At 72.8% G+C, this 56234-nt stretch carries 53 protein-coding genes (2 of these 53 running past the window's edge); 28 read left to right on the forward strand and 25 right to left on the reverse strand.

What is annotated here, in order from left to right:
- From ACIG0D_RS11710 to rhaI, 5 genes are all read right to left on the reverse strand, one after another.
- Positions 1-665: the start of a LutB/LldF family L-lactate oxidation iron-sulfur protein gene (locus ACIG0D_RS11710; protein WP_399798767.1), read on the reverse strand. 814 nt of this gene lie to the left of the window's left edge; the window shows 665 of its 1479 coding nt (coding positions 1-665); the start codon lies at positions 663-665; its stop codon lies beyond the left edge, outside the window.
- The gene (locus ACIG0D_RS11715) at positions 662-1417 is read right to left on the reverse strand and encodes a (Fe-S)-binding protein (protein ID WP_399798769.1); all 756 of its coding nucleotides are present in this window, start codon (positions 1415-1417) and stop codon (positions 662-664) included. The genes ACIG0D_RS11710 and ACIG0D_RS11715 overlap by 4 nt, the downstream gene beginning before the upstream one ends.
- Before the next feature lie 334 nt (positions 1418-1751).
- Positions 1752-3200 (reverse strand): rhamnulokinase family protein, encoded by a 1449-nt coding sequence (locus ACIG0D_RS11720; protein WP_399798772.1) that lies wholly within the window; start codon positions 3198-3200, stop codon positions 1752-1754.
- Complete coding sequence (locus tag ACIG0D_RS11725; RefSeq protein WP_399798774.1) at positions 3197-5236, reverse strand: bifunctional aldolase/short-chain dehydrogenase; 2040 nt, start codon at positions 5234-5236, stop codon at positions 3197-3199. The genes ACIG0D_RS11720 and ACIG0D_RS11725 overlap by 4 nt, the downstream gene beginning before the upstream one ends.
- Before the next feature lie 133 nt (positions 5237-5369).
- On the reverse strand, positions 5370-6530 hold the full coding sequence (gene rhaI, locus ACIG0D_RS11730; protein ID WP_399798777.1) for an L-rhamnose isomerase: 1161 nt from the start codon (positions 6528-6530) through the stop codon (positions 5370-5372).
- 267 nt (positions 6531-6797) lie between these two features.
- Between rhaI and ACIG0D_RS11735 the strand changes: the two genes are divergently transcribed.
- The 11 genes from ACIG0D_RS11735 to ACIG0D_RS11785 all read left to right on the forward strand — a co-directional run bounded on the left by ACIG0D_RS11735 (position 6798) and on the right by ACIG0D_RS11785 (position 18284).
- Entirely contained in the window at positions 6798-8315 is a 1518-nt protein-coding gene (locus ACIG0D_RS11735; RefSeq protein WP_399798779.1) for a sugar ABC transporter ATP-binding protein, read from the forward strand.
- On the forward strand, positions 8312-9352 hold the full coding sequence (locus ACIG0D_RS11740; protein WP_399798781.1) for an ABC transporter permease: 1041 nt from the start codon (positions 8312-8314) through the stop codon (positions 9350-9352). The genes ACIG0D_RS11735 and ACIG0D_RS11740 overlap by 4 nt, the downstream gene beginning before the upstream one ends.
- A complete protein-coding gene (locus ACIG0D_RS11745) occupies positions 9345-10316 on the forward strand; it encodes an ABC transporter permease (RefSeq protein ID WP_399798784.1) in 972 nt (323 codons plus the stop codon). Before ACIG0D_RS11740 ends, ACIG0D_RS11745 begins: the two co-directional genes overlap by 8 nt.
- A gap of 102 nt (positions 10317-10418) precedes the next feature.
- Entirely contained in the window at positions 10419-11501 is a 1083-nt protein-coding gene (gene rhaS / locus ACIG0D_RS11750; protein ID WP_399798787.1) for a rhamnose ABC transporter substrate-binding protein, read from the forward strand.
- Positions 11502-11518: 17 nt separating this feature from the next.
- Positions 11519-11839, forward strand: coding sequence for an L-rhamnose mutarotase (locus tag ACIG0D_RS11755; protein ID WP_365766121.1), 321 nt, complete (start codon positions 11519-11521; stop codon positions 11837-11839).
- 14 nt (positions 11840-11853) lie between these two features.
- On the forward strand, positions 11854-13269 hold the full coding sequence (locus ACIG0D_RS11760) for a BNR repeat-containing protein (protein ID WP_399798790.1): 1416 nt from the start codon (positions 11854-11856) through the stop codon (positions 13267-13269).
- A gap of 79 nt (positions 13270-13348) precedes the next feature.
- The gene (locus tag ACIG0D_RS11765; protein WP_399798793.1) at positions 13349-14374 is read left to right on the forward strand and encodes a LacI family DNA-binding transcriptional regulator; all 1026 of its coding nucleotides are present in this window, start codon (positions 13349-13351) and stop codon (positions 14372-14374) included.
- 103 nt (positions 14375-14477) lie between these two features.
- Positions 14478-15779 carry an alpha/beta fold hydrolase gene (locus tag ACIG0D_RS11770; protein ID WP_399798795.1) on the forward strand — a complete coding sequence of 434 codons (1302 nt, stop codon included), beginning with the start codon at positions 14478-14480 and terminating at the stop codon, positions 15777-15779.
- 58 nt (positions 15780-15837) lie between these two features.
- Positions 15838-16578, forward strand: a complete 741-nt coding sequence (locus tag ACIG0D_RS11775; RefSeq protein WP_399798798.1) for a PIG-L deacetylase family protein — start codon at positions 15838-15840, stop codon at positions 16576-16578.
- A 25-nt stretch (positions 16579-16603) separates the two neighbouring features.
- A complete protein-coding gene (locus ACIG0D_RS11780; RefSeq protein ID WP_399798801.1) occupies positions 16604-17434 on the forward strand; it encodes a pentapeptide repeat-containing protein in 831 nt (276 codons plus the stop codon).
- A 121-nt stretch (positions 17435-17555) separates the two neighbouring features.
- A complete protein-coding gene (locus ACIG0D_RS11785) occupies positions 17556-18284 on the forward strand; it encodes a DUF2470 domain-containing protein (RefSeq protein WP_399799277.1) in 729 nt (242 codons plus the stop codon).
- Here ACIG0D_RS11785 and ACIG0D_RS11790 read toward each other — a convergent pair.
- The 4 genes from ACIG0D_RS11790 to ACIG0D_RS11805 all read right to left on the reverse strand — a co-directional run bounded on the left by ACIG0D_RS11790 (position 18252) and on the right by ACIG0D_RS11805 (position 22128).
- The gene (locus tag ACIG0D_RS11790; protein WP_399798802.1) at positions 18252-19469 is read right to left on the reverse strand and encodes a lactonase family protein; all 1218 of its coding nucleotides are present in this window, start codon (positions 19467-19469) and stop codon (positions 18252-18254) included. The genes ACIG0D_RS11785 and ACIG0D_RS11790 overlap by 33 nt on opposite strands.
- A gap of 89 nt (positions 19470-19558) precedes the next feature.
- On the reverse strand, positions 19559-20815 hold the full coding sequence (locus ACIG0D_RS11795) for an aromatic acid exporter family protein (RefSeq protein ID WP_399798805.1): 1257 nt from the start codon (positions 20813-20815) through the stop codon (positions 19559-19561).
- 53 nt (positions 20816-20868) lie between these two features.
- The gene (locus ACIG0D_RS11800; protein ID WP_399798807.1) at positions 20869-21363 is read right to left on the reverse strand and encodes an FBP domain-containing protein; all 495 of its coding nucleotides are present in this window, start codon (positions 21361-21363) and stop codon (positions 20869-20871) included.
- A gap of 135 nt (positions 21364-21498) precedes the next feature.
- Entirely contained in the window at positions 21499-22128 is a 630-nt protein-coding gene (locus tag ACIG0D_RS11805) for a PAS domain S-box protein (RefSeq protein WP_399799280.1), read from the reverse strand.
- Positions 22129-22340: 212 nt separating this feature from the next.
- On the opposite strand from ACIG0D_RS11805, the gene ACIG0D_RS11810 reads away from it, so the two are divergent.
- Positions 22341-25580 (forward strand): cytochrome P450, encoded by a 3240-nt coding sequence (locus ACIG0D_RS11810; protein WP_399798809.1) that lies wholly within the window; start codon positions 22341-22343, stop codon positions 25578-25580.
- Between the two features lie 89 nt (positions 25581-25669).
- The gene (locus ACIG0D_RS11815) at positions 25670-26959 is read left to right on the forward strand and encodes an ROK family protein (RefSeq protein ID WP_399798811.1); all 1290 of its coding nucleotides are present in this window, start codon (positions 25670-25672) and stop codon (positions 26957-26959) included.
- Positions 26960-26992: 33 nt separating this feature from the next.
- On the opposite strand, the gene ACIG0D_RS11820 is transcribed toward ACIG0D_RS11815, so the two are convergent.
- From ACIG0D_RS11820 to ACIG0D_RS11835, 4 genes are all read right to left on the reverse strand, one after another.
- The gene (locus ACIG0D_RS11820; RefSeq protein WP_399798813.1) at positions 26993-27295 is read right to left on the reverse strand and encodes a hypothetical protein; all 303 of its coding nucleotides are present in this window, start codon (positions 27293-27295) and stop codon (positions 26993-26995) included.
- Between the two features lie 36 nt (positions 27296-27331).
- Positions 27332-28360 carry an SDR family oxidoreductase gene (locus tag ACIG0D_RS11825; protein ID WP_399798814.1) on the reverse strand — a complete coding sequence of 343 codons (1029 nt, stop codon included), beginning with the start codon at positions 28358-28360 and terminating at the stop codon, positions 27332-27334.
- An 82-nt stretch (positions 28361-28442) separates the two neighbouring features.
- Positions 28443-29108, reverse strand: a complete 666-nt coding sequence (locus tag ACIG0D_RS11830) for an HAD family hydrolase (RefSeq protein WP_399798817.1) — start codon at positions 29106-29108, stop codon at positions 28443-28445.
- Positions 29109-29343: 235 nt separating this feature from the next.
- Positions 29344-30384 (reverse strand): PHP domain-containing protein, encoded by a 1041-nt coding sequence (locus tag ACIG0D_RS11835; RefSeq protein WP_399798820.1) that lies wholly within the window; start codon positions 30382-30384, stop codon positions 29344-29346.
- 139 nt (positions 30385-30523) lie between these two features.
- Here ACIG0D_RS11835 and ACIG0D_RS11840 point away from each other — a divergent pair, with 139 nt between their 5' ends.
- The 3 genes from ACIG0D_RS11840 (at position 30524) to ACIG0D_RS11850 (ending at position 32682) form a co-directional block, all read left to right on the forward strand.
- Positions 30524-31333: an SDR family oxidoreductase gene (locus ACIG0D_RS11840; RefSeq protein WP_399798822.1), complete on the forward strand. Its 810-nt coding sequence runs from the start codon at positions 30524-30526 to the stop codon at positions 31331-31333.
- Between the two features lie 4 nt (positions 31334-31337).
- Positions 31338-32357 (forward strand): DNA topoisomerase IB, encoded by a 1020-nt coding sequence (locus ACIG0D_RS11845; protein WP_399798823.1) that lies wholly within the window; start codon positions 31338-31340, stop codon positions 32355-32357.
- Positions 32358-32445: 88 nt separating this feature from the next.
- Positions 32446-32682 carry a hypothetical protein gene (locus ACIG0D_RS11850; RefSeq protein ID WP_365765790.1) on the forward strand — a complete coding sequence of 79 codons (237 nt, stop codon included), beginning with the start codon at positions 32446-32448 and terminating at the stop codon, positions 32680-32682.
- 9 nt (positions 32683-32691) lie between these two features.
- Here ACIG0D_RS11850 and ACIG0D_RS11855 read toward each other — a convergent pair whose 3' ends face one another.
- From ACIG0D_RS11855 to ACIG0D_RS11875, 5 genes are all read right to left on the reverse strand, one after another.
- Positions 32692-33951 carry a ricin-type beta-trefoil lectin domain protein gene (locus tag ACIG0D_RS11855; RefSeq protein WP_399798826.1) on the reverse strand — a complete coding sequence of 420 codons (1260 nt, stop codon included), beginning with the start codon at positions 33949-33951 and terminating at the stop codon, positions 32692-32694.
- A 113-nt stretch (positions 33952-34064) separates the two neighbouring features.
- Positions 34065-34637: a VanZ family protein gene (locus ACIG0D_RS11860; RefSeq protein ID WP_399798827.1), complete on the reverse strand. Its 573-nt coding sequence runs from the start codon at positions 34635-34637 to the stop codon at positions 34065-34067.
- 54 nt (positions 34638-34691) lie between these two features.
- Positions 34692-35342, reverse strand: a complete 651-nt coding sequence (locus ACIG0D_RS11865) for a DUF4230 domain-containing protein (protein ID WP_399798829.1) — start codon at positions 35340-35342, stop codon at positions 34692-34694.
- An 89-nt stretch (positions 35343-35431) separates the two neighbouring features.
- Entirely contained in the window at positions 35432-35839 is a 408-nt protein-coding gene (locus tag ACIG0D_RS11870; RefSeq protein WP_399798830.1) for an anti-sigma factor antagonist, read from the reverse strand.
- A 159-nt stretch (positions 35840-35998) separates the two neighbouring features.
- Positions 35999-36949 (reverse strand): NADP-dependent oxidoreductase, encoded by a 951-nt coding sequence (locus ACIG0D_RS11875; RefSeq protein ID WP_399798833.1) that lies wholly within the window; start codon positions 36947-36949, stop codon positions 35999-36001.
- A 71-nt stretch (positions 36950-37020) separates the two neighbouring features.
- Between ACIG0D_RS11875 and ACIG0D_RS11880 the strand changes: the two genes are divergently transcribed.
- The 6 genes from ACIG0D_RS11880 (at position 37021) to ACIG0D_RS11905 (ending at position 42621) form a co-directional block, all read left to right on the forward strand.
- Complete coding sequence (locus tag ACIG0D_RS11880) at positions 37021-37980, forward strand: GlxA family transcriptional regulator (protein WP_399798836.1); 960 nt, start codon at positions 37021-37023, stop codon at positions 37978-37980.
- A 263-nt stretch (positions 37981-38243) separates the two neighbouring features.
- Entirely contained in the window at positions 38244-40004 is a 1761-nt protein-coding gene (locus ACIG0D_RS11885; RefSeq protein WP_399798838.1) for an ATP-binding protein, read from the forward strand.
- A gap of 5 nt (positions 40005-40009) precedes the next feature.
- Positions 40010-40420 carry a roadblock/LC7 domain-containing protein gene (locus ACIG0D_RS11890; RefSeq protein WP_365765782.1) on the forward strand — a complete coding sequence of 137 codons (411 nt, stop codon included), beginning with the start codon at positions 40010-40012 and terminating at the stop codon, positions 40418-40420.
- A complete protein-coding gene (locus ACIG0D_RS11895) occupies positions 40417-40788 on the forward strand; it encodes a DUF742 domain-containing protein (protein WP_399798841.1) in 372 nt (123 codons plus the stop codon). The genes ACIG0D_RS11890 and ACIG0D_RS11895 overlap by 4 nt, the downstream gene beginning before the upstream one ends.
- The gene (locus ACIG0D_RS11900; RefSeq protein WP_399798843.1) at positions 40769-41374 is read left to right on the forward strand and encodes a GTP-binding protein; all 606 of its coding nucleotides are present in this window, start codon (positions 40769-40771) and stop codon (positions 41372-41374) included. The genes ACIG0D_RS11895 and ACIG0D_RS11900 overlap by 20 nt, the downstream gene beginning before the upstream one ends.
- Positions 41371-42621 carry a cytochrome P450 gene (locus ACIG0D_RS11905; protein WP_399798846.1) on the forward strand — a complete coding sequence of 417 codons (1251 nt, stop codon included), beginning with the start codon at positions 41371-41373 and terminating at the stop codon, positions 42619-42621. The genes ACIG0D_RS11900 and ACIG0D_RS11905 overlap by 4 nt, the downstream gene beginning before the upstream one ends.
- Before the next feature lie 99 nt (positions 42622-42720).
- On the opposite strand, the gene ACIG0D_RS11910 is transcribed toward ACIG0D_RS11905, so the two are convergent.
- A complete protein-coding gene (locus ACIG0D_RS11910) occupies positions 42721-43752 on the reverse strand; it encodes a 7-epi-alpha-eudesmol synthase (RefSeq protein WP_399798849.1) in 1032 nt (343 codons plus the stop codon).
- Positions 43753-44085: 333 nt separating this feature from the next.
- Here ACIG0D_RS11910 and ACIG0D_RS11915 point away from each other — a divergent pair, with 333 nt between their 5' ends.
- Positions 44086-44478, forward strand: coding sequence for a VOC family protein (locus ACIG0D_RS11915; protein WP_399798851.1), 393 nt, complete (start codon positions 44086-44088; stop codon positions 44476-44478).
- A gap of 142 nt (positions 44479-44620) precedes the next feature.
- Here the strand turns inward: ACIG0D_RS11915 and ACIG0D_RS11920 are convergent, their stop codons facing one another.
- Positions 44621-44923 carry a DUF4235 domain-containing protein gene (locus tag ACIG0D_RS11920; protein ID WP_399798854.1) on the reverse strand — a complete coding sequence of 101 codons (303 nt, stop codon included), beginning with the start codon at positions 44921-44923 and terminating at the stop codon, positions 44621-44623.
- 23 nt (positions 44924-44946) lie between these two features.
- The gene (locus tag ACIG0D_RS11925) at positions 44947-45966 is read right to left on the reverse strand and encodes a glutathione S-transferase family protein (protein WP_399798856.1); all 1020 of its coding nucleotides are present in this window, start codon (positions 45964-45966) and stop codon (positions 44947-44949) included.
- Positions 45967-46347: 381 nt separating this feature from the next.
- Here ACIG0D_RS11925 and ACIG0D_RS11930 point away from each other — a divergent pair, with 381 nt between their 5' ends.
- Entirely contained in the window at positions 46348-47352 is a 1005-nt protein-coding gene (locus ACIG0D_RS11930; protein ID WP_399798859.1) for a cation diffusion facilitator family transporter, read from the forward strand.
- Between the two features lie 98 nt (positions 47353-47450).
- Here the strand turns inward: ACIG0D_RS11930 and ACIG0D_RS11935 are convergent, their stop codons facing one another.
- Together ACIG0D_RS11935 and ACIG0D_RS11940 are read right to left on the reverse strand one after the other, a co-directional pair.
- The gene (locus ACIG0D_RS11935) at positions 47451-47894 is read right to left on the reverse strand and encodes a nitroreductase family deazaflavin-dependent oxidoreductase (protein WP_399798861.1); all 444 of its coding nucleotides are present in this window, start codon (positions 47892-47894) and stop codon (positions 47451-47453) included.
- A 146-nt stretch (positions 47895-48040) separates the two neighbouring features.
- Complete coding sequence (locus ACIG0D_RS11940; protein WP_399798863.1) at positions 48041-48601, reverse strand: TetR/AcrR family transcriptional regulator; 561 nt, start codon at positions 48599-48601, stop codon at positions 48041-48043.
- A 106-nt stretch (positions 48602-48707) separates the two neighbouring features.
- Between ACIG0D_RS11940 and ACIG0D_RS11945 the strand changes: the two genes are divergently transcribed.
- The 3 genes from ACIG0D_RS11945 to ACIG0D_RS11955 are packed head-to-tail and all read left to right on the forward strand — an operon-like array spanning position 48708 to position 50707.
- Positions 48708-49166: a nuclear transport factor 2 family protein gene (locus ACIG0D_RS11945; protein WP_399798865.1), complete on the forward strand. Its 459-nt coding sequence runs from the start codon at positions 48708-48710 to the stop codon at positions 49164-49166.
- A 9-nt stretch (positions 49167-49175) separates the two neighbouring features.
- A complete protein-coding gene (locus ACIG0D_RS11950; protein ID WP_399798867.1) occupies positions 49176-49691 on the forward strand; it encodes a flavoprotein in 516 nt (171 codons plus the stop codon).
- Between the two features lie 47 nt (positions 49692-49738).
- Positions 49739-50707 (forward strand): aldo/keto reductase, encoded by a 969-nt coding sequence (locus ACIG0D_RS11955; protein WP_399799282.1) that lies wholly within the window; start codon positions 49739-49741, stop codon positions 50705-50707.
- Positions 50708-50714: 7 nt separating this feature from the next.
- On the opposite strand, the gene ACIG0D_RS11960 is transcribed toward ACIG0D_RS11955, so the two are convergent.
- Both ACIG0D_RS11960 and ACIG0D_RS11965 read right to left on the reverse strand, forming a co-directional pair.
- Positions 50715-51380 carry a DUF4232 domain-containing protein gene (locus ACIG0D_RS11960; RefSeq protein WP_399798869.1) on the reverse strand — a complete coding sequence of 222 codons (666 nt, stop codon included), beginning with the start codon at positions 51378-51380 and terminating at the stop codon, positions 50715-50717.
- Positions 51381-51429: 49 nt separating this feature from the next.
- Positions 51430-53823: a SpoIIE family protein phosphatase gene (locus ACIG0D_RS11965; protein WP_399798872.1), complete on the reverse strand. Its 2394-nt coding sequence runs from the start codon at positions 53821-53823 to the stop codon at positions 51430-51432.
- 454 nt (positions 53824-54277) lie between these two features.
- Between ACIG0D_RS11965 and ACIG0D_RS11970 the strand changes: the two genes are divergently transcribed.
- Positions 54278-56234: the 5' portion of a HAMP domain-containing protein gene (locus tag ACIG0D_RS11970; protein WP_399798874.1), read on the forward strand. 2321 nt of this gene lie beyond the right edge of the window; 1957 of the gene's 4278 nt are visible here — the first part of the coding sequence; its start codon is at positions 54278-54280; its stop codon lies off the right edge, out of view.

Genomic DNA, 56234 nt, shown 5'->3' on the forward strand with positions numbered 1-56234 from the left:
CCGGTCTCGGCGACCATGAAGTTGGCGCCCGAGATGCCGACCTTGGCCCGCAGGAACTTCTCCCGCAGGTGGAGGCGGGCGGCCTCGGCGAGTTCGGCGGGCGTGTCGGTCAGGCCCTCGGGAGCCGGGCGGCCCCACGCGGCCATCTCGTCGCGGAAGATGTCGCGGATCTCGCCGCGGTTGCGGTGGATCGCCGGAACCAGGATGTGCGACGGGCGGTCCTTGCCCAACTGCACGATCAGCTCGGCGAGATCGGTCTCGTAGGCGCGGATGCCCTCCGCTTCCAGGGCCTCGTTCAGCCCGATCTCCTGCGTGGCCATCGACTTGACCTTGACGACCTCCGACTCCCCGGTCGCCTTCACCAGTTCGGCGACGATCCGGTTGGCCTCCTCGGCGTCCGCGGCCCAGTGGACGACCCCACCGGCCGCCGTGACCGACTCCTCCAACTGGACCAGGTAAGTGTCCAGGTGACGCAGCGTATGGTCCTTGATCCGCTTGCCCGCCTCGCGCAGCGCCGCCCAGTCCTCCACCTCGGCGACCGCCTTGGCGCGCTTGGCGCGGATCGTGTGCGTGGCGTGCCGCAGATTCCCGCGCAGCGTCGGATTGCGCACCGCCTCGTGCGCGGCGGCCGGGAAGGCCGGCATGCCGAGATACGTACCGCTCATGCCAGGGGCTCCTCTTCCGTGCTGGCCAGGATCTCCGCGATGTGCACCGGGCGCATGCCCGACCGCAGCCGCGTCATCGTCCCGCCGATGTGCATCAGACACGAGTTGTCCGCCGCGCACAGCACCTCGGCGCCGGTCGACTCGGCGTTGCGCACCTTGTCCGCGCCCATCGCCGCGGAGACGTCGGCGTTCTTCAGCGCGAACGTGCCGCCGAAACCGCAGCACTCCTCCGCGCCCGGCAGCTCCACCAGCTCCAGACCCTTCACCGCCTCCAGCAGCCGCCGCGGCCGGTCGCCGAGGCCCAGGCCGCGCAGCCCGTGACAGGTCGGGTGGTACGTCACCGTGTGCGGGTAGTACGCGCCGACGTCCGTCACCCCCAGCACGTCCACCAGGAACTCGGTCAGCTCGTACGTCTTCGGCACCACCGGCGCCAGCGTCGCGGCCAGCGCGTCCCCGCGGCCCTCCGCCCGCGCCCGCTCGCCCATCCGCGGATACAGCTCCCGCACCATCGCCCCGCACGACCCGGACGGCGTCACGATCGCCTCGTACGGGCCGAAGACCTCGGCGAAGTGCCGAGCCAGCGGCTCCGCCTCGTGCCGGTAGCCGGTGTTGTAGTGCGCCTGACCGCAGCAGGTCTGCGCCATCGGGAAGTCGACCTCCACGCCCAGCCTGGTCAGCAGCCTCACCACGGCACGCCCGGTGTCCGGATAGAGCGTGTCGTTGACACAGGTCAGGAACAGAGCGACACGCATCGCGGCTCCTCGGGGTCGATCATCGGATGAGGGCAGGGTAGTGCGGGGGGTGACGGGGAGGGCAGGAGGCCCGACCCGCCGGGCGGACGGGCCGGAGCAGCCGGGCGGACGGGCAGAGCAGCCGCGCGGACGGACCGGACCGTCCGAGCGGACGGGCCTGTGCGGCAGCCCGGACGGGCCGGAGCAGCCGAGCGGACGGGCTGGAGCAGCCGAGCGGACGGGCCTGTGCGGCAGCCCGGACGGGCCGGAGCAGCCCGGCGGGCGGGCCGGAGCAGCCCGGCGGGCGGGCCGGGCCAGTCCGGCGGGCGGGCCGGAGCGCGATCGGCGACGGCGCTCAGCGCGCGCCGAGCCGTTCCTGCGCCGCCCGCCAGCGCGCCGTGTCGCCCCGCGGTTCGTAACGGGTCAGCGGCTGGGTGCGGGTGAGCAGCCGGCGCATGTCGGCGCGGTCGCCGACCAGCCCGTGGGCGCGCGCCTGCACCAGGACGTTGCCGAGGGCCGCCGCCTCGGTCGGCCCCGCCACCACCGGCAGCCCGCAGGCGTCGGCGGTCAGCTGGCACAGCAGCGCGTTGCGCACCCCGCCGCCGACCACGTGTACCACGTCCACGGACGTCCCGGCGAGCCGCTGGGCGTCCTCGACGGCCCGCCGGTGGGCGAGCGCCAGCGAGTCGAGAATGCACCGGGTGACCTCGGCCGGCGTCTCGGGCACCGGCTGCCCCGACGCCCGGCATGCCTCGGCGATCCGCTCCGGCATCCGGCCGGGCGCGAGGAACGCCGCGTCCCCCGCGTCCACCACGGACCGCAGCGCCGGCGCCACGGCCGCCGCCCGCAGCAGCTCGCCCAGATCCGGCTCGCCCCAGGCCCGGACGCACTCCTGGAGCAGCCACAGCCCCATGATGTTCCGCAGATAGCGGACCGTGCCGTCCAGCCCCAGCTCGTTGGTGAAGTTGGCGGCCCGGCTCTCCTCCGTCAGCACGGGGGCGCCCAGCTCCAGCCCGGCCAGCGACCAGGTGCCGGTGCAGATGTAAGCGAACCGCTCCCCGGTCGCCGGTACGGCCGCCACCGCGGACGCGGTGTCGTGCGAGCCGACCGCCGTCACCGGAACCGGGCCGGTCAGCCCCGTCTCCTCCAGCACCTCGGCGCGCAGCACGCCCGCCGGATCGCCGGGCCGGCGCAGCGGCGCGAACAGGCTCAGGTCGATCCCCAGCCGCGCCGCCACGTCGTACGACCAGTCCCCGGTGCGCGGGTCGACGAGCTGGGTCGTGGACGCGTTGGTCAGCTCGGTGCCCTGCTCGCCGGTCAGCCAGTAGGCGATCAGATCCGGGATCAGCAACAGCCGCTTGGCGTGGGCGAACTGGGCGGAGGAGCGGGCGGCGGTCAGCTGGTACAGGGTGTTGAACGGGGCGTACTGCAGACCGGTCGCCGCGTACAGCTCCGCGGCGGGCACCGTCGCCCACACCGACTCCGCGACCCCCTCGGTGCGCGCGTCCCGGTAGTGCACCGGGTTGCCGAGAAGCGCGCCGTCCGCGTCCAGCAGGCCGTAGTCCACGGCCCAGCTGTCGATGCCGACGGAGTCCACCTGACCGGCCGCCCGCAGCCCCTCCAGCACCCCCGCGTACAGCCCGAGCACATCCCAGCGCAGCCCCTCGGGCAGCCGCACGGGCCGGTTCGGGAAGCGGTGCGCCTCGGTGAGTTCCAGTTCGTGCCGGCCGACGCGGCCGACCATGACGCGCCCGCTGGACGCGCCGAGGTCGACCGCGGCGTACGACTTCACGAGCGCGCTCACCGCAGGAAGGCGGCGGCGACGCCCGCGTCGACCGGGACGTGCAGACCGGTGGTGTGGGTGAGGTCCCCGCCGGTCAGCGCGAACACCGCGTTCGCCACGTGCTCCGGCAGCACCTCACGCTTCAGCAGCGTCCGCTGGGCGTAGAACTCGCCCAGCTTCTCCTCCGGGACCCCGTACACGGCCGCGCGCTGCGCGCCCCAGCCGCCCGCGAAGATGCCCGAGCCGCGCACCACTCCGTCCGGGTTGACGCCGTTGACGCGGATGCCGTGCTCACCCAGCTCGGCCGCCAGCAGGCGCACCTGGTGGGCCTGGTCGGCCTTGGTCGCGGAGTACGCGATGTTGTTCGGGCCGGCGAACACGGCGTTCTTGCTGGCGATGTAGACGATGTCACCGCCGAGCCCCTGAGCGATCATCACCCGGGCCGCCTCGCGCGACACGAGGAACGAGCCGCGGGCCATGATGTCGTGCTGGAGGTCCCAGTCCTTCGCGGAGGTCTCCAGCAGCGGCTTGGAGATGGAGATCCCCGCGTTGTTCACCACCAGGTCCACCCCGCCGAAGGCCAGCACCGCCGCCTTGAACGCCTCGGTGATCTGCTCCTCGGAGGTCACGTCCACGGCCACGGCGACCGCCTTGTCCGGCCCGCCCAGCTCCTCGGCCACCGCCGCCGCGTTCTCCGCGTTCAGATCGGCGACGACGACACACGCGCCCTCGGCGACCAGCCGGTGCGCGATGGCCTTGCCGATCCCGCTGCCCGCGCCGGTCACCAGCGCCACCCGCGTGGCGAGCGGCTTCGGCTTCGGCATCCGCCGGAGCTTGGCCTCCTCCAGCGCCCAGTACTCGATACGGAACTTCTCCGACTCCTCGATCGGCGCGTACGTCGACACCGCCTCGGCGCCCCGCATCACGTTGATCGCGTTGACGTAGAACTCGCCCGCCACCCGCGCGGTCTGCTTGTCCTTGCCGAAGCTGAACATGCCGACGCCGGGCACCAGCACGATCGCCGGGTCGGCGCCGCGCATCGCGGGGGAGTCCGGCTCGGCGTGCCGGTCGTAGTAGGCGGCGTACTCCTCGCGGTACGCGGCGTGCAGCTCCCTCAGCCGCGCGACCGCCTCCTCCAGCGGAGCCGTCGGCGGCAGGTCGAGGACCAGCGGCCGGACCTTCGTGCGCAGGAAGTGGTCGGGGCAGGAGGTGCCGAGCGCGGCGAGCCGCGGGTGCTCGGCGCGGGCCAGGAAGTCCAGCACCACGTCCGTGTCGGTGAAGTGCCCGACCTGCGGCCTGTCCTGCGAGGCGATGGCCCGCACATACGGCGCCAGTGCCGCCGCCCGCTTCCGCCGCTCGTCCTCGGGCAGCGCGCCGTAGCCCTCGATCGCGGGCCCGAACGGCTCGGCCTTCCCCCGTTCCGCCAGGAACTTCTCCGCGGTCCGGATGATGTGCAGCGAGTTGCGCTCGCACTCCTCCGCGGTGTCCCCCCACGCGGTGATCCCGTGCCCGCCGAGTACGCACCCGATGGCCTGCGGGTTCGCCTCCTTCACCGCGGCGATGTCCAGCCCGAGCTGGAACCCGGGCCGCCGCCACGGCACCCACACCACGCTGTCCCCGAAGCACTCCGCGGTCAGTTTCTCCCCGTCCGCCGCGCACGCCAGCGCGATCCCGGAGTCCGGATGCAGATGATCGACGTGCCGGGCGTCGACGAGCCCGTGCATCGCGGTGTCGATCGAGGGCGCCGCCCCGCCCTTGCCGTGCAGGCAGTAGTCGAACGCGGCGACCATCTCGTCCTCGCGCTCCACCCCCGGATACACGTCGACGAGCGCCCGCAGCCGGTCCAGCCGCAGCACGGCCAGCCCCGCCTCGGTCAACGTCCCGAGATCGCCCCCGGACCCCTTCACCCACATCAGCTCCACCTCACCCCCCGTGACGGGGTCGGTGTCGAGGCCCTTGGCGGACGCGTTCCCGCCGGCGTAGTTGGTGTTGCGGGGATCGGATCCCAGCCGATGCGAACGGGCGAGCAGAGCGGCAGCTTCCGGATGAGTAGCCATGACCATCGGTTCCTTAGCAGAGAGGGTGCCTACAGAAAGGGGGCGCGGGCGGTATCGATATGCGGCTCCGCCGCGCGGGCGCGACCAGCCACGACGGGCCCGCAGCCCGCGTACGACAGAACCCGGCAGACGCTCACGCCCCCCAACCGGCCTGCTGTCCACCGACCCGCTCAGCGACGATCTTCTCGGCCCACCCGCACCGCGCGTACGCGGCAAGGGGCTCGGGGTCCAGCCCCATCTCTTCCCGCACCTCACGCAGCAACGGCCGCACATCGGTGTTGAACGCGTCCATCAGCACGGCGTTCGCACCGAGCACATCACCGTCCCGCTGCGCGGCGGCAAGAGCGTCCCGGTCCACGAGAAGCGCCTTGGCCGTGGCCTCCTGCACATTCATCACCGACCGGATGATCGCCGGGATCTTCGCCTCGATGTTGTGGCACTGGTCGAGCATGAACGCCACGTCCGGCGTGAACCCGCCCCCGCGGATCACCTCGTACATGATCCGGAACAGCTGGAACGGATCGGCCGCCCCCACCATCAGGTCGTCGTCCGCGTAGAAGCGCGAGTTGAAGTCGAACCCGCCGAGCTTCCCCTCCCGCAGCAGCGTCGCCACGATGAACTCGATGTTGGTGCCCGGCGCGTGATGCCCGGTGTCCACCACGACCTGCGCCTTCGGACCGAGCTTCAGGCAGTGCGCGTACGCCGTCCCCCAGTCCGGGACGTCCGTCGTGTAGAACGCCGGCTCGAAGAACTTGTACTCCAGCAGCATCCGCTGCCCCTCGCCGAGCCGTTCGTAGACCTCCGCGAGCCCTTCGGCGAGCCGGTCCTGGCGGGCCCGGATGTCGTCCTGGCCGGGATAGTTCGTCCCGTCGGCGAACCACAGCTTCAGATCGGTGGAGCCGGTCGCGTCCATGATGTCGACGCACTCCAGCAGATGGTCGACGGCCTTGCGGCGCACCGCCGCGTCCGGGTGGCAGATGCTGCCCAGCTTGTAGTCGTCGTCCTGGAAGGTGTTGGAGTTGATGGCGCCGAGCCGCACCCCGTGCTCCTCGGCGAACTTCGCCAGCGCCGCGTAGTCGTCGACCCTGTCCCACGGGATGTGCAGTGCGACGGTCGGGGCGACCCCGGTGAACTCGTGCACCTTGGCGGCGTCCTCGAGTTTCTCCTGCGGGGTGCGCGGCACACCCTGCTGCGCGAACACCTTGAAGCGGGTCCCGGAGTTCCCGTACGCCCACGACGGCGTCTCGACGGCCTGGGTCTTCAGCGCGGCCTTCACCGCGACGACATCGGTCACTGCTGGGCTCCTACCGATTCAATGAAACGATTCAGAACGGCAAGCTATGAGCCACCCGAAGGGGTGTCAAGCACTCTGACGAACCCCGCTCTCCGTGACCCCTCCGTGACCTTTGTCTATCGAAAATTTTTCGACACGGACCCATTGACGTGACATGGTCGACCCGCCTAACGTCCCGGCAACCCAGTTGAAACCTTTCACGACGTCGTGCGGGGTCGCCCGGTCTGCGCCGGGACCGCTCCCGGACCGCGTCGTCGAGGAGCCCCCATGACCCACCCGTCCGACCCGGGGCCGCCCCCGGTGCTGGCGCTCCAGGGCATCTCCAAGTCCTTCGGCGCCGTCCGCGCCCTGCGGGACGTGTCCCTGGAGCTGTTCCCCGGCGAGGTCCACGCCCTCGCCGGGGAGAACGGCGCGGGCAAGTCGACCCTCATCAAGACGCTCGCCGGAGTGCACCGGCCGGACGCCGGCCAGGTGCTGCTCGACGGCGCGCCCGTCGTCTTCCACGGCCCGGGCGACGCCCGCGACGCCGGAATCGCCGTCATCTACCAGGAGCCCACGCTCTTCCCCGACCTGTCGATCGCCGAGAACATCTTCACGGGCCGCAGCCCCAAGCGCGCCCTCGGCCGCATCGACCACAAGGCCACCCGCGCCGCGACCGCCGCCCTGATGCGGCGCCTCGGCGTCGACCTCGACCCGGACCGCCCCGCGCGCGGGCTCTCCATCGCCGACCAGCAGATCGTCGAGATCGCCAAGGCGCTCTCCTTCGACGCCCGCGTCCTGATCATGGACGAGCCGACCGCCGCGCTCACCGGCAGCGAGGTCGCCCGCCTCTTCGGCGTGGTCCGCACCCTCAGGGAACAGGGCGCCGCCGTCCTCTTCATCTCCCACCGGCTGGAGGAGATCTTCGAAATCTGCCAGAAGGTGACCACCCTGCGCGACGGCGCCTGGATCGCGAGCGAGCCCCTCGCCGGGATGACCGAGGACGACCTGGTCCGCCGGATGGTCGGCCGCGACCTCGACGAGCTGTACCCCAAGCAGGACGTGCGGCCCGGCGAGGTCGCGCTGAGCGTCCGCCGGCTCACCCGCGAGGGCGTCTTCACCGACGTCTCCTTCGAGGTGCGGCGCGGCGAGATCGTCGGCCTCGCCGGACTGGTCGGCGCCGGCCGCACCGAGGTCGCCCGCGCCGTCTTCGGCGTCGACCGCTGGGACGCCGGAGAAGTCACCGTGGACGGCAAGCCGCTCGTCAACGGCGCCCCCTCCGCCGCCATGGCCGCCGGACTCGCCCTCGTCCCCGAGGACCGCCGCGCCCAGGGCCTGGTGATGGACATGTCCATCGAGCGCAACATCGGCCTCACGGGCCTGCGGACGACCGTGCGGGCGGGCCTCGTGAACCGCGGCGCCGAACGCAGCCGCTCCCTCGACTGGGCGGTGAGACTCCAGGTGAAGTACGCCCGGATCGCCGACGCCGTCTCCACGCTCTCCGGCGGCAACCAGCAGAAGGTCGTGCTCGCCAAGTGGCTCGCCACCCGCCCCAAGGTGCTGATCGTCGACGAGCCGACCCGCGGCATCGACGTCGGCACCAAGGCCGAGGTGCACCGCCTGCTGTCCCAGCTCGCCGCCGACGGCGTGGCCGTCCTGATGATCTCCTCCGACCTGCCCGAGATCCTCGGCATGGCCGACCGCGTGCTGGTGATGCACGAGGGCCGGCTGACCGCCGAGATCCCGCGCTCCGACGCCACCGAGGAAACCGTGATGGCCGCAGCCACCGGGAGGGCGGCAGCGTGACCGTGACCGCTCCTCAGCAAGCCCCCGTGTCCGACGTGACCAAGTCGAGCGGCACCCGCCTCGTCGACCGCGTCTTCAAGATGCGCGAACTCGCCATCCTGGTCGTCTTCCTCGTGATGATCGCCGTCACCCAGGCCGGCAACAGCGAGTTCCTCTCCGAGCAGGGCATCAAGGACCTGCTGCTGAACGCCACCATCCTGGTCCTGGTCGCCACCGGCCAGTCCCTGGTCGTGATCACCCGGAACGTCGACCTGTCCGTCGGCTCCACGCTCGGCATCAGCGCCTTCGCCGCCGGGACGTATCTCCAGGGCGGCGGCAACCCGGTGGTGGCCGTGCTGCTGGCGGTGCTGATGGGCGTCGGCTTCGGCCTCCTCAACGGGCTGCTCGTCAGTCTCGGCCAAGTGCCCGCGCTCGTCGTCACCCTCGGCACGCTCTACATCATCCGCGGCATCGACTCCATCTGGGTCGGCTCCCGGCAGATCACCGCCGCCGACCTGCCCGGCTCCTTCGTCGACTTCGGCTCCGGCGGCATCTCCGCGGTGCCGTACCTCGCGCTCATCGCCCTCGCCGTCCTGGTCGCCACCGCGTACTACCTCAAGCACTACGGCAGCGGCCGTGAGCTGTACGCGCTCGGCTCCAACCCGGAGGCCGCGCGGCTCGCCGGCATCCCCGTCCGCAAGCGGATCCTCGCCGCCTACACCTTCTGCGGGGCGCTCGCCGGAGTCGCCGGAGCGATGTACCTGGCCCGCTTCGGCAACGTCGACTCCGGCACCGGCAACGGCTACGAACTCACCGTCGTCAGCGCGGTCGTGGTCGGTGGCGTCGTCTTCACCGGCGGCTCCGGCAGCGTCTACGGCGCGGCCCTCGGCGCGCTGCTGCTGACCTCCGTCAACAGCGTGCTCCCCGCGCTCGGCGTCAGCTCGGTGTGGGTGCTCGCCATCAACGGCATCCTGCTCATCCTCGCCATCGCGGTCGACCGGATCGTCGCACTGCGCGTGGCCAACGCCCTGAAGAAGAGGAACGCCCGCCATGCCTGAGTCTCTGACGCGCGCGGTCCGCTGGGACACGGTCGTCGGTGCGCTGCTGGTCGTCCTGCTGCTGTTCTCCTTCACGCTCGTGGACGGGTTCGGGAACGCGCTGAACCTGTCGTTCCTGATCGGGAACACGCTGCCCATCGCGCTGATCGCGCTGCCGATGACGCTGCTGGTCGTCTCCGGTGAGATCGATCTGTCCGTCGCGTCCACCGCCGGGTTGTCCGGTGCGGTGATGGGTGCGCTGTGGAACCAGGGGATGGCGATCGAGACGATCATTCCGCTGTGTCTGCTGCTCGGGGTGGTGTGCGGGTTGATCAACGGCCTGCTCGTGACCAGGCTGGGGCTGCCGTCCCTCGCCGTCACCATCGGCACCCTCGCCGCCTACCGGGGGATCGCGCAGATCGTGCTCGGGTCCGACGCGGTGACCGATTTTCCGGAGCAGTACCTGGACTTCGCGGCGGGACGCATCGGTGACACGTTCGTTCCGTACGCGTTCCTGCCGTTCCTGGTGCTGCTCGCCATCGCCGTCGTCGCGCTGCACGCCACGCCGTTCGGGCGGTCGCTGTTCGCGATCGGGGCGAGTGAGGAGGCGGCGCGGTTCGCGGGGATCCGGGTCAAGCGGCAGAAACTGATTCTGTTCACTGTGACCGGGCTGATGGCTTCGCTCACCGGTGTGTTCTGGGCTCTGCACTACGCGAGCGCGCGGTACGACAACGCGACCGGGCTGGAACTGTCCGTCGTCGCCGCCGTGTTGCTCGGTGGCATCGACTTCGACGGGGGCAAGGGGACGCTCGGTGGGGCGATCGCCGGGGTTTTCCTGCTCGGGGCGTTGCAGAACGTGATGAGTCTTCAGGATGTTTCCGCGCAGTCGCAGATCGTCGTGACCGGTGTGTTGCTGGTTCTGTCCGTGCTTGGGCCTCGGGTCGCGCGGCAGATCGCCGTAGTACGTGCCCAATCGTCAGGCTGACCGGCTGACCGGCTGACCGGCTGACCGGCTGTCTGCGGCTGGTCGCGCAGTTCCCCGCGCCCCTTCAGGGCGCCTCCACTCCCCCTGTCAGAAGGACCCCTCATGCGTAAGTCATCCCTCCGCCGCACCTCCGCCGCCCTCGCCGCCGTCACCTCCCTCGCCCTCGCGCTCACCGCCTGCGGCGGTACCACCAAGGAGGACGTGGCCAACGAGGGAGGTTCGGCTGCCGCCGCCGGCAAGGCGGACCCCGACGCCGAGCTGAAGAAGGGCCTCACCGTCGGCTTCCTGCCCAAGCAGGTCAACAACCCGTACTTCACCACCGCCGACAAGGGCGGTGAGAAGGCGCTGAAGGAGCTGGGGTCCAGCTACAAGGAGGTCGGGCCGTCCAGCGCCACCGACACCTCGGGGCAGGTGTCGTACGTCAACACCCTCACGCAGCAGCAGGTCGACGCGATGGCCGTGTCCGCGCAGGACCCGGGCGCCCTGTGCACCGCGCTGAAGCAGGCCATGAGGAACGACATCAAGGTCGTGACGTACGACTCGGACACCAAGCCCGACTGCCGCAACGCCTTCGTCTCCCAGGCGTCCGCCGAGGACCTGGGCCGTACCGAGGTGCAACTGCTGGCCGAGCAGATCGACTACAAGGGCGAGATCGCGATCCTCTCCGCCGCGCAGACCGCGACCAACCAGAACACCTGGATCGAGTTCATGAAGGACGAACTCGAGAAGCCCGAGTACAAGGACATGAAGCTCGTCGAGATCGCCTACGGCAACGACGACGCCCAGCAGTCCTTCCAGCAGACCCAGGGGCTGCTCCAGGAGCACCCGAACCTGAAGGGGATCATCTCCCCGACCACCGTGGGCATCAAGGCCGCCGCCCAGTACCTGTCCGGCTCGAAGTACAAGGGCAAGGTCAAGCTGACCGGCCTCGGCACGCCCAACGACATGCGCAAGTACGTCAAGAACGGCACCGTCGAGGCATTCGAGCTGTGGGACCCGGCCAAGCTCGGCGAGCTGGCCGCGCGCACCGCCGTCGCGCTGGCCTCCGGGCAGATCACCGGCAAGGAGGGCGAGACCTTCACCGCCGGTGACATGGGCGAGTACACCATCGGCGAGGACGGCGTGATCAGCCTCGGCAAGCCGACCGTCTTCGACGCGAAGAACATCGACGACTACAACTTCTGACAGAGGAGCGGTACTTCATGCAGCGCGTCTGTTTCCTGCTCAAGGTCCGCCAGGACAAGATCGCCGAGTACCGCGAACGCCACGCCGCCGTGTGGCCGGAGATGCTCGACGCGCTCTCGGCCACCGGCTGGCACAACTACTCGCTCTTCCTGCGCGACGACGGCCTGCTCGTCGGCTACCTCGAGACCGAGGACTTCGAGGCCGCCCTCGCCGGCATGGAGGCCACCGACGTCAACGCCCGCTGGCAGGCCGAGATGGCCCCCTTCTTCGAGTCCCTCGACGGTGCCCGGCCCGACGAGGCGATGAAGCCGCTCACCGAGGTCTTCCACCTCGCCTGACCAGGAGCGTCCCCATGAGAAGACGTACCGTGCTCACCACCGCCCTCGCGGTCGCCGCGGCCGGCGCCCCCGGCGTCGCGCGGGCCGCCGCCCCCGGCCCCTCGGTCACCCGCGTGGGCACCACCACCCTCGACCACCAGGCGATCTACTTCGTGTCCTACGACGGCCTGGTCAACAACAACTCCTTCCAGAAGAACGGCCTGCTGACCTACAAGGGCCACCAGTACGCCGCCTGGTACACCGCCGACCGCAACGCCGTCGTCGGCCGCCGCGCCCTGGGCGCGAGCACCTGGCAGACCGTGAAGGTCGGCCACACGCTGCGGTACAACGACTCCCACAACGTCATCTCCATGGGCGTCTCCAGGGCCGACGGCCGGCTCCACCTCAACATGGACTCCCACAGCGACGGCTTCACCTACGTCAAGTCCGTCGCCGGACTCATGGACGATCCTGCGGGGCTCGGCTGGAGCGCGAGCCGCTTCGGGGCGCCCCAGTCGACGCTCGACGGGCTCGCCCTCACCTCCCAGTTCACGTACCCGCAGTTCATCGCCACCCCCGAGGGCAGGCTCCAGCTCAGCTACCGTGCCGGTGTCTCCGGCAACGGGCGCAACGCCCTCGCCGAGTACGACGGCACCAAGTGGACGGCGCTGGGGGAGTGGACCAGTTCCACCGGCACGTACACCAGCGAGCACGGCTCCTCCACCGCCCGCAACATGTACCTGCACGGCATCGACTACGACCGCGGCGGCCGGCTGCACGCCTTCTTCACCTGGCGGGAGCAGAACGGCGCGGTGATGTGCGCGAGCGGCGGCATCACCAACCACGACACCGGCTATGTGTACTCCGACGACCGCGGCCGCACCTGGCGCAACGGCGCGGGCGCCGTCGTCGGCGTCACCGGCGGCTCCGACCGGGTCTCCGTGACCGACGCCGGTCTGGTCGTGGACCCGCTGAACCCCGACCATTCCCTGATGAACCAGGAGAGCCAGTTCACCGACTCCGCGGGCCGGCCGCACGCGATCATCTCCTACGTCCCCGGCCGCTTCGGCCAGTGCACCACGGACTACGTCGCCGACCGCACCGCGAACGGCCGCGCCTTCCACGTCCGCCGCACCGCCTCCGGCACCTGGCGGAAGACCGAGATCCCGGTCCCGCTGAACTCCAGCCAGCGCACCAAGCTGGTCCTGGACCGGTACGACAACGCGTACGCCGTCCTCCCGTACGGCCGGATCGCCGCCGCCTCCGCGGCCTCCGGACACACCGACTGGAAGCTGCTGTACGACGGCGCGGGGCTGAACGCCTTCGGCGAGGTGGTGGTCGACGAGACCCGGGTGGCGCAGGACGGTGTGCTGTCCGTGATGTACCAGGAGAAGTCCACCGGTACTGCCCCGTCGGCGCTGCGCGTCGTCGACTTCCGTCTGCCCTCGTGAGTACGGTCGCAGCCCGGCGGCGTGGCGGTAGTGTGAAGGCCTTCCCGCCGCCCCTCGTCTCCCTGGAGGTCCCTGCCTGATGGCCCAGTCGGTGGGTATCAAGGACGTCGCCCGCGCCGCCGGAGTCTCCGTGGGTACGGTGTCGAACGTCATCAACCGTCCGGACACGGTCGCCACCGAGACCCGGGCGCGCGTGCTGTCCGCGATCGACCGGCTCGGCTACGTCCGCAGCGAGTCCGCGCGCCAGCTGCGCGCGGGCCGCAGCCGGATCATGGGGCTGCTCGTGCTCGACATGGGCAACCCCTTCTTCGTCGACGTGGCGCGCGGCGCCGAACGCGCCGCGCGTGAGGCCGGGCTCGGCGTGATGGTCTGCAACAGCGCCCAGAGCCCGGGCGAGGAGGCCGAGTACCTGTCGCTCTTCGCCGAACAGCGGGTGCGCGGCGTGCTGCTGACCCCGGCCGACGCCACCGGCCGGAACATCGAGACGTTCCGCCGCCACGGCATCCCGTTCGTGCTGGTCGACCGGGTCGCGGAGGGCGCCACCGAGTGCTCGGTGTCCGTCGACGACGTGGCGGGTGGGGCGCTGGCCGTACGCCATCTCGTCGACGCCGGGCACCGGGCCATCGCGTACGTCAGCGGGCCGCCCGGCCTGAACCAGGTGCGCGACCGCCGCACCGGCGCCCTCAACGCGCTCGCCGAGGCCGGTCTCGGCCCGGAGGCGCTGCGGGAGCTGCCCACCGAACGGCTCGACGTCGCCGCCGGCCGCGACGCGGGGGCCCGGCTGCTGGGCCTCGCCGACCGGCCGACCGCCGTCTTCTGCGCCAACGACCTGCTCGCCCTCGGCGTGCTCCAGGCGATGTACGCGGCCGGGGTCAGCGTCCCCGACGACCTCGCCATCGTCGGCTACGACGACATCGAGTTCGCCGCCGCCGCGGCCGTCCCGCTCACCTCGGTGCGGCAGCCCGCCGTCACCATGGGCGCGCTCGCCGCCGAGTTGCTGCTGGAGGAGACCGAGTCGGACACCGGCCGCCGCCCCCACGAGCACCGCCGGGTCGTCCTCCAGCCGGAGCTGGTGGTACGGCGGTCCAGCCTGGCGGGGCGCTGAACCGCCGTCCGGCAACCGTTCATGATCCCCGGCCCCGCCGGGCCGCCGGACATGTGCTGAACTGGGACGCGATCCGCACCCGCCGTCCGCACCGGGAGACCCGTTGAGCGTCAGCTACCGCCAGCCCGGCGTCGTCCTCACCGACCGCCGCTTCACCGTGCCCCTCGACCACGCCGACCCGGCGGGGGAGACGATCGAGCTGTACGCGCGCGAGGTCGTCGCCGGGGACAAGGCACACCAGGAGCTGCCCTGGCTGGTCTACCTCCAGGGCGGCCCCGGCTTCGGCGCCAACCGGTTCGTCGGCAGGCAGGCCTGGCTCGGCCGCGCCCTGAAGGAGTTCCGCGTCCTGCTGCTCGACCAGCGCGGCACCGGCCACTCCACGCCCGCCAACCGCCAGACCCTCCCGCTGCGCGGCGGCCCCGCCCGGCAGGCCGACTACCTGGCCCACTTCCGCGCGGACGCGATCGTCGAGGACTGCGAGCTGATCCGCCGCCAGGTCACCGGCGGCGCCCCCTGGACCGTCCTCGGCCAGAGCTTCGGCGGCTTCTGCACGGTCACCTACCTCTCCACCGCCCCCGAGGGGCTTGCCGCCGCCCTCGTCACCGGCGGCCTGCCCTCCCTGGACGCCCACGCCGACGACGTCTACCGCGCCGCCTACCCGCGCATCGAACGCAAGGTCACCGCCCACTACGCCCGCTACCCGCAGGACGTCGAACGGGCCCGCCGGATCGCCGACCACCTGCTGAGCCACGACGTGGTCCTGCCGAACGGCTACCGGCTCACCGTCGAGGCCTTCCAGTCCCTCGGCATCCTCCTCGGCGGCAGCGAGGGCAGCCACCGCCTGCACCACCTCCTCGAGGACGCCTTCGTCCGCACCCCGCACGGCCCGGCCCTCTCCGACGCCTTCCAGGAGCAGGTGCAGGGCCTGCTGTCGTACGCCGCCCACCCCCTGTACGCCCTCGTCCACGAGGCGATCTACGGCCAGGGCGCGCGCCCCACCGCCTGGGCCGCCGAGCGGGTGCGCGCCGAGTTCCCGCAGTTCGACGCCGCCAAGGCGCTCGCGGGCGACGGGCCGCTGCTGTTCACCGGAGAATGCGTCTACCCGTGGATGTTCGAGACGGACCCGGCGCTGCGCCCGCTGCGCGAGACCGCCGAACTCCTCGCCGCCCGCACCGACTGGCCCCGCCTGTACGACCCCGCCCGCCTCGCCGCCAACGAGGTCCCCGTCGCCGCCGCGGTCTACCACGACGACATGTACGTGGACACCGCCCACTCCCTGGAGACGGCCCGCGCGATCAGGGGACTGCGCACCTGGGTGACGGACGAGTTCGAGCACGACGGGGTCCGCGCGGGCGGACCGCGCGTCCTGGACCGCCTGCTGGCTCTCGTCCGGGACGAGGCGTAGAAACCCGCAAGCGGCGGCCGGCACGCGGCAGTTGCCCCACGGCGCTACCCTGCGACCCATGACAGAGATCACCCGGCTCCAGCCGATGCCCGAGGACTGGACCCGCGCCCTGGCCGTCGTCGCCCACCCCGACGACCTCGAATACGGCTGCTCCGCCGCCATCGCGCAATGGACGGAGGCGGGCCGCGAGGTCGCCTACGTCCTCGCCACCCGCGGCGAGGCCGGCATCGACACGCTGGCGCCCGCCGAGGCCGCCCCGCTGCGCGAGCGGGAGCAGCGGGCCAGTGCCGCGGTCGTCGGGGTGTCGGTGGTGGAGTTCCTGGACCACCGCGACGGCGTCATCGAGTACGGCACCGCGCTGCGCCGCGACATCGCCGCCGCGATCCGCCGGCACCGCCCCGAGCTGGTGATCACCCTCAACCACCGGGACACCTGGGACGGCGTCGCCTGGAACACCCCGGACCACGTCGCCGTGGGCCGCGCCACCCTCGACGCCGCCGCCGACGCCGGGAACCGCTGGATCTTCCCGGAGCTGGTGGAGCAGGGCCTGGAGCCGTGGAACGGGGTGCGCTGGGTCGCCGTCGCCGGTTCCGCGACCCCCACCCACGCCGTGGCGGCGACGGAGGCGGCCCGGGAGGCGGCGGTCCGCTCGCTGCTCGAGCACCGCGCGTACATCGAGGCGCTGACCGACCAGGACCCCGAGACGTACGTCCGGGAGTTCCTGACCACGGTCATGGGCGCCGCGGGGGAGCGGTTCGGCGGCGGTCCGGCGGTGGCGTTCGAACTGTTCGGCCGCTGACCGTACGCCCCGTAGGGTGGAGCACATGCGTGATCACCAAGGCGACCCGGCCGAACTGCGCGGCGACTGCGGCAGTTGTTTCGGGCTGTGCTGTGTCGCGCTGCCCTTCGCCGCCTCGGCGGACTTCGCCCTGGACAAGCCGGCCGGCAAGCCCTGCCCGAACCTCGGGGGCGACCACCGGTGCGGCATCCACGACCGGCTGCGCGACAAGGGGTTCACCGGCTGCACGGTCTACGACTGCTTCGGCGCGGGGCAGAAGGTCTCCCAGGTCGTCTTCGGCGGGGTGGACTGGCGGGGCGCGCCACCCGAGCACGCCCGCCGGATGTTCGACGTCTTCCCGGTCGTCCGCCAGGTGCACGAACTGCTCTGGTATCTCACCGAGGCCCTGACCCTGCCCGCCGCGCGCCCCCTCCAGGCGGAGCTGCGCCGCGCCCGGGAGCGCACCGAGGCGCTGACCCGGCGGACCCCGGAGGAGATCGCGGCGCTGGACGTCGCCGCCCACCGGCAGGAGGTCAACGTGCTGCTGCTGAAGACCAGCGAGCTGGCGCGGGCGGGCGTCCGCGGGCGGAGGAAGGACCGCCGGGGCGCCGACCTGATGGGTGCCCGGCTCAAAGGAGCCGATCTGCGCGGCGCCGATCTGCGCGGTGCCTGGCTCATCGCGGCCGACCTGACCGGCGCCGATCTGCGCGGCGCGGACCTGATCGGCGCCGACCTGCGGGACGCCGACCTCACCGACGCCGATCTGACCGGCGCGTTCTTCCTCACCCAGCCGCAGGTCGACGCCGCCCGCGGCGGACCGGGCACCCTGCTGCCGGAGACGGTGACCCGCCCGGCGCACTGGACCGGAGCGAGCTGACCGAAACCGCCCCGTGGACGCGCCGGTGATCCGAAAGTTTCGCCGGCGTGGTTGGCGTGCACCCCGATCTTCGATAGGTTAGGTGAGGCTTACCTAAGGGAGGATTCGGATGGGTGACGGGATGCGTGACGGCCAGATCTGGGCGGCCACGCCCGCGGCGGCGGAACGGGCCCGGTCGGTGCTGGCCGCCGCCTGGTCGTGCTCGGTGACCACGGAGGGCGTCCGCGAGGAGCTCGTCGGCGCGCACACCGTGGCCGAGGACGGCAGGGTGATCCTGCACGTGCCCGACGACAGCGCCCTGCTCGCCGCCGCGATCTGCGCGCCGCGCGGGGAGCCGTCCGCCGTCCTGGAGTTCGCCGACGTCGCGCCCGTCCCGCTGCGCAACCGGATCCGCGCCCGGCTCTGGCTCGCCGGCCGGCTCACCGTCCAGGAGGGCGGCGGTCTGGCCTTCCAGGCCACCCGCGTGGTGCTGCACAAACCGGCCGGCGCCGAGGTGATCGACCTCGCCGAGTTCGCCGCCGCCGCTCCCGACCCGCTGGCCGCCGCCGAGGCCCGGCTGCTCACCCACCTCGCCGACGCCCACCCCGACGCCGTCGAACGGCTCACCCGCCTGGTCGAGCCGGGCAGCCTGTACGGTGCCCTGCGTGTCCAGCCCCTCGCGGTCGACCGCCACGGGCTGACCCTGCGCATCGAACGCCGCCGCGCCCACGGCGACGTACGCCTGGCCTTCCACCGGCCCGCCGACGACGTCGCGCAGCTCACCGAGCGGATGCACGTGCTGCTCTCCCAGGCGAGCGCCGCGCACTGCCCGCGCGCCCTACAGCGGCAGCGCACAGACGGCGACGGGTGAGGCGAACGGCTCGCCCGCGAGACGCAGCGCGCCCGTCGCCCGGTCCACGCGGAAGACGCTGACGGTGCCGGACCGCTGGTTCGCCGCGAACAGCAGCCGCCCGTCCGGCGAGAAGGCGATGTGCCGCGGGAAGTCCCCCGCCACCGGCACCGTGCCCAGCAGCCGCAGCCGGGCGCCGTCGTCCTCCACCGCGTAGCGGGCGAGACTGTCGTGCCCCCGGTTGGCGAGGAAGGCGTACCGCCCGTTTGCGGTCACCAGGATCTGCGCCGGGTAGTTGGTCTCGTCGCCGTCCGAGCCCGTGGCCGGGCCCTCGCCGATGTCGAGGCGTCCGCTGTCCGGGTCGTAGGCGCACACCGCGACCGTGTCGTCGACCTCGTTCGCCAGGTAGGCGTACCGGCCGCCGGGGTGGAACGTCAGGTGCCGCGGCCCCGCGCCCGGCCGCGTCCGTGCTCGGGCGACCTCCGTGAGCGTGCCCTTTTGCTCGTCGAGGCGGTAGGTGCGGACGGTGTCCGTGCCGAGGTCCACGGCGAGGACGTGGCGCCCGTCCGGGGCGGTGACGATCTGGTGGGCGTGGGGTTCCCGGCCCGGGTGCGTGACCAGGTCGGTGCGCTCGCCGAGCGCACCGGACGCGTCGATCGGGTGCACGGCCACACTGCCGGAGGTGTAGTTCGCGCTCAGCAGCCAGCGTCCGCCCGGGTGCACGGACAGATGGCAGGGCCCCGCCCCTCCGGTGCTCCGGCTGCCCAGGACCCTCCGGTCGGCGAGCCGTACGGCGCTCACCGCGCCGTCGTCCCGCTCGCTCACCGCGTACAGCGTCCGCCCGTCCGGATGGACCGCGAGATACGACGGGTCGGGCACGCCCCTGAGGGTGCCCGCGCCGGTGATCCGGCCCGTCGCCGGGTCGTACGAGGCGAGACCGATGCCGGTGCCGCCGCCCTCGGCGGAGGTGTACGTGCCGAGGTAGAGGGGGCGGGGGCCGGACGCCTCGGGCGAGGGCCTTCCCGGGGTGCCCGGCCGTCGTTCGGCGGGCTCTGTCCCGCTGCCGCTGCCGCCGCCCGTCGCGGTCCCCGTCCCGGTCCCGGTCCCGTCTCCGGTTCCGTTTCCGGTTCCGGAGGGGGCGTCGCACGCGGACGCCGCGGGCAGCGCGGCCAGCGTGCCCAGGAAGCGGCGCCTGCTCCAGCCCATCGATCCCCACCTCGGTTCGTCGCTCGTGTCCGGCCCGGTCGTCGCTCGGCCGGCCGGCCCTCGCCCGGCCGTCTCGTCGTCCGAGGCTCTCATGCCGTACGGCGGATGGCGGCCAGCCGGTCGCGCAGCCGGCGGCGGGTGATGCGCGCCCGGTCCCGCATCCGGGTCAGCCACGGCCGGCGCTCGCGCTCCTCGCGGGTGCTGCGGTCCAGCTCCTCCAGCAGCCGGCGCGAGCGGTGCTCGATGTCCAGCTCGTCGAGGATGCGGTTGACCTCGGTCAGCACCGCTCCGTGCAGCTGCCACTGGCGGGGGTCGCGGCGCACCTCCTCCAGCATCAGCTCGGCCAGCTTGTCGCGGGTGGCCGCGGCAGCCTGGAGCTCGGCGGCGAGCCGCTCCTCGGCCGACTCGGCGTTGCTGCTGACATGGGTGGTGACCAGCACCGCGAAGCTGACGATCGCGTCCGCGATCTGGGACAGCAACTGCTCCACCAGGGCACCGGTCCGCGGCTCGAACAGCGGCTCGGACTGGCGCTCCTTCGCCAGGTCGGTCAGGGAGCGCGCGATCACCCGCAGCACGACCGTGCAGATCTCCAGGGTGTCCAGGCCGGTGCGCAGCACGATCCGGTGCAGCAGGCCCTCCCGCACCCGCGGATTGAGCCGCAGGCTGTCCTCGGCCTGCCGCAGCGCCGCGTCCACCTGCACGATGTCGTGGTCCAGCCGGCGGGCCTCGTGCAGCCGCTCGGCGGCGCGCTCCACCGGGGTGCGCCCCGCCGCCTCCTCGCCGACCCGCAGCATCAGCTGCCGCATCCGGCGGGCCAGCCCCTCGATGGACTCGCCCGCCTCGCCCACCCACACGGGCGGTGGCAGCAGCAGATTGCAGCCGAGCCCGACGACCGCGCCGATCAGCGTCTCCAGGACCCGCGCCCAGGCGTACTCCCCGACGGCAGTGACACCGAGGACCAGCATGGCGCTGATCGCGACCTCGGCCACGTACTCGTCGACCCGGACCAGATGGCCCACCGCCAGCGACACCATGATCACCAGCGCCAGGCTCCACCAGGTCAGACCCACCAGCAGGCTGAAGGCGATGGCCACCAGCACCCCGGCCACCACCGAGTTCACCCGGCGGATGCCGTTGGTGAGGGTGGCGTACAGGGTGACCTGGACGACCAGCAGGGCGGTCAGCGGCGCTGTGAGCGGGGCCGCCTCCGGGCTCAGGCGCAGGGCGATGACGTACGCGACGGTCGCGGCGAACGTCGACCGCAGGGCCTGGACGACCACAGGTTCGCGATACCGCTTGACCCATCGTGCGACAGGTTCCGGCCACTTCTCACGTGCAACTCGCATCCCTTGCGCTGTTCCCCGTCACTGTGGACGTCGAACGTGTTAGGGGTGTCCGTTCAGGCGTACAGCTTGTCCAGAAAGGCGAAAAGGTTGACCGTCGTGCGGGCGATCTGCTCCTCCAGGGTCAGGCTCTCCTCGAAGCGGGCGCCGGACTCGGGCACCTTCTTGCCGCGGAGATAGAGGGAGCAGGCGAGGTCGGTGCACATGTACAGGCCGACCGAGTTGCCCTCCCGGCCCGCGGCGCCGGCCTTGCGGGCGGTCATCAGGGAGACACCGCCGCGCGGATGGCCGGTCAGGCACAGCGCGCACATGCTGCGCTGGAGGAAGCCGCGCTGCGGGGGCGGGAACCGCAGGCTGACGCCGACCGGGCGGCCGTCGCGCTCGACGACCAGATAGCTGCGGTCGGGCGCCCCCGCATCGCGCCAGCCCAGGAAATCGAGGTCGTCCCAGGGACGTTCGGCGAGGTCCCGGGGGATCGGGAGGCGCCCCGCCTCACCCTTGGAGCAGTTGACGAAGGAGCCGCGGATGTCCTTCTCGGTGAGCGGGCGCACGGGGTGCCTCCTGAGGTGTCCGAAAGCCGGTGACCATGAAACCTAGGAGGTCTAGGTTTCGGTCGTCCCAGGGTAGACAGCCGATGGATGGAGATGCCATCGATTTATCGCGGGGCCGTCTCCGCTCGCATTTCCTCACACCGGCGCGGGCGGCCACACCCCTGCCGCCAGCACCCCCAGGGCGTACGCGCGCGCCACCAGCTCCGTACGGTTCGCCGCGCCCCAGCGGGCCGACAGGCGCCGCAGGTGATAGGTGACCCCGTCGGTGGTGAGGCCGGTCTCGCGGGCGGCGCGGGCCGTGGTGGCGCCGCCCGCCAGCAGCGCCAGGATCCGGGCCTCGACCGGGGTCACCCGTGCCTCGGGCGTCGCCCGCGCGGGCTCCCGCTCACCCAGGACCCGCAGCATCACCAGCAGCGTCGGCGTGTCCTCGATGGTGTCACTGACCGGGTCGGCGGTCAGCTCCCCGTACCGCTCCGCACCGCCGGGCGACCGCCAGCACACCGACACCTGGTAGCGCGACCGGTGCCGCAGCCGCAGCGCCTGGGCGATCCGCTCCACCTGGGTCGCCTCCTGTGGCCGGAACAGCTCCAGTACGTCCCGGCCGCGCAGCCGCCCCGGTGTCGTCCCGCACTCCGCGGCCATCGCCGGATTCGCCAGCAGCACCGCGCCGTACACATCGCACACCGCGACCGGGAGCGAGACCCGGTCGAAGAGCGTCAGCGCGCGATTGCGCCACAGCACGGCCTCCCGCCGCTCCGGATCCACCGGCACCTCCCGCACAGCTTCGCTGCGTCTCACGATAAAGAGGCAGGTCGACGGCCGTAACCGCGGGTCAGGGCCGGGGGAGCGGCGTCGCGCAAGGACGGACGCGCCCTTTCCACTGCAGGATCGTGTAGTCCCACGGGCCGGGCGCGGGAGGGCGGGCGCGCAGGCTGGGGGAGCAGGACTTCCGCACCGCGAAAGGCAGTTGTCGCGTCATGCCCCCCACCGCGCCGCATCCCTCGACCGCGCCGCATCCCTCGACCGCGCCGCACCCCCAGGCCGCGCCGCACCCACACACCCCGGCCGGGCTCCCCGGGCTCCCCGGCGTGCCCCTCGTCGACATCTCCGCGACCGGCCCCGGCCGTACGCCCCTTCAGCAGGTCATGGGTCTGATGCGGGAGCACGGGCCGGTGCTGGTGCGGCGGCTGCACGGGCGGGACACGCTCTTCGTGAGCGACCTCGACCTCGTCACCGACCTCGCCGACGAGCGGCGGTTCGCCAAGCACATCGGGCCCGCGCTGGAGAACGTACGGGAGTTCGCCGCCGACGGCCTGTTCACCGCGTACAACGACGAACCCAACTGGGCCAAGGCGCACGACATCCTCATGCCCGCCTTCGCGCTCGGTTCGATGCGTACCTACCACCCCGTGATGCTGAGGGTGGCCCACAGGCTGATCGAGTCGTGGGACAGCGCCGCCGCCGAGGGCCGCCCGGTGAACGTGCCGGACGACATGACCCGGATGACCCTCGACACCATCGGCCTCGCCGGATTCGGCTACGACTTCGGCTCCTTCGAGCGCGCCGAACCCCACCCCTTCGTCGAGGCCATGGTCCGCTGCCTGGAGTGGAGCATGACCCGCCTCGCCCGCGTCCCGGGCGAGGACCACGCGGCGGCCGACGCGGCGTTCCGCGCCGACGCCGACTACCTCGCCGGCGTCGTCGACGACGTCATCGCCGCCCGCACCGGTACCGACCAGACCGGCGCCGACGACCTCCTCGGCCTGATGCTCACCGCCGCACACCCCGCCGACGGCACGATCCTCGACCCCGCCAACATCCGCAACCAGGTCATCACCTTCCTGATCGCGGGCCACGAGACCACCTCCGGCGCGATGTCCTTCGCGCTCCACTACCTGGCCAAGCACCCCACCGCGCTCCAGCTGGTGCGGCGCGAGGCGGACGCGCTGTGGGGCGACCGGGCCGACCCGGAGCCGACGTACGACGAGATCGGCCGCCTCACCTACACCCGACAGGTCCTCAACGAGGCGCTGCGGCTGTGGCCCACCGCCGCCGCCTTCAGCCGGCACGCCCTCGAGGACACCCTGCTTGGCGGGCGGATCCCGCTGCGCGCAGGGCAGGCCGTCACCGTCGTCGCGCCGATGCTGCACCGGCAGCCCGTCTGGGGCGACAACCCCGAGCTGTTCGACCCCTCCCGGTTCACCCCCGAGGCGGAGGCGGCCCGGCCGGTGCACGCCTTCAAGCCGTTCGGCACCGGGGAACGCGCCTGCATCGGACGGCAGTTCGCGCTGCACGAGGCGACCATGCTGCTGGCCATGCTCGTCCACCGCTACCGGCTCCACGACCACGCGGACTACCGCCTGACCGTCAAGGAGACCCTGACCCTCAAGCCCGACGGGTTCACCCTGACCCTCACCCCGCGCACCCCCGCCGACCGGGTCCACCCCCCGTTGCCGGGAACGTCTCCCGCGGACACCTCGCGTCGGGCGACCGAGACGGCCGCCCTCCCCGCCCGGGTCCGCCCCGGCACCCGCGCCCTCTTCCTGCACGGCAGCAACTACGGCACCTGCCGCGACTTCGCCGCACAGCTCGCCGACGAGGCCGCCGCGCTCGGCTGCGCCACCGAGGTCGCCGCCCTCGACGCCCACGCCGGAGCGCTGCCCACCGACCGGCCCGTGATCATCACCGCCGCCTCCTACAACGGCCGCCCCACCGACGACGCCACCGCCTTCGCCGCCTGGCTGGAGGGCGCCCCCGACCTGACCGGCGTCCAGTACGCCGTACTCGGCGTCGGCGACCGCAACTGGGCCGCCACCTACCAGCACGTCCCCGCCCGGATCGACACCCGCCTCGCCGAACTCGGCGCCACCCGGCTCACCGGTCGCGCCGCCGCCGACGCCTCCGGCGATCTCGGCGGCACCGTCCGGGAGTTCACCGCCCGGATACGAACCGCGCTGCTGGAGCGGTACGGCGATCCCGAGGCCGCCGCCGACGGGGGCGAGCCGGACACCGGCTATCAGGTCCGCGTCCTCACCGGCGGCCCGCTCGACGCCCTCGCCGAACGGCACGGACTCCTCCCGGCGACCGTCACCGAGGCGTACGACCTCACCGCCCCCGGCCACCCGCGCCGCAAGCGGTTCGTCCGCATCGCCCTGCCCGACGGCGTCACCTACCGCACCGCCGACCACCTCACGGTGCTGCCCGCCAACGCGCCCGGCCTCGTCGCCCGCGCCGCCGCCGCGTTCGGAGTCGACCTCGACACCGTCCTCGACATCCGCTCCGCCCGGCCCCGCCGCGACGGTCTCGCCGTCGACCGCCCGCTGACGGTCCGTCAACTGCTGACCCACCACGTGGAGCTCCAGGACCGCCTTGGCGCCGACCGGCTCGCCGCTCTCGCCGCCGCCAACCCCTGCCCGCCGGAGCGCACCGCCCTGGCCGCCCTCACCGATGATCCGCGCACCCTCGTCGAGCTGTTCGAGGACTTCCCGGCCCTGCGCGGCGCCCTCGACTGGCCGCGCCTGCTCGACCTGCTCACCCCCCTGCGCCCCCGCCACTACTCCAGCTCCTCCTCACCCGCCGGCGACCCCCGCCAGGCCGACCTGATGGTTTCCCTGCTGGAGGCGCCCGCCCGGTCCGGCAAGGGCGTGTACCGCGGCACCGGCTCGGGCCACCTCGCCTCCGTCCGCCCCGGCGACACCGTCCACGTCCGGGTCCAGCCCTGCCGGGAGGCGTTCCGGATCGACGGCTCCGCACCCGTGGTGATGATCGCCGCGGGCACCGGACTCGCCCCCTTCCGCGGCGCCGTCGCCGACCGCGTGGCCGCCCTCGCCCGGGACGCCCAACTCCCGCCCGCCCTCCTCTACTTCGGCTGCGACGCCCCCGACGCCGACTTCCTGCACGCGGAGGAGCTGCGCGCCGCCGAGGCCGCCGGAGCCGTCCGGCTGCGCCCGGTGTTCAGCGCGGCGCCCGAGCGCGGGATGACGTTCGTCCAGCACCGCGTCGCCGCCGAGGCCGACGAGGTGGGCGCGCTGCTCGACGCCGGAGCCAGGGTGTACGTCTGCGGCGACGGAGCCCGGATGGCGCCGGGCGTCCGGGAGGCGTTCCGTACGCTGTACCGCAAGCGCACCGCGGACGCCGGCGAGACGGCCGCCGCCGCGTGGCTCGACGCGCTGATCGCCGAGGGCCGCTATGTGGAGGACGTGTACGCGGCGAACTGACTCTTCCCGCAGGATGACTCCGCTTAGCTCATCCCATTAATTAAGTGGTTGAGTAATATCGGGTGCACGGACGGTCGGGAAGGAGTCACATGGCGGAGCGGAACGGGCGCACGGTACGCGACCTGAGGCGGGCCAACCGGACGGCCGTGCTGCAACGGCTGTACTTCGACGGGCCGCTCAGCCGGTTCGAGCTGGGCCCCGCCACCGGGCTCAGCTCCGGCTCCGTCAGCAACGTGGTCGCCGATCTGGTCGCCGACGGACTGGTCGAGGAGGCCGGCAGCGTCGACTCCGACGGCGGCCGGCCCCGCACCCTGCTGCGGGTGGCGCCCGGCAGCGGCCACATGATCGGCGTCGACGTCGGCGAGACCCGGGTGCGGATCGAGCTGTTCGACCTCACCCTCACCGAACTCGCCCGCGCCGAACGCCCCCTCGGGCAGCGGCGCTACGACGTCGACGTCATCGCCGGCCACATCCGGGACGGCGTCGCCGAGGTCACCGAGAGCGCCGGCGTCGACCCCGGGCGGCTGCTCGGCGTCGGCATCGGCGTCCCCGGCATCGTCGAGCACACCCCGGAGCGCGGCGCCGTGGTGCACGGCCAGACGATCGGCTGGGACGCCGTGCCGCTGGAGGAACTGCTCCGGGCCGGCTCCCCGCTCCCCGACACCGTGCGGTACTTCATCGACAACGGCGCCCGCACCCTCGGCCAGGCCGAGATGTGGTTCGGCGGCGGCCGGGGCGCCCGCAACGCGGTCGTCGTCCTCTTCGGCTCCGGCGTCGGCGCCTGCCTGGTCACCCCCGAGGTCGAACACGGGCGGGCCGTCGAGTGGGGGCATCTGACCGTACGGGTGCGGGGACGCCGCTGCCGCTGCGGCGCGCTCGGCTGCCTCGAGGCGTACGCGGGCGCCGAGTCGCTGCTGGAGCGCTGGCGCGAGGAGGGCGGCCGGCCGCCCGAGGACGCCGACGAGGAGACCGCGCTGACCGCGATGCTCGCCGCCGCCTACCCGGCCGACGGCGGGACCGCCGACCCCGCCGCGCTGGCCGTCCTGGAGGAGACCGCCGAGTATCTGGGTGCGGGCCTGTCCGACCTGATCAACCTCTTCCAGCCGGAGCGGATCCTGATCGGCGGCTGGGCGGGTCTCCAGCTCGGCGCCGGGTTCCTGCCCGCCGTCCGCCGGCACGCGGCGGCATACGCCCTGCGGCACCCGGCCGAGCAGGTCACCATCGACCTCGGGCGGCTCGGGCCCGACGCGGTGACCGTCGGCGCGGCGATCCTGCCGCTGGCCGACTTCTTCGCCCGCGGCGGACGCCGCCCCGAAGTCCCGCCCGAGGGCCCCGCACCGGCCTGGCGGACGGTGCTGGAGGAGCGGGCGACGCGCTGAGGGGCGCCCGGGCGGGGGCGTTGCGGCGCGGGCTCAGCCCGTCGACTCGTCCGGTGCCGCGCCCTCGTCCGCCGTACCAGTGCCCGTGCCCGCACCCGTACCCGAGTCGTCGGGCCGGGGCGTGTCCCGCCGTCCGGTGCCCGCCTCGTCGGTGTCCGGGACGTCGGCGTTCTCGTCTGCGCCCTCGCCCCGCGAGGCGTCCTCCGTCTCCTGCGGCCCCGAGGGGCTTGTGGGCACGTCCCACGGGTCCTCGCCCTCGCGGGTCTGCTGGTCCGGCAGGTCGCGCGGTACGGGGTCGGCGCTGCGGCCGGGTTCCTCGTCCCGGTGCTCGTCCACGATGTGACTCCCTCTCTCGGTTCGCTGGTGTGCTGCTCAGCCGACCTTGCGCCCCCGCATGGGCGCCGTGTCCGCCCCCGCCCCCTGCTGAAGGCCCTCCAGGAACTCCTCCAGCACCTCGGTGGCCGTCCGGCTTGGCTGCCAGTTCAGCTGGTCGTGGGCGCGGGAGCAGTCCATCAGCGGCAGCCGGAGGACCGCGTCGAACAGATGCGGGGAGGCGGGCAGCAGCCGCAGCCCCCACGCCGCGGCGATCGCCGACCGCGCCGCCGTGCGCGGCATCCTGACCGGCCGCGTGTTCAGCATCCCGCCCAGCAGCTGTGCGTCCACCGGCGGATCGGCCGCCAGGTTGAAGGCGCCCCGTACGTCCGTGTGCAGCGCCAGCCGGTACGCCTCGGCCGCGTCGTCGGTGTGCAGCGCCTGCACCCGCAGCCCCGGGATGTCCGGCAGGAAGGGCAGCAGCTCGGGGCGCGCCAGCGGCCCCGGCAGGAACCGGCCGCCGAAGATCCGCCGCTGCTCGCTCGCCGACTCCCGCTTGAACAGGAACGCCGGCCGCATCCGCACCACGCGGATCTCGGGGTGCTCCCGCTCGAAGGTGTCCAGGGTGCGTTCCAGATAGGCTTTCTCCCGGCAGTAGGCGGCGTCCGGCCAGCCGTGCGTCGGCCAGGACTCGTCCACCATGCGGTCCTTCGGCCCGGGCGAGTAGGCCCCGACGGAGGAGGCGTGCACCAGGGTCCGCACGCCGGCCGCGGCCACCGCGTCGAACACCCGGATGCCGCCGAGCACGTTCGTCCGCCAGGTGCGAGCCGGATCGTGTGTCGGCTGGAACGCCCACGCCAGATGGATCACCGCGTCCGCGCCCCGGAACTCGCTCACCAGGTCCGCCCGGTCCGACGCCAGGTCGACCGCGGACCACTGTGTCTTCGGCGGCGCCCAGTCGGGGATCCGGCGGGCCAGCCCCAGCACGGAGCCGGTCTGCGGATCCTCCGACAACAGGCGCACCACGCTGGTGCCGACGTTGCCGGTGGCGCCCGTCACCACGACCCTGCTGCCCGCTGTGCTGCTCACTGTCGGCTCCTCTCCGCCGTACGCTCGCGGGCGGGCCGAGTACCCCCACCCGGGCCGGAGGAAGCCCGGCCGGACGGGGGAATCACGCCCGCGGTGACAACGGGCTGTCCGCCAGCGACGCCAGCAGCCCGGCGGGATCGTCGTACACGGCGTCCGCGCCCGCCTTCTCCAGGTCGGCGCGCGGGATGCCACCGCACAGCAGGCCCACACAACGCACCCCGGCTCTGCTGCCCGCCCGCATGTCCCACACGGTGTCCCCGACGAACACCGCCCGCTCGGCGGGCACCCCGGCGAGCTCCAGCGCGTGCCGGACCGGCTCGGGGGAGGGCTTGCCCGCCTCGACGTCCTCCGCGCTCGCGGTGGCGGTGATCGCCTCGTCGGCGTCCAGGGCGCGCCGCAGCGCGGACAGCTCCGTGCCGCTCGCCGAGGTGGCGAGGACGACCTTCCAGCCGTCCTCGTGCAGCCGCCGCAGCAGGTTCCCGGCGTCCGGCAGCGCGGGCAGCCGGTCGAAGAACTGCCCGTACAGCGCCTTGTGCGCGGCGCTCAGCTCGGCGTCCCGCTCCTTGTCGCGGTCCTCGCCCAGCAGCCGGGCGATGAGGTCGCCGGAGGGCAGTCCGACCGACCGGTGCACGGCGTGCATCGGCACCCGGTGTCCGGCTTGCCGGAACGCCTCCCACCACGCCGTCACATGAAGGTGGTTGGTGTCGACGAGCGTGCCGTCGACATCGAACACCGCCGCACGTTCCATGAGTCACATCCCTTCCGCGTCGGCGCACGAGTACCACGCCCGGTCGCTTGCCAGTCGGGGCGCCTGCCCGTCAGGCCGACCGGTCCTGGGGCCGCCCATCCCCCGGGCCGCTCAGCCGACAGGCGACCCCCGTCAGCCGACCCCCTCCGGCCGACTCCCGTCGGGCGGCTCCAGGTCCTGCGGCATCCGGTCATGCGGCCCCGGCCAGCCGCCCGCCCGCCAGGCGGCCCGCCCGTCAGGGCGCCGTCACGCCCGCCGGTACCCGCCCGTCGTGCGTCCACGCCAGCAGCTCATCCGCCGACCAGGTGGTCACCACCCGCTCCGGCGGCACCCCGCACTCCTCCGCGCGGGCACATCCGTTGATCTGCCAGTCCAGCTGGCCCGGCGCGTGGGCGTCGGTGTCGATCGAGAACAGCACGCCCGCCTCGACGGCCCGGCGCAGCAGCCGGCGGGGCGGGTCCAGGCGCTCCGGGCGGCTGTTGATCTCCACGGCCGTGCCCGCCTCGGCGCATGCCGTGAACACCGCCTCCGCGTCGAACTCCGACTCGGGCCGTCCCCGCCCGGTCACCAGCCGCCCGGTGCAGTGCCCGAGGATGTCCGCGTGCGGGTTGCGCACCGCGGCCACCATGCGGCGGGTCATCGAGCGGGCGTCCATGCGCAGCTTGGAGTGCACCGACACCACCACCACGTCCAGCCGCTCCAGCAGCTCCGGCTCCTGGTCCAGCGAGCCGTCCTCGAGGATGTCGCACTCGATGCCGGTGAGCAGCCGGAAGGGCGCCCAGCTCGCGTTGAGCGCGGCCACCACGTCCAGCTGCTCGCGCAACCGGTCGGCGGACAGGCCGCGGGCCACCGTCAGCCGCGGCGAGTGGTCGGTCAGGGCCGCCCACTCGTGGCCCAGCCGGATCGCGGCCCGCCCCATCTCCTCGATCGGGCTGCCGCCGTCCGACCAGTCCGAGTGCACATGGCAGTCCCCGCGCAGCAGTGCCCGCAGCTCCTCACCGCCCCGCTGCGGCGCCGGGGCCATGGCCTCGCTCTCCAGCTTCTCCAGGTAGCCCGGCACCTGCCCGGCCAGCGCCTCCCGCACCACCTGGGCGGTCTTCGGCCCGACGCCCTTCAGCGACTCCAGCGACCCGGACTCCGCCCGCTGCCGCACCTCCTCCTCGGGCAGCTCCGTCAGCACCCGGGCCGCCGTACGGAAGGCGCGGACGCGGTACGTCGGCGCCAGGGACCGCTCCAGCAGGAACGCGATCCGGTCCAGGGCCTCGACGGGATCCATCGCCACCTCCTCGTCCAGGCCTCCAGGGTTCCCCAGCACCAGGGGCCCCGCACGACGGACCGCGCGGTTTGCCCGCCCCCGCCCCGGGTACTGGCGAGTCCCGCAGGGCGCCGACGTCCCCGAACCCGAGGAGGCCGCGATGTCCGTCCCCACCGCACAGCACCCCAGGGCCGCCGTCGTCACCGGCGCCGACTCCGGCATCGGCCGGGCCACCGCCGTACGACTGGCCCGGGCCGGCATGGACGTCGGCATCACCTGGCACCGCGACCTGGAGGGCGCCGAGGAGACCGCCGAGGAGGTCCGCGCCCAGGGGCAGCGGGCGGAGGTGGCGCAGATGGACCTCACCCGGCTGCCCGAGGCCGCCGACACCGTCGACGAGCTGGCCGACCGGCTCGGCCGCCTCGACGTGCTGGTCAACAACGCCGGTACGGGCACCGCCACCCCGTTCCTCGACCTGGCCCTCTCCGACGTCCGCCAGGTCCTCGACGTCGACCTCGTGGGGCCCTTCCTGTGCGGGCAGAAGGCGGCCCGGCACATGATCCGGCAGGGCGACGGCGGCCGGATCGTCAACGTCACCTCGGTGCACGAGCACCAGCCCCGGGTGGGCGCCGCCCCGTACTGCGCGGCCAAGGGCGGACTCGGGCTGCTCACCCAGGTCATGGCCCTCGAACTGGCCGAGCACGGCATCACCGTCAACGCCGTCGCACCCGGCGAGATCGCCACGCCGATGACCGGCCAGGAGGACACCGACGTCACCACCGAGCGCCGCCCCGGCGTCCCGCTCGGCCGGCCCGGCGACGCCCGCGAGGTCGCCGCCGTCATCGCCTTCCTCGCCGGCCCCGACGCCTCGTACGTCACCGGCGCCTCCTGGGCCGTCGACGGCGGCATGCTCCGCATGGGCCCGCACGCCGGATCGCATCTGACCGGCGACGACTGGCGGCGACCCTGAGACCGTGCGGCTGCGTACCAGTTCCTGCGAGCGGCCCGGCTTCACCCGGGTCCGCCACGGCCGGGGCTTCCGCTATCTCGACACCCACGGCAAACCGCTCACCGACCGCCGGCACCTGGCCCGCATCCGCGCCCTGACCATCCCGCCGGCCTGGAAGGACGTGTGGATCTGCCCCTGGCCCAACGGACACCTCCAGGCCGTCGGCACCGACGACGCGGGACGCCGCCAGTACCTGTACCACGAGGAGTTCCGCGCCCGGCAGGAGCAGGCCAAGCACGAGCACGTACGGCAGGTCGCCGCCGCCCTGCCCGAGCTGCGCGCCAAGGTCACCGCGGACCTCTCTGGCCGGGGCCTGAGCCGCGCCCGTGTCACCGCCTGCGCCGTACGCCTGCTCGACCTCGGCTTCTTCCGGATCGGCAGCGACCGGCACACCCGGCAGAACGAGACCTACGGCCTGACCACCATGCTCCGCGAGCACGTGCGCTGCGGACGCGGCGAGATCGCGTTCTGCTTCCCCGCCAAGGGCGGCATCGAGATGGTGCGGGCACTGGTGGACGACCAGGCGCACGGCGTGGTGCGCGCCCTGCTGCGCCGGCCCCGGCGCGGCGGTGAGCGGCTGCTCGCCTACTGGGAGGGGCGGGCCTGGCACGATCTGCGCGGCAGCGACCTGAACGAGGCGCTGCGCCGGCTGTCCGGCACCGAGATCACCGCCAAGGACTTCCGCACCTGGCACGCCACCGTGCTCGCCGCCGTCGCGCTCGCCGTCACCGCCGAGCACGGCCGTGCCACCGCCGCGTCCCGCCGCCGGCAGATCGCCCGGGCCGTCCGCGAGGTCAGCCACTACCTGGGCAACACACCGGCCGTGTGCCGGGCCTCGTACATCGACCCGAAGGTCTTCGAGCTGTTCGAGGAGGGGCATACGATCGCCCCCACGCTCACCCGGCTCGGGGAGCACGGCGACTTCGGCCGGCCCGCCACCCAGGGAGCCGTCGAGGCGGCGGTCCTCGACCTGCTCACCGGGTGACGCGGCCGGACCCCGCCCACACCGTTCGCCCCGTTCGCCCGGCACAGCGTCCGGGTGCCGATGGCCGGAACCGTCCTACCCTTTAGGCATGACCGAAGTCGCGAGTCCCCATATATCCCATCCGCGGATCATGGTGCTCGGGGTGCAGCCGGGCAGGCCGCCGTTCCGCATCGTGGAGATCGACGGACAGGTCGTCGGTGAGGCCCGGAGGGTCACCGACGTCCTGGAGACCGCCGCCGCCTTCGGCATCACGGTCCACGACCTGGACGACCCGGACGTGGTGCGCTGGGTGGGCGGCGACAAGTTCACCTGGACGCCGAGGTAGCGCCGCGGCTCAGCCGACCGTCCACTTCTGGTTGGCGCCCCCGGTGCACGTCCAGATCTGCAGCCTGGTGCCGTTGGCGGAGTTGTTGCCGGTGACGTCCAGGCACTTGTCCGCCTGCGGGTTGACGATGTCCCGGGCGGCGGTGACGACCCAGCGCTGCGCGGCTGTGCCGTTGCAGTCCCACAGCTGGGTGGGCGTGCCGTCGGCGGTGCCGCCCGAGGCGACGTCGAGGCACTTGCCGAGGGCGCGGAGGGTGCCGTCGGCGCCGACCGTCCACCGCTGGGCGGCGGTGCCGTTGCAGTCGTAGAGCTGGACGGGGGTGCCGTTGGCGGTGTTCGCGCCGGCGACGTCCACGCACTTCCCGGCCAGTCCCCGTATGGCCACCCCGGCCGGGGTGTCGCTCGTCGTCACCGACACGTGGTCCACGACCAGGCTCTGCGGGAAGACGGTGGAGCCGTCCGGGTCGCCCGGCCAGTAGCCGCCCACGGCCAGGTTCAGGATCAGGAAGAACGGCTTGTTGAACACCCACTGCCGGCCGCCGAGGTCGGCCGGGGTGCGCCGCTGGTAGACCTGCCCGTCGACGGACCAGGTGATCGAGTCGGGCGCCCAGTCGACGGCGAAGGTGTGGAAGGCGTCCGCGAACGCCTGCCCGTTCGGCAGGGTGTAGGCGGCGCCGATGCCGCCGGAGCCGGAGTAGCCGGGGCCGTGGATCGTGCCGTGGACCGTGGACGGCTCGAAGCCGACGTTCTCCATGACGTCGATCTCGCCCGAGTTCGGCCAGCCGACCTGCCCGAGGTCGGTGCCGAGCATCCAGAACGCCGGCCACATGCCCTGCCCGCGGGGGATCTTCATCCGCGCCTCGACGTGCCCGTACTGGGCGGCGAACTTCCCGGCGGTGTTCAGCCGGGCCGAGGTGTACTGGCAGGTGCCGTACCAGCACTGGTAGCCCGCCGGGTTCTCGCGGCGCGCGGTGATCACCAGGTGGCCCTGGCCGTCCAGGGCGGCGTTGCGGGTGCCGGCCGTGTAGTACTGCCGCTCGTGGTTGTTGACGTTGTCACCGGTCTCGGTCTGCCACTTGGAGGCGTCGACCGCGGCGCCGGCGGGCCCGTCGAAGGTGTCGAGGAACGTCACCGCCTGCGCCCCGGCCTCGGCGGCGGGTTCCGCCCGGGCGGCGGGTTCCGCCTGGGCGGGGGTGATCGCGGCGGACGCGACCAGGAGCGCGGAGAGCGCGCCGAGGAGGCATCTGCGGAGCAGGCGTGGGGTCGCCATGGGGATCCCTTCGGGGTGGGGGTAAGGGTATCCCCTTGATTTAAGAGCTGAGCTAAGTCCCCGTCAATGCATTGGTACAGACCGGAAGTCCGGCTCCGGCGATCCGGGCGGCCTCAGCGGCGGGCGTGCACCGCCCGGCCCAGCCGCCGGCCCAGGAGCAGATAACCCACCAGCGCCCCCGCCGTGTTGAGGATGACGTCGTCGATGTCGAAGGCACGGCCCGTGACCACCGCGCCCTGTGCCAGCTCCACCATCAGCATGACCAGCGCGGTCAGCAGCAGCACCCGCACGATCCCGCGCGCCCGGGGCGCCAGCACCGGCACCAGGATCCCGAACGGCACGCCCAGCAGCAGATTGCCGCCGACCTGCCGGACGGCGTCGCGCGGCGTGGACTCGTTCAGATACGCGCGCAGGGAGTGGCCCGGCCGCAGATTGCTGTGGGTCAGCGACTCGGAGGCGGGGGAGGGCTCCAGCGTGAGCCGGGCCAGCACCACCGAGAAGGCCACCATCAGCACGAACGCGCAGGCCATCGCCAGCACCCGGCCCAGGGCGGGAAGAAACCGCCGCCGGGGCCGCTCCGTTGTTTCCGTCTGCGGCGCTTCGGGCTTCGCCGCCTCGGTCCGAGCGCCGGGGCGCGACCCCGACGGGAGAAGGGAACTCAAGGAACTCAACCCTGCCCAAGCCATCCGGCCCTCCGGTCTTCCTGTCTTCCGGTCCTCGATGTCTGTGAACTCGCCCGGTCAGTCGCCGTAGACGACGCGTACCTTCTCGAACCCCAGCGATCCCAGGAGCCCTTCGAGCATGTCGGTGGTGTTCTTCTCGGCCCGCGCGGTCAGTCCGCTCTCCTTCGCGGCCTCGCCGATGTGCCGCACCGCGAGCCGCTGCACGGCCTGTTCGCCGTTCGGGTTGTCCGAGAACAGGTCACCGAGCCGGTCGAGCAGCCCGCGCTGCTTGGAGACCGCGTAGGAGCGGTCCGGGTCGAGGGACGGTGCGCCGAGCTCCGCGTGCGGCAGCCGCAGCGTGGCCGCCGTACGGTCCTCGTTCACCGTCACGTCGTCCTCGCCCGCCCTGCCGAGGTCCACGTAGGCGTCGACGGTCCCCGCGCCGACGTACAGCGTGCGGGTGCCGCGGACCGCGTCCGGCAGGTACTTGGCGTCCTTCTCGAGATCCACCACGACCTGGAAACTGCCCGAGGCCGCCTCGTACCGGCTGATGTCCCGGATCGACTCCAGCAGCGCCGGGCCCGAGCGGTCCCGGGTCTCGGTGCCGAACACGTCCTTCAGACCCGGCAGTACGCTCAGCCGCAGCCCGGCCAGCAACACGACGAGCACCAGCGCGACGGCGGCCACGGCCTTCGCCCAGCCCGGCACCCGCCCGAGGGAAGCCACCATGGCGACGGTCCTCCTTCTTCGCCCCTTGCCCTTCCTCCCTCCTTCCGACTGCCCGTCACGCGGACTGCCAGACCCACCAGTTGGACGATCTACGACCCTTGCGGGGGCGGGGGCGTCTGCTGCCGCGCGGGGTGGAGCGGGAGGACGTCGAGCGCGGCCTCCAGCGTCGGCAGCGGTGGCAGCAGCCGGGCCAGGCCCCCGACGCGCAGCACCCGCAGGGTCGGCGCGTGCACGCAGACCAGCGACAGCCGGCCGTCGCGGGCGAGTACCCGGCTGCGCGCCCGGTACAGCAGCCTCAGCCCGGAGGCGTCGAAGAACTCCACCGGGCTGAGGTCGATCACGATCCGCGGTGCGGGCGGCGCCGTCGCCTCGTCCAGTCGCGGGGCGATCTCCTCGGCCGCGACGATGTCGATCTCCCCGCGGAACTCCAGGACCGTGTGGCCACGGTCCTGGCGCACCCGCAGGTACCGGGAGAGCGGTGCAGGCTCCTGCTGCACGACGACATCGCCTCCAACCAGCCCCGAGTCAGCGCACAACTGCGCGCTCTGCCTTGCAAGTTACCCTCGCGGACTGAATTTCAGCATGTTCGATTGTCATATGTCTGTGAATTGCGGCCGAGTTTTTTCGTGTCGTGAACAAAGGGTGACGGCACCGTCTCAGTCGATCACCAGCACCAGCTTCCCCGTGGTCCGCCCGGTCTCGCCCCGCCGGTGCGCCTCGGCGGCCTCGGCCAGCGGGAACGTGCCCGCGATCGTCGGTCGCAGCGCGCCCTGCTCCACCAGACGCGCGATCTCCAGCATGCCGGTGCGGTCGGCGTCGACGAGCATCCGCACCGCCAGCACCCCGAGCCGGTCGGCCTCCTCGTAGAAGTCGTCCGACCCCACCGGGAGGATCGACACCACCACCCCGCCGGGCCGCAGCACACGCAGCGAGCGCACCGAGTGGTCGCCGCCGATCGTGTCCAGCACCACGTCGACGTCCTTGACCACCTCCGCGAAGTCCGTCTCCCGGTAGTCGATCACCTCGTCCGCGCCCAGCTCCCGCAGGAAGCCGTGCTTGCCCGCGCTCGCCGTGCCGATCACATACGCCCCGCGCGCCTTGGCGATCTGCACCGCCACATGCCCGACCCCGCCGGCCGCCGCGTGGATCAGCACCCGCTGCCCGGCCCGCAGCTCCGCCGTCTCCACCAGCGCCTGCCACGCGGTCAGCGAGACCAGCGGCAGCGCGCCCGCCTGCACGTGGTCGATCCCCGCCGGCTTCGGCGCGAGGGCACGGGCCGGGACGGTGACGTACTCGGCGTGCGAGCCGTGGCCGAACGGATACGGCACCATGCCGAAGACCTCGTCACCGGGCCGGAAGGCGGCGACCCCGATCCCGGTCGCCTCGACCACGCCGGAGACGTCCCAGCCGAGGACGAAGGGCGGCTCGCCCAGGAAGCCCCCGTTCGCCCGGTGCTTCCAGTCCGTCGGGTTGACCCCCGCGGCGCGCACCCGCACCAGCACCTCGTTCGGCCGTGGGGCCGGCCGCTCCGTCTCGACGATCTTCAGGACCTCGGGACCGCCGAGGACGTCCTGGCTGACGGCACGCATCGTGTTCACATCGCTCATGGTGGACCAGCCTGCCGGGCCCCGCCCGCCCGGGCAATGGCAAGATTGCCACCCTTCGATATGATCGTGCCATGCGTGGTGAACGGCGGCGGCCGGAACGAGTCGTGGTCCTGGCGCTCGACGGCGTCTACCCCTTCGAGCTGGGCATCCCCAGCCGCATCCTCGGCGCGGCCGACGGCCGGTACGAGGTGCTGACCTGCTCGGTCGACGGTGAACCGGTGCGCAGCAACGCCGACTTCACCATCGGCGTCCAGCGCGGCCCCGAGGCCCTGGCCGGCGCGGACACCGTCGTCATCGCCCCGGTCCCGCCGTCCGACGTGACCCCCGACCTCCCCGACGGGGTACGGGCCGCCCTCGCCCGCATACGGCCCGGCACCCGCATCGTCTCCATCTGCACCGGAGCCTTCGTGCTCGCCGCCGCCGGACTCCTCGACGGCCACCGGGCGACCACCCACTGGCAGCTCGCGGATCTCTTCCGCCGCCGGTACCCGCACATCGAACTCGACCCCGACGTGCTCTTCGTCGACGACCACCCCGTCCTCACCTCGGCGGGCGCGGCCTCCGGCGTCGACGTCTGTCTGCACCTCGTCCGCAAGGACCACGGCAGCCACCTCGCCAACACCGTCGCCCGGCGCTGTGTGGTGCCGCCGTTCCGCGACGGCGGCCAGGCCCAGTACATCGAGCGGCCCGTCCCCGAGACCGGCGCCGCGAGCACCGCCGCCACCCGCGCCTGGGCCCTGGAACGCCTCGACGACCCGCTGACCCTCTCCGACCTCGCCGCGCACGCCCGGATGAGCCTGCGCACCTTCGCCCGCCGCTTCCACGACGAGGTGGGCGTCAGCCCCGGCCGCTGGATCGTCCAGCAGCGCGTCGCCCGGGCCCGGCAGCTGCTGGAGACCAGCGATCTGACCGTGGACCAGATCGCCGGCCGCGTCGGCTTCGCCACCGGCGCGTCCCTGCGCCGGCACCTGCACACGGCCATCGGCGTCTCACCCCAGGCGTACCGGCGGACGTTCCAGCGGACCGGCTGACCCCCGGCGCGGGACCGCCCGCGACGGCAACCGCGCAGGTGGGCAAGGGCACTTGTCGACTCGAACACGGATGGCGGAGAGTGACGGAACCCTCACCTCCGCGGCACCCGTGAGGTTGATCCTTTCGCTTTGAAACCAGATAAGCTCCCATCCGGCGCTGCGAGTTGACGCGATTCGCGACGGGTCGGCTCGCGGTGCGTACTCATGAGTGCGGTCCCCCATGCACACCCCCCTGTTCGATTGTGTTGCTTCGAAGGATGCAGATGGAACTCGCCACTCCGCCGCCGGCGGCGCGGCCCCCTGTCGCCTGGTACAGCTGGTGGCTGATGCCACTGGCCTTAGGAGGCGGGACGGTTGCCGCCACGTTCATGAGCTCGGAGCGAATAACCGCGGCCGTCGCCGGCGCCGCCGCGACGGCGGCGAGCTCGGTCTGCGTACGGCTGCTCGTGCGCACCCAGACCCAGCTGCGCCGCGCGGAGAGCGCGTTCCGCACCGCCCAGGCCGAGCACTCCCAGCAGTGGCAGCAGCACGTGGCCGGCCTGGAGCGCAAACACGCCGCCGAACGCTCCGCCCACGAGGCCCGGCTCGCCGAGCAGTCCCAGACCTACGAGGCCCGGCTCGCCGAACAGGCCGAGGGCTACGAGGCCCGGCTGGCCGAGCACACGCAGGGTTACGAGGCGCGGCTCGCCGAGCAGGCCGAGACCTACGAGGTCCGGCTGGCCGAGCAGGCCGAGAGCCACGAGGCGCGGCTCGCCGAGCAGAACGCCCTCTGGCAGGAGCGGCTCGACCACCAGCGGGACGCCGTCGCCCGCCTCGCCGACGAGCAGCTGCCCGACGCGCTGAAGCGGCTGCGGGCCGGCGAGGCCATCGACGACCTGCTGCCCTCGGTGAACCAGTGCGCCAAGGTCGCGCCCGAACTCCAGGCCGACCTCCGCAAGGTCCTGCGCACCGCGCTGATCGGCGTCGAGGAGGAGTTCAACCGCTCCACCGCCGCCGAACAGGCCGTCGTCGGCATCGGCAACCGCATCCACGTCCTCACCAGCAAGCTGCGCGGCCGGCTGCACGAGATGCAGGGCGAGCACGGCCGTCTCCCGGCCGTCGCGCGCGGCCTGATGGAGCTGGACCAGGCGATCGGCCCCGCCGACTGTCTCGCCGCCAGCATCGGCGTGCTCGGCGGCTCGGACCGCCCGGGACGCCAGTGGCAGGAGCCGCAGCGCCTGCTCAGCGTGGTCCGCGGCGGCATCGGCCGGATCAAGGAGTTCCACCGCGTCGACGTACGCCATCTGCCCGAACTCGGCGTCGACGGCGGCCTGGTGGACCACCTCACGCTGATCTTCGCCCACCTCCTGGACAACGCCACCCGCTACTCGCCGCCCACCGAACCGGTGATCGTCTCCGGCAAAGAGGTCCCGAACGGTGTCGGCATCGAGATCCAGGACTCCGGCAAGGGCCTGAGCGAGGAGAAGAAGCGCGAGGCCGCGGACGCCCTCGCCGGCACCGCCGCCGGACCGGGCCTCGGCGGCATCTCCGAGGACGCCAACATCGGCCTGCGCGTCGTCGGCATCCTCGCCCGCCGCTACGGCATCCGGGTGACCTTCGCCGACTCGCCCTGGCTGGGCACCTCGGTGGTCGTCGTGGTCCCGCACAAGTACTTCAGCCCGCTGCCGGCGGCCACCCCCGCCACCCCGGCGACGGCGGCGGCCGCGGACACCGTCACGGCACCGGCCGCCCAGGCCGCCGCGCCCGTCGCGGACCCCGCCGCCGGAGCCGTCGACACCACGCCCGGCGGACTGCCCCGCCGCCGCAGCAAGCGCGGCGAACCCGCCCGGCACCAGCCGGCCGAACGCCTCCAGCCGGACCGGGACGGCGCCGTGCCCGCCGTCCCGCCGGACGCCTCCTTCGCCGGCCTCGCCGCCTTCGCCACCGCAGGCCGCACGCCGGGCGCCGACGACGGCCCGGCCGCCGACGGCGCACCCACCGCCGGACGCGACTTCGCAGAGCACCGCACTGAAGAGAGCGACTAGTCCACATGACGCAACAGGGAACCGACGTGAGCTGGGCGCTCCGCGATCTGGTGGAGAGCATCCCGGAGATCCGTTTCGCCCTCGTGGCCTCCAGCGACGGCAAGGCCATCACCTCCTACGGCGCCGAAGACCCCGACGACGTGGACCGCTTCGCGGCCGTGGTGGCCGGCCTCCAGGCCCTCGCCCAGCCGGTCGCCGAGCAGTTCCCCACGTACGCGGGGAACCTGCGCCTGGCGATGATCGAGGTCGACGGCGGCCACCTCTTCGTGGTCCGAGCGGGCGTGGAGACGTACCTCGGCGTGCTCGCCCGCGAAGGCCTCGACCAGGGCCTGCTCGGGCACCAGATGAGGGACCTGGCCCGCAGAATGGGTGAACTCCTCGGCACCACTCCGCGCCTGGAGGAGCACTCTGGATGAGTGCTCCCCGCCGGCCGACCGATCCGTCCGGTCTCGAGCGTTACTACGTCCTCACCAAGGGACGCAGCGGACCGGGCGGTTCGGCGTCGAGCCTCGACGTGGCGACCCTCATCGTCTCCCGCGCCGCCCCCGCCCCGGGCATGCAGCACGAGTACGCGGACATCCTGCGGCGCTGCCGCGATCCGCTGTCCGTGGCCGAGCTCGGGGCCCATCTGGGGCTGCCCTTCAACATTCTCGCGGTGCTGCTGGCGGACCTGCTCGAGGCAGGCCATGTCGAAGCCCGTGACCCCATCCCGGCGCACGACGCCGGTCGCGGGCCCGACCTCGCGCTCCTGGAGGAGGTACTCAGTGGACTTGAAAGGCTTTGACCGGCCCGGCGCCCCGGCGTCCGGGGGCACCCGCTCGGTGAAGGTGATGATCGCCGGCGGGTTCGGCACCGGGAAGACCACCCTGGTCCGGTCGGTCAGCGACATCAAGCCGCTCACCACCGAGGAGACCCTGACCCAGGCCAGCGCCGGCGACGACCACCTCATCGGCGTCGCCGAGAAGACGGAGACCACCGTCAGCCTGGACTTCGGGAAGATCAGCCTCAACGACAGCCTGATGCTCTACCTGTTCGGCACGCCCGGCCAGGAGCGGTTCTGGTTTCTGTGGAACGGGCTGTTCAAGGGCGCGCTCGGCGCGGTCGTCCTGGTGGACACCCGCCGGCTCGCCTCCAGCTTCCGGGCGATCGAGGAGATGGAGCGGCAGAACGTGCCCTTCGTCGTCGCCCTGAACGTCTTCCCCGACTCCCGGGAGTACCCCCTGGAGGAGATCAGGGACGCCCTCGACATCCCGCCGCACATCCCGATCGTGGCCTGCGACGCCCGCGACCGGGCCTCCAGCCGTGACGTCCTGGTCGCCCTCATACGTCACCTGAAGGAACGCTCCACCGTCGCACTGGAGTCCCGATGAACGACCAGACGTTAAGCGATCCCGACACCCCGCGCGGCTGCCCCTTCGGCCACGGCGGGGGCGACCTCACCCGGCTGTACGGGCCGGAGGCCGCGACCGACCCGGTCGGGATCTACGAGCGGCTGCGCAAGGAACACGGCCCGGTCGCGCCGGTCCTGCTGGAGGGCGACGTCCCCGCCTGGCTGGTGCTCGGCTACCGCGACAACCGCCGGGTGCTGGACACCCCCTGGCAGTTCAGCCGGGACGCCCGGATCTGGCGGGACTGGCGGGAGGGCCGGGTCGAGGAGACCTCGCCGCTGGTGCCGATGCTCGCCTGGCGGCCCGACTGCGTCTCCCAGGACGGCGAACCGCACCGCCGGCTGCGCGGCGCCGTGACGGACGGCCTCCAGGCCGCCGCCGCGCGCGGCATCCGCCGCCACGCCACGCACTTCGCCGGCAAACTGATCGACGCGTTCGCCGGCACCGGGCGCGCCGACCTGGTGGCGGACTACGCCGAGTATCTGCCGATGCTCGTGCTGACCCGGATCCTCGGGCTGGCCGAGGGGGAGGGGCGGCGGCTGGTGGAGTCCTGCGCGCAGGTGCTCAAGGGCGGTGAGGAGGCCGTCGCGCACGACGCCCGGATCATGGAGATCCTCGGCGAACTCGCCGAGCGCAAGCAGGCCGAGCCGGGCTCCGACTTCACCACCGCGCTGCTGGAGCACCCCGCCGACCTGGACACGGACGAGGTGATCAGCCATCTGCGCCTGGTGCTGATCGCCGCGCACACCACCACCAGCAACCTGCTGGCCCGGGTGCTGCAGTTGATCCTCACCGACGTCTCCCGGCTCTCGGGGCTGATCAGCGGTCAGCTGAACATCTCGGCGGTGGTGGAGGAGGTCATGTGGAACTCACCGCCGCTCGCCGTCATGCCGGGACGTTTCGCCGCCGCCGACCTGGAGCTGGGCGGCCATCACATCAAGGAGGGCGACCTCCTGGTCCTCGGCCTCGCGGCCGGCAACCTGGACCCGGAGATCCGGCCGGACACCGGTGTCTCCGTCCAGGGCAACCAGTCCCACCTGGCCTTCAGCTCCGGCCCCCACGAATGCCCCGGCCAGAACATCGGCCAGGCCATCATCGAGACCGGCGTCGACGTCCTCCTCCACCGCCTGCCCGCCCTCCGTCTGGCGGTCCCGCCGGAGGAACTGACCTCCACCGCCTCCACCTGGGAATCCCGGCTGGACAGCCTGCCGGTCGAGTTCGCGGTCTAGCGGCCCGGGGCGCCCGCCGACCCCAGGAGGGGGCGGTTCGGGCCGTCCGGCCGGTATGCGCGAGCGAGGGGTGTGCCCTGCCGGGCACACCCCCGGCGGTCAGACGGTCAGCAGGTCGTCCACCGAGCCGCGACCGGCCAGTTCGGCCGTGGCGACCGGGCCCTCCTTGGCCGCGGCGTAGCGGCCGGTGGTCAGGGCCCACTCGTAGTTGCCGTTGATCCAGTGCTGGATGGCCTCGACGCCCATCCGCACCCGGGCGCGCTCGTCCGCGTCGAGGCCCAGCTCGTCGCACATGTGCGGCACGCGGGCCTCCAGGTCGAGGTACTCGGCGAGGCAGGCGTTGGTCATGCGGTACGCCTCGGTGGCGGCCGACTCCCAGGAGCAGCCGCGCTCGCGGTGCAGAACGGCTATCAGGTTGTGGCCGTCACCGCGCCGGCGCTCGCGCTCGAAGGAGTGGATGTCGTTCATGAAGCCGATGGTGTCGGCGGCCAGGTCCCGCATCCGCTCCATCAGCGGATGGGCCATCACCTGCGGGGGCACCTCGAAGCGGCGGCTGCGTTCACCCGCGTCGATGCTGTGGTGGATGCCGACGGTACGGCGCCGGAACGCGGCGTACTCCGCGAGGCCCAGGCTTCCCGCGAGACCCTGCGCGGCCAGGTCGACCTCCTCGCAGTGGGCGACCAGGAACCGCCCCCAGGACGCGGCGAACCGCGACTGCCATGTCAGGGACATGCCATCCGAGAGCCCTTCCCAGACCTCGGCCCACGCCACGGTGATCGGGCACACCACCCGGGGCCGGCTGCCCGCCGGACGCAGCGGCGTCACGATCAGCTCACGCGCCACCTCGGCGACCCGGTCCGCCCGGTCCGGCTGCGCCGCGTCGAACTGGTCGTCGAAGAGAAAGGCGAGCGAGAACCAGTTCATCAGCAGGACGAGGTCGTCCGCCGAGGCGTACGGATAGGTGCGGGCCGCGGCCTGCGACAGGTCCCACGACTGGTACTCCTCGAACCCGGCCTGGCTGCGCACCAGCCCCATCTCGCGCACCCAGCGCAGATGGCGCTCGCGGGCGTACTCCAGGTGAGGGCTGACCGGGGTGGCGAAGGGGAGATCGAACCGGACGTCCTGAGGCATGTGCTTCCTTTCGGGAGACGGAGTACGGAGCCCCCCAACTCCTGCGAACGGGCGGCCGTATGGCCGCCCGCGCTCTCGAACTGAACTTCTCGATTCGGAAGTTCAACCGAGAAGCGGTACGAGGCTGCCCCGACCGTAAATGATCTACACCGCGCCCGTCCGTGATCTCCGTTACTGATCAAGCCACTTGAGCTGCGTATACTCGCGCGCTCACACCCGGCCGTACCCCGCGCCCACCTGCGGGCCGACTGAATCCCCGCGGGCGGGATAACCGCAAGGAAAAGGACACGGGGCGGAAGCGGACCGCTCCGGCCCGGACCCCGCGGAGGACACATGCCACTGGTGAAGGCGGGCGTCGTGGTGCTCGACTGTGCCGAGCCCGACCACCTCGCCGCGTTCTACAAGGAGTTACTGGAGGCGGAGGAGACCGAGGCCACCGCCAACCGGGTCGAGATACGCAGTCCCGACGGCACCCGGCTGGCGTTCCGCCGCGACATGAACGCCACCCCGCCGAGCTGGCCGCGCCCCGAGAACTCCCTGCAGGCGCACCTGGAGTTCGTGGTCGACGACCTCGACGCGGCCGAACGCCGCGTCGTCGCCCTCGGCGGCCGGCCGACCGACGCCAAGGACCCCTCCGGCCCCTTCGAGTCCCGCGGCTGCGCCGACCCGGCGGGACACTCGTTCACCCTGCGCCGCGCCACCCCATCGGCGCCCAAGCAGGGCTGAACCCAAGCAGGGCTGAACCCAAGCAGGGTCGACCCTCAACAGGGCTGCGCCCAGCCAAGACTGAGGCCAGGCAAGACCGAGGCCAGGCAAGACCGAACCCGGGCCGCCGACGGCCCGGGTCCCGTGTGCGCGCGCCGGTGCCTCAGTCCCGGCCACCCCGGCCCGCCGCCGGCCACACGCCGGTCTTGCGGGCGATGGCCTTCGCACCGGCACGGTCGACCGCGCTGCGCACCGTCGCGAAGATGGCGCCCTGGACCGCCGCGGCGAGCAGGATCTCGCCCCACTTGCGGTCCGGGTCCAGCGCGTCGGGCGCGTCCTCCTCGTGCCGTATCGCCATCCAGACCTTGCGGAAGGCGAGCCCCGCCAGCGCACCGCCCGACCAGCCCAGCAGCCAGCCGACGGGCTGGTAGGCGGCGGGCAGCTTCCGCTTCTTGCTCTTGCCCACGTTGGGTCTCCTCGCTCTCGTGATCAGGGCCGGCCGGCGGCCGGCACCTCCTCGCCGGCCCGCACCGGGCCCGGCGCAGCCCCGTCCCCGAACGGCCGCCCGCCCAGCTCCTGGCGGTGATGCGCCGTCAGCCAGACGGACAGATCCGGCCCCAGCGGCACGATCCGGGTCGGGTTGATTCCGGTGTGCACCTGGTAGTAGTGCCGCTTGATGTGGTCGAAGTCGACCGTGTCCCCGAATCCGGGCGTCTGGAACAGGTCGCGGGCGTACGCCCACAGCACCGGGTTCTCCGTCAGCTTCCAGCGGTTGCACTTGAAGTGGCCGTGGTAGACGGCGTCGAACCGCACCAGCGTGGTGAACAGCCGGATGTCCGCCTCGGTGATCGTGTCGCCGACGAGATACCGCTGCCGCGCCAGCCGCTCGGTCAGCAGCTCCAGCCGCCGGAAGACGGCGGAACAGGCGGCCTCGTACTCCGCCTGCTCGGTGGCGAAACCCGCCCGGTACACCCCGTTGTTGACGTCCTCGTAGACCTCCGCCATCACCTCGTCGATCTCGTCCCGCAGGTGTTCCGGATACAGGTCCGGCGCGCCCTCCCGGTGCAGGGCAGTCCACTCGGTGGCGAAGTCCAGGGTGATCTGCTCGTAGTCGTTGGTGACGAGCTTCCCGGTCGGGATGTCGACGATCGCCGGGACGCTGACACCGCCCGGACAGCCGCTCTCCCGCCGGTCGTAGGCCTCGCTGAGGAAGTGGATGCCGAGCACCGGGTCTCGGCCGTCCGGATCCAGGCCGAACCGCCAGCTGCGGTCGTCCTGGACCGGGTCGGTGATCGCCAGGGACACCGACGCCTCCAGCCCCAGCAGCCGGCGCGAGATCACCGCCCGGCTCGCCCACGGGCAGGCACGGCTGACCACCAGACGGTAGCGGCCGGCCGCCACCGGCCAGCCGTCCCGGCCGTCCGCGGTGATCCGGTCGGTGAAATGGGCCTTCGACCGTTCGAACGGCCGCCGGCCGTAGGCGCTGTTGCCATCACCTGCGCCGCTCATCCCAGACTGCTCCCTTCACACGCGGGTCCGTGCCGACGGGATCCCGAGTTCCCCCGTTCCCGCCGTCCGCACGGAGTGATCCGCGCCGCGGTGAGTGATCCGCGCCGCACGGACGGTCCGCGACGGACGATGTGATCGGCGCCGCGCGATGCGATCCGGGCCGCCCACGGCGTGCGCCGCGCGCTACGCACGGGCCGAGCCACACCCCACACGCCGCCGGCCGCACCCCCCACGCGCCGCGAGCCCCACCCCGCCGGTGTGAGCCGCCCCGCCCTGGGCATCCGCCGAAAGGTGAGCGGGACATCCTCGCCCACGGACGGAAAGCGACGGACGGGACGACACAGCGACGAGGGCTCGCTGGGGGAGGGGAGGCGGCGGGCCGTGCACGAGGCACCGGAGCCGACGAGGGACGAACGCGAGGCCGCGCACCTGCGGGGGCGGGAGGAGGACCGCAGGACCCGCGTCACCGTACTGGTGGCCCTCGCGGCCAACCTGGTGATCGCGCTCGCCAAGACCGTCGGCGGCCTGCTCGCGAACTCACCGGCCCTGCTCTCCGAGGCCGCCCACTCGGTCGCCGACAGCCTCAACGAGGTCTTCCTCCTCGCCGCGCTGCGCCGCAGCCGCCGCCCCGCCGACCGGCGCCACCCCTTCGGCTACGGCAAGGAGCGGTTCTTCTGGTCGCTGCTCGCGGCCGTCGGGATCTTCGTCATGGGTGGCTGCTTCTCCTTCTACCAGGGCGTCGAGGCGCTCACCCGGGGCACCGCGGAGAGCTTCGGCGGCTATGTCGCCGGCCTGATCGTGCTCGGGGTGTCCCTGCTCGCCGAGGGTGCCTCCCTGCTGCGGGCAGTGCATCAACTGCGTCGGCAGGGCGTCGCCGACGGGCTGCGCGACCCGGCGCTGCGCACGGTCGTCGCCGAGGACGGCACCGCGGTGGTCGGCGTGTCCCTCGCCCTCGCCGGGATGGCCCTGCACATGGCCACCGGCCAGGTGGTGTGGGAGGCCGCCGCCTCGCTCGCCATCGGCACCCTGCTGGTGTACGTCGCCTACCGGCTGGGCCGGGACGCCCGCGACCAGCTGATCGGGGAGGCCGCCGACGCGGAGGCCGGCGGCCGGATCCGCGCCCTGCTGCGGGCCCAGCCGGAGATCGACAGCGTGGAGGCCCTGTTCACCATGAAGACCGGCATCGACTCGCTGCTCGTCGCCGCGCGCGTCGACCTGGTGCCCGGGCTGGACAGCGAGCGGGTGGAGGACGTCGCGGTCCGCATCAAGCGGTCGATCGCCCGGACCGTCCCCGAGGCGGACCAGATCTTCCTCGACGTGACCGACCGGCTGGCGCAGGAGGCAGGCGAAAGCCCCGCCGCGACGGGGGAGCGCGGCGGGGCCTGACAAGCGCGTGCCCGCTCCGCGGCACTTCATGCCCACCGGGCGCGAAAAAATCGCGGACGCTTGGTGTGCGGCTTCTTCCGCCCCGACCGCCGTCCCGTTCAGCCGACCGGCTCAAGGACGAACACCGGGATCTCGCGCTCGGTCCTGCGCTGGTAGTCGGCGTACGGGGGATACGCCGCGACCGCCCGCTCCCACCACTCGGCCTTCTCCGCGCCGGTGACCTCGCGGGCCGTCATGTCCCGCTTCACCGGCCCGTCCTGCAGCTCGACCCGCGGATCGGCCTTGATGTTGTGGTACCAGACCGGGTGCCTGGGCGCGCCGCCCTGGGAGGCGACGACGGCGTACCGTCCCTCGTGCTCGACGCGCATCAGCGGGACCTTGCGGATCTTGCCCGTTCTGGCGCCCCGCGTGGTCAGCAGCACGACGGGCATCCCGGTGTCCCGCAGGGTCGTGCCGCGGGTGCCGCCGGAGCTCTCGTACAGCTCCACCTGCTCGCGCACCCACTGGGCCGGGCTGGGTTCGTACTCGCCCTCGAGAGGCATGTCATCCGTCCCATCGTCGAGTTGCCCCGGCCGCAAGGCGACCGGTTCGGCCTACACCGCCCTGCAACACCGTGACGGCCCCGAATCATCCACTACGTCACCCGAATGGCCGATTCGTGGGGTGGGGGGAGCGGGGTCACGGGCCGTCAGGCCGCCCGGGCGGCGTCGAGCAGCAGCCGTGCCGCCTCCCGGGCCTCGGCGGCCGGAGCGGTGCTCCCGGTGATCCCCGCCGTGACCATGGCGCCCTCGGCGAGCAGGAACAGCGGAGCGGTGAGCGCGTCGGGCAGCTCCGCGTCCGCGACCAGTCGGCCGACGTACTCCCGGAACGCCTCCTTGTGCGCCCGGACCCGCTCCGCCACCCCCTCGGAGGTCGCCCCCAGCTCGCCGTACGCGTTGATCCACGCGCAGCCCCGGAAGCCGGGCTCGGCGAACCAGCCCTCCAGCCAGTCGAACACCGCGAGGATCCGCCGCCGCGGCTCCTCGTGGCCCGCCACGTGCGCCGCCAGCCGCCCGCGCCAGCGCGCGTCACGCCGGTCCAGATATGCCTCGACCAGCTGCTCCTTGGCCGGGAACAGCTGGTACAGCCGCTTGAGCGAGAGCCCGGAGGCGCCGCGGATCTCGTCCATGCCGACCGACTGCACGCCCCGCCCGTAGAAGAGGCGCTCCGCCGCGTCCAAGGCCCGCTCCCGGGCGACCGCGCTGTCCATGACCGCCTTACCCCGGCCTCTCCTTGACGTGAGAACGAACGTTCTCCTACGGTAGCAGCCCGATGGAGAACGCTCGTTCTCCACTTCCGTTCGGAGGGAGCCGACCATGACCGTCCGCCCGCCCCTGCCGCCCTTCACCCGGGAGACCGCGGCCCGGAAGGTGCAGGCAGCCGAGGACGCCTGGAACACCCGCGACCCGCACCGGGTGGCGCTCGCCTACTCCGAGGACTCGGTGTGGCGCAACCGCGACACCTTCCTCACCGGCCGCGCCGCGATCGTCGAGTTCCTGACCGCCAAGTGGACGCGGGAACGCGACTACGCGCTGCGCAAGGACCTGTGGGCCTTCGACGGCAACCGCATCGCGGTCCGCTTCCAGTACGAGTCCCGGGACGCCGACGGCCGGTGGTGGCGGTCGTACGGCAACGAGCTGTGGGAGTTCGACGAGCGGGGGCTGATGACCCGGCGGGAGGCGAGCATCGACGACGTGCCCATCCAGGAGCAGGAGCGGCGCATCCACGGCCCGCGCCCGGAGGTCGAACGCGGGCGGTCCATCCCCCTTCAGTAAGGTGCCCGGGTGACTCGACAGGCCGGGAAACCCTTCCTCTACGTCGTCGTCTGCGCGGCCGGCGTCGCCGCGGACGTCGGCAGACTGATCACCGCCGCCAGGGAACGTGACTGGGAGGTCGGTGTCGTGGCCACCCCCGTCGCGATGAACGGCTTCTTCGACACCGCAGCCGTCGAAGCCCTCACGGGCCGCCCCGTCCGCTCCGCCTGGCGCACCCCGGGCGAGCCCCGCCCCTTCCCGCCGCCGGACGCCGTGGTGGCCGCCCCGGCCACCTTCAACACGGTCAACAAATGGGCGGCGGGACTGGCCGACACCCTCGCCGTGGCGACCCTCTGCGAGGCCTCGGGCCTCGGCGTCCCCGTCGCCGCCCTGCCGTGCGTCGCCGACGCCCTGGCCGCCCACCCCGCCTACCAGGACAGCCTGGCCCGGCTGCGCGGCATGGGCGTCCGCTTCGGCGAGCCCTACTCCGGCGAGGACCCGGCCCGGTTCCCCTGGGAGCAGGCCCTGGACCTCGTCTCCTCCTAGCGTCGTACGCTCCCCTGGAACCTCTACCGAAGGCGGGAGCAGTGACGATGCAGTATGTGAAGCTCGGTTCGACCGGCCTCGACGTGTCCCGGATCTGTCTGGGCTGCATGACGTACGGCCTTCCCGACCGGGGGGTGCACGAGTGGACCCTCGACGAGGAGGCGTCCCGCCCGCTCATCCGGCAGGCGCTGGAGGCCGGGATCAACTTCTTCGACACCGCCAACGTGTACTCCGACGGCACCAGCGAGGAGATCGTCGGCCGGGCGCTGCGCGACTTCGCCCGCCGCGACGAGATCGTGCTGGCGACCAAGGTGCACGGCCGGATGCGGCCCGGCCCGAACGGCGCCGGCCTCTCCCGCAAGGCGATCATGACGGAGATCGACCACAGCCTGCGCCGCCTCGGCACCGACTACGTCGACCTCTACCAGATCCACCGCTTCGACCCGGACACCCCCGTCAAGGAGACGATGGAGGCCCTGCACGACCTGGTGAAGGCCGGCAAGGTCCGCTACCTCGGGGCCAGTTCGATGTACGCCTGGCAGTTCTCGAAGATGCAGTACACGGCCGAGAAGTACGGCTGGACCAGGTTCGTCTCCATGCAGAACCACTACAACCTCCTCTACCGCGAGGAGGAGCGCGAGATGCTGCCCCTGTGCGCGGACCAGGGTGTGGGCGTGCTGCCGTGGAGCCCGCTCGCCCGCGGGCGCCTCACCCGCGACTGGGGCACGGTCACCGAGCGCAGCGCCCGCGACGGCTTCGGCAGCACCCTCTACCAGGAGGGCGACCACGCCATCGTCGACGCCGTCCCCCGGATCGCCGCCGACCGCGGCGTCCCGCGCGCCCAGGTGGCCCTCGCCTGGCTGCTGCACCAGGACACCGTGGCGGCACCGGTCATCGGCGCCGCCAAGCCGCACCACATCGAGGACGCCGTGGCCGCGGTCGAACTGGAGCTGACCGACAAGGAGATCGAGGAGCTGGAGCGCCCCTACACCCCGCACCCGGTCGCCGGGCACTGACGCGCGCTCAGGTCAGGTTCCCCGCCCGCAGCACCGTCACGGTCACCGTCGACTCGTTCCCGCCCACCGGCACCTCGCCCGCGGTCCACCGCACCCGCAGCGGCTCCCGCTCGTCCGGCGGGGTGACCAGGAGCGCCGCCGGGGTGGCCGTACGGGCCCCGCTGATCTCGGGGTTGGCGTACGACAGTCCGGCCCACGCGCTGCCGCCCGGCGCCAGCCTGATCCGTGCCGGCGTCTCTCGCTGCCGCCGCGGGTCGGGGCCCAGCTGCTGCCCGGCGGCGTCGACGAAGGCGGCGCCCGGGTAGCCGTAGAGGGTACACGTGCGCGAGGACGTGTTGGTGAGGAGGACCGGGTGGTTCTCCTGGCCCGCTCCCGGGTCGTTGCGGCCGACGGAGGCGCGCAGTTCGGAGGTCCGGCAGCGGGTGGCGCCGGGGGAGGAGGACGGGGCGGCGGGGGAGGCCTCGGAGGACTCGGCGGAGGCGGGGACCTCGGTGGAGGCCCCGGACGACGCGGCGGTCGGCGCGGGGCTCGCGGACGCGGCCGGAGTGTCGGCCGCCGAGCCGGTCGCGGTGGCCGTACCGCCGTCGCCGCCGCCACAGGCGGTCAGCAGACCGAGCGCGGAGGCCGCGACGACGAGTGCCGCGCGATACGGGGACGGGGAAGGGGACGCCATGGAGAGCAGGTGCCCCGTCCCGAGCCGGGGATGCCTCACCCTCCCCGGCTCACTCCTCTTCGAACAGGGCCATCTCCGCCCAGATCGTCTTGCCCTCGGGCGTGTGCCGGCTGCCCCAGCGCTGGGTGAGCTGCGCGACCAGGAGCAGCCCTCGGCCGCCCTCGTCCCACGTCTTGGCGCGGCGCAGATGCGGCGCGGTGTGGCTGGTGTCGGAGACCTCGCAGATCAGCGTGTCCGCGTCGTGGATCAGCCGCAGCCGGATCGGATGCGAGCCGTACCGGATCGCGTTGGTGACCAGCTCGCTCACCACCAGCTCGGTGGTGAAGGAGGCATCCGTCAGCCGCCAGGTGCTCAGCTGCTCGACGACCTGCTTGCGGATCGGCGCGACCAGCGCCGGATCGGCGGGGATGTCCCAGGTGGCGACCTGGGAGGCGGGCAGTCCGTGGGTGCGGGCGAGCAGCAGTGCCACGTCGTCGCAGGAACCGCCGGCCGGCAGCAGCGCGCCCAGGATGCGGTCGCAGGTCTCCTCCAGCGAGGCGGGCGCGGCCGAACCGACGCCCGCGGCCAGCGCCTCGCGCAGCAGCCTACGGCCGGCCTCGGTGTCCCGTTCCGGGCTTTCGACCAGCCCGTTGGTGAAGAAGGAGAGCACGGTGCCCTCGTGCAGATACAGCTCGGCCGCCTCGAACGGCAGCCCGCCCATGCCGAGCGCCGGACCGGCGGGCACCTCCAGCTCCCTGGGCGTGCCGCCCGGCGGGACCACCATCGGCGCGGGATGCCCGGCCCGGGCGAGGGTGCAGCGCCGGGACACCGGGTCGTAGACGGCGTACAGACAGGTCGCCCCCAGCTCGCCGGGGCTGCCGCCCTCGCCGCCGGACTCCTGCGACAGCCGGACGACCAGATCGTCGAGGTGGGTGAGGAGTTCGTCGGGGGCGAGGTCGATGTCGGCGAGGGTGCGCACGGCGGTGCGCAGCCGGCCCATGGTCGCCGAGGCCTGGATGCCGTGGCCGACGACGTCCCCGACGACCATGGCGACCCGCATCCCGGACAGCGGGATCACGTCGAACCAGTCGCCGCCCACCCCGGCCCGGGCCGCCGGCAGATAGCGCGAGGACGCCTCCAGCGCGGCCGTCCTCGGCAGGGAGCGGGGCAGCAGGCTGCGTTGCAGCGCGAGGGCGGTCTCGCGTTCGCGGGAGTAGCGGCGGGCGTTGTCGACGCAGACCGCGGCGCGGGCGGTGATCTCCTCGGCCAGCAGCACGTCGTCCGCGGTGAACGGGTCCGGCCGCCGCCGGGCGCGGCTGAGGACGGCGACGCCGAGGGTGGTGCCCCGGGCCTGGATCGGCACCGCCATCACGCAGTGGATGCCGTGCTGCCGGACCCGTTCGCGGCGCGTACGGTCCTGGTCGAGCCATTCCTCCAGGTCGCCCGCGGTCACCGACGCGACGACCGTGCGGCCCGTCAGCAGCGAGGCGGCCTGCGGGGACGCGGCCGGGTGGAACTCGACGTCGCCCTGCCCGACCACGGCCTCCGGACTGCCCGGGGTGACCGACTGGTGGGCGACACGGCGCAGCGCGACCGGTGCGGAGACCGCCGCCGGGGGCTCGCCGCCGTGCTCCGGCGGGTCGAGCAGATCGACGCTGACGAAGTCGGCGAGCGCGGGCACACAGACGTCGGCCAGCTCCTGGGCCGTGCGGGTGACGTCGAGGGTGCTGCCGATGCGCACGCTGGCCTCGTTCACCAGCAGCAGCCGCTGCCGGGCCTGGTGGTTCTCGGTGACGTCGTGGGCGGCCATGCACACCCCGCGCACCCGGCCGTCGGCGTCGGTGACGGGGGCCATCCGGGCCAGCCAGGCGTGCGCCCGGTCCTCGCCGCCCGCCCGCAGATGGGTCTGCACGTCCTGGGACCGCCCGGTGGTGAGCACCTGGAGGAGATGCCGCTCCAGTTCCTCGCTCTGCGGCTTGCCGCCGATCTCGGACAGCCTGAGCCCCCGGATGCGCTCCTGGGGCAGGCCGACCACCCGCGCCATCTCCTCGTTCTGGGTGCGCAGCCGCAGATGCTCGTCGTAGACCGCGACGGCGCACGGGGACTGGGTGAGCGCGGCGGCGTCCAGCGGGTCGTCGGGAACGTGGGGGCGGGGGTGCTCCAGCGGGGTGACCACCAGCCAGTCGCCGGGGCCGCCGTCGGACGGTCGGCGGTGATGCGCGAGCAGCCACACCGGCATCGTGTGCCCGGCCCGGTGGCGCAGGGCGACCGTGCCGTGCCAGCGAGGGCCGCTCACCTCGGGGGCGGAGTCCGCGAGCAGTCGGGCGGCGGGCCGGCCCACGACCTCGTCGGCCGTCCAGCCGAGCAGCCGCCGCGCGCCCTCGTTCCACTCGGTCAGCGTGCCGGCGTCGTCGATGACAGCCCGGGCCGTCGCGGCCTCGTCGAACGGGTAATCCGGGCTCATCGTCGCCACTCCATCGCGCACACTCACCGTCAACAAGCGCGTCACTTCCGTTCCAGCCTAGTGCGTCGGGCTTTCGCGGGGACGGGTGGCGCACGCCGTGCGGGGCCGTACGCATGAGCGGGCCGGACGTCCCGGTCCCCGGACGCGCCCGTCCGCCGCCCGCGGGCGCGCTCTTCCCGGCGCGCGGGCGCTCTTCCCGGCCGCCCGCAGACCCGCTCTCCCCGGTCCGCGGGCGCGCTCCTCCCGCCTCCCGCCCGCCGGTGCGGAATGCGCGCTTCCCCGGCCGTTTCCCCACCGGCTGTCCCCTCGGCCGCCCCACCGGCCGGGGCGAGGGATGTGGATGAGAGGGGGAGACTTTGTGCACGCCGACAGCACTGTTAGCCTGCGGTGTATTTCGCGTTGTGGAGATCCGGGATCCGTCGGCGATGCCCCTGGGAGGGGAACGAGGGTGCGCATGACCAGCAACACGAGCGAGGTCGCCGAGACCGTGCCGGGCGACCAGGAGCTCAGAATGCTTCTGGCCGGCCTGACCGCCGTACGGGACGGAGACTTCGGCACACGCCTGCCGGAGGACGCCGACGGGCTCATGGGCGACATCGCCACCGTGTTCAACGGCATGGTCGACCAGCTGTCCGTGTTCACCTCCGAGGTCACCCGCGTGGCCCGCGAGGTGGGCACCGAGGGAACCCTCGGCGGCCAGGCGGAGGTGCCGGGCGTCTCCGGCACCTGGGCCGATCTCACCGACTCGGTGAACGCCATGGCGGGCAACCTCACCACCCAGGTCCGGGACATCGCCCAGGTGGCGACCGCGGTCGCCAAGGGCGACCTGTCCCAGAAGATCGACGTGCCCGCGCGCGGCGAGATCCTGGAGCTGAAGGAGACCGTCAACACGATGGTCGATCAGCTCTCCGCGTTCGCCGACGAGGTGACGCGGGTGGCCCGTGAGGTCGGCAGCGAGGGGCGTCTCGGCGGCCAGGCCAAGGTGCCGGGCGTCGCGGGCGTCTGGCGGGACCTGACGGACTCGGTCAACCTGATGGCGGGCAACCTGACGTCCCAGGTGCGCAACGTCGCCCAGGTGACGACCGCGGTCGCCAAGGGCGACCTCTCGCAGAAGATCACGGTGGATGCCCGGGGCGAGATCCTGGAGCTGAAGAACACCATCAACACGATGGTGGATCAGCTGTCCGCGTTCGCGGACGAGGTGACGCGGGTGGCCCGCGAGGTGGGCACCGAGGGCCGCCTCGGCGGCCAGGCCGACGTCAAGGGCGTCAAGGGCACCTGGCGCGACCTGACCGACTCGGTGAACTTCATGGCGGGCAACCTCACCTCGCAGGTGCGCAACGTCGCCCAGGTCGCCACCGCGGTCGCCAAGGGCGACCTGTCCCAGAAGATCACGGTGGACGCCCGGGGCGAGATCCTGGAGCTGAAGAACACCATCAACACGATGGTGGATCAGCTGTCCGCGTTCGCGGACGAGGTGACGCGGGTGGCCCGCGAGGTGGGCACCGAGGGCCGCCTCGGCGGCCAGGCACACGTACGGGGCGTGTCGGGCACCTGGAAGGACCTCACCGACAACGTCAACGTCATGGCGTCCAACCTGACCAGTCAGGTCCGGTCGATCGCCCAGGTCGCCACCGCGGTCGCCCGCGGCGACCTCTCACGGAAGATCACCGTCGAGGCCAAGGGCGAGGTCGCCGCCCTGGCCGACGCCATCAACACCATGGTGGACACCCTCTCCGCCTTCGCGGACGAGGTCACCCGGGTGGCGCGCGAGGTCGGCACCGAGGGCCGCCTCGGCGGCCAGGCCCAGGTGCCGAACGTGGCCGGCACCTGGAAGGACCTCACCGACAACGTCAACTCCATGGCCAACAACCTCACCGGCCAGGTCCGCAACATCGCGCTGGTGACGACGGCCGTCGCCAAGGGCGACCTGTCGAAGAAGATCGACGTCGACGCGCGCGGCGAGATCCTCGAACTGAAGACGACCATCAACACGATGGTCGACCAGCTCTCCGCCTTCGCCGACGAGGTCACCCGCGTCGCCCGCGAGGTCGGCACCGAAGGACGCCTCGGCGGCCAGGCCGAGGTGGAGGGCGTCTCCGGCACCTGGAAGCGGCTCACCGAGAACGTCAACGAGCTGGCCGGCAACCTGACCCGGCAGGTCCGCGCGATCGCCGAGGTCGCCAGCGCCGTCGCCGAGGGCGACCTCACCCGCTCCATCACCGTGGAGGCCTCCGGCGAGGTCGCCGAACTCAAGGACAACATCAACTCCATGGTGGAGTCCCTGCGCGAGACCACCCGGGCCAACCAGGAGCAGGACTGGCTCAAGACCAACCTCGCGCGCATCGCCGGCCTCATGCAGGGCCACCGCGACCTGCCCGTCGTCGCCGAACTCATCATGGACGAGCTGG

Origin of the sequence: Streptomyces sp. NPDC052773 (assembly GCF_044547145.1) — a bacterium.
Classification (GTDB): Bacteria; Actinomycetota; Actinomycetes; order Streptomycetales; family Streptomycetaceae; genus Streptomyces.

What these genes read in the sequence shown, in the direction of transcription:
- ACIG0D_RS11715 (WP_399798769.1), bottom strand. Translation starts at nt 1,417, where the DNA reads ATGCGTGTCGCTCTGTTCCTGACCTGTGTCAACGACACGCTCTATCCG.
- ACIG0D_RS11850 (WP_365765790.1), top strand. Translation starts at nt 32,446, where the DNA reads ATGACCGAAGTCGCGAGTCCCCATATATCCCATCCGCGGATCATGGTG.
- ACIG0D_RS11765 (WP_399798793.1), top strand. Translation starts at nt 13,349, where the DNA reads ATGGCCCAGTCGGTGGGTATCAAGGACGTCGCCCGCGCCGCCGGAGTC.
- ACIG0D_RS11935 (WP_399798861.1), bottom strand. Translation starts at nt 47,894, where the DNA reads ATGCCTCTCGAGGGCGAGTACGAACCCAGCCCGGCCCAGTGGGTGCGC.
- ACIG0D_RS11830 (WP_399798817.1), bottom strand. Translation starts at nt 29,108, where the DNA reads ATGGAACGTGCGGCGGTGTTCGATGTCGACGGCACGCTCGTCGACACC.
- ACIG0D_RS11755 (WP_365766121.1), top strand. Translation starts at nt 11,519, where the DNA reads ATGCAGCGCGTCTGTTTCCTGCTCAAGGTCCGCCAGGACAAGATCGCC.
- ACIG0D_RS11815 (WP_399798811.1), top strand. Translation starts at nt 25,670, where the DNA reads ATGGCGGAGCGGAACGGGCGCACGGTACGCGACCTGAGGCGGGCCAAC.
- ACIG0D_RS11735 (WP_399798779.1), top strand. Translation starts at nt 6,798, where the DNA reads ATGACCCACCCGTCCGACCCGGGGCCGCCCCCGGTGCTGGCGCTCCAG.
- ACIG0D_RS11885 (WP_399798838.1), top strand. Translation starts at nt 38,244, where the DNA reads ATGGAACTCGCCACTCCGCCGCCGGCGGCGCGGCCCCCTGTCGCCTGG.
- ACIG0D_RS11780 (WP_399798801.1), top strand. Translation starts at nt 16,604, where the DNA reads ATGCGTGATCACCAAGGCGACCCGGCCGAACTGCGCGGCGACTGCGGC.
- ACIG0D_RS11860 (WP_399798827.1), bottom strand. Translation starts at nt 34,637, where the DNA reads ATGGCTTGGGCAGGGTTGAGTTCCTTGAGTTCCCTTCTCCCGTCGGGG.
- ACIG0D_RS11890 (WP_365765782.1), top strand. Translation starts at nt 40,010, where the DNA reads ATGACGCAACAGGGAACCGACGTGAGCTGGGCGCTCCGCGATCTGGTG.
- ACIG0D_RS11880 (WP_399798836.1), top strand. Translation starts at nt 37,021, where the DNA reads ATGCGTGGTGAACGGCGGCGGCCGGAACGAGTCGTGGTCCTGGCGCTC.
- ACIG0D_RS11840 (WP_399798822.1), top strand. Translation starts at nt 30,524, where the DNA reads ATGTCCGTCCCCACCGCACAGCACCCCAGGGCCGCCGTCGTCACCGGC.
- ACIG0D_RS11725 (WP_399798774.1), bottom strand. Translation starts at nt 5,236, where the DNA reads ATGGCTACTCATCCGGAAGCTGCCGCTCTGCTCGCCCGTTCGCATCGG.
- ACIG0D_RS11865 (WP_399798829.1), bottom strand. Translation starts at nt 35,342, where the DNA reads ATGGTGGCTTCCCTCGGGCGGGTGCCGGGCTGGGCGAAGGCCGTGGCC.
- ACIG0D_RS11945 (WP_399798865.1), top strand. Translation starts at nt 48,708, where the DNA reads ATGACCGTCCGCCCGCCCCTGCCGCCCTTCACCCGGGAGACCGCGGCC.
- ACIG0D_RS11745 (WP_399798784.1), top strand. Translation starts at nt 9,345, where the DNA reads ATGCCTGAGTCTCTGACGCGCGCGGTCCGCTGGGACACGGTCGTCGGT.
- ACIG0D_RS11940 (WP_399798863.1), bottom strand. Translation starts at nt 48,601, where the DNA reads ATGGACAGCGCGGTCGCCCGGGAGCGGGCCTTGGACGCGGCGGAGCGC.
- rhaS (WP_399798787.1), top strand. Translation starts at nt 10,419, where the DNA reads ATGCGTAAGTCATCCCTCCGCCGCACCTCCGCCGCCCTCGCCGCCGTC.
- ACIG0D_RS11895 (WP_399798841.1), top strand. Translation starts at nt 40,417, where the DNA reads ATGAGTGCTCCCCGCCGGCCGACCGATCCGTCCGGTCTCGAGCGTTAC.
- ACIG0D_RS11875 (WP_399798833.1), bottom strand. Translation starts at nt 36,949, where the DNA reads ATGAGCGATGTGAACACGATGCGTGCCGTCAGCCAGGACGTCCTCGGC.
- ACIG0D_RS11790 (WP_399798802.1), bottom strand. Translation starts at nt 19,469, where the DNA reads ATGGGCTGGAGCAGGCGCCGCTTCCTGGGCACGCTGGCCGCGCTGCCC.
- ACIG0D_RS11960 (WP_399798869.1), bottom strand. Translation starts at nt 51,380, where the DNA reads ATGGCGTCCCCTTCCCCGTCCCCGTATCGCGCGGCACTCGTCGTCGCG.
- ACIG0D_RS11905 (WP_399798846.1), top strand. Translation starts at nt 41,371, where the DNA reads ATGAACGACCAGACGTTAAGCGATCCCGACACCCCGCGCGGCTGCCCC.
- ACIG0D_RS11785 (WP_399799277.1), top strand. Translation starts at nt 17,556, where the DNA reads ATGCGTGACGGCCAGATCTGGGCGGCCACGCCCGCGGCGGCGGAACGG.
- ACIG0D_RS11760 (WP_399798790.1), top strand. Translation starts at nt 11,854, where the DNA reads ATGAGAAGACGTACCGTGCTCACCACCGCCCTCGCGGTCGCCGCGGCC.
- ACIG0D_RS11775 (WP_399798798.1), top strand. Translation starts at nt 15,838, where the DNA reads ATGACAGAGATCACCCGGCTCCAGCCGATGCCCGAGGACTGGACCCGC.
- ACIG0D_RS11955 (WP_399799282.1), top strand. Translation starts at nt 49,739, where the DNA reads ATGCAGTATGTGAAGCTCGGTTCGACCGGCCTCGACGTGTCCCGGATC.
- ACIG0D_RS11810 (WP_399798809.1), top strand. Translation starts at nt 22,341, where the DNA reads ATGCCCCCCACCGCGCCGCATCCCTCGACCGCGCCGCATCCCTCGACC.
- ACIG0D_RS11835 (WP_399798820.1), bottom strand. Translation starts at nt 30,384, where the DNA reads ATGGATCCCGTCGAGGCCCTGGACCGGATCGCGTTCCTGCTGGAGCGG.
- ACIG0D_RS11915 (WP_399798851.1), top strand. Translation starts at nt 44,086, where the DNA reads ATGCCACTGGTGAAGGCGGGCGTCGTGGTGCTCGACTGTGCCGAGCCC.
- ACIG0D_RS11795 (WP_399798805.1), bottom strand. Translation starts at nt 20,815, where the DNA reads ATGCGAGTTGCACGTGAGAAGTGGCCGGAACCTGTCGCACGATGGGTC.
- ACIG0D_RS11910 (WP_399798849.1), bottom strand. Translation starts at nt 43,752, where the DNA reads ATGCCTCAGGACGTCCGGTTCGATCTCCCCTTCGCCACCCCGGTCAGC.
- ACIG0D_RS11965 (WP_399798872.1), bottom strand. Translation starts at nt 53,823, where the DNA reads ATGAGCCCGGATTACCCGTTCGACGAGGCCGCGACGGCCCGGGCTGTC.
- ACIG0D_RS11855 (WP_399798826.1), bottom strand. Translation starts at nt 33,951, where the DNA reads ATGGCGACCCCACGCCTGCTCCGCAGATGCCTCCTCGGCGCGCTCTCC.
- ACIG0D_RS11925 (WP_399798856.1), bottom strand. Translation starts at nt 45,966, where the DNA reads ATGAGCGGCGCAGGTGATGGCAACAGCGCCTACGGCCGGCGGCCGTTC.